Below are 53,959 nucleotides of genomic sequence, written 5' to 3' on the forward strand. Positions count from 1 at the left end.
ATCGAGGTTATCCACGGCGCTTCTCCTGAATGATGAATCCCGCTGCTTGGCGGGTCTTGGCGCACTTTCCGTGGTCGCCCTTGTTGCGCGGCTTGCTGCAGACGTCGCAGAAGATCGACATCGAAGCTCGGGAGAACGGCTGAAAACCGTGTGCCGGGCGCTGTTGCGGTTCGTAGTTCATGCCGGCCTCCGGATGCCGAGCTTGGCCAGCAGTAGCTTGCGGGCCTGTTGTGGGTCAGTTGGCAGGCCTTGGGCAGTGATAAGGTCGCGTGCTTCCTGGTGGGAGCGAGCCAGCTGGGCTTTCATGCCACTGTCATGCCCGATGCGCTGGCTGATCTTCCCGTCGAGCGGCTGGGCGTTCTGGGCGCGACGCTGGACGATGGCGTAATTGCGTTCGAAGCGTTGGCGCAGGGACTTGTCGCTGTGCTTGGCACCTCTGAGGTCGAAAGTACCGGTTGCTTCGGCGGCGACCTTCACAGCTTCGTGGCTGTACTTGCCTATTAGGGCTTCGGTCCAGGCCTGGTCAACGTGTGGCAAACCCTGGACGTGCAGGCACATGGCGCGGAAGACGTTCGCGGGTGGCGGCCAGTCGAATTCAGCTGCTCGATCGAGTAATTGCTGCAGGCCACCGGCGAGCTGACGGCCAGTGAGTCCACCCAAGATCTTCGCCCAGCTGTGCTCCTGGTCAGCTGATTCGCCGAAACTCGACGTCCAGCGGTGCCCGTACATCTCCGACATCTTCAGCCAGAGCTTGTCCAGCAGCGGCTGCGGCAGCTTGCTCTCGTTGCTGTCGCTCAGCGATTGCTGCACGGACGCGGCCGGGTGCTGAACGATCTTGGCGCTGGTATCGATCGCTTTGGCCATCACCGTTGCCACCATTGGCGCGTTGTTGATGGGCTTCTGCTTTGGAAGATCCTGGTGCTGATCCATGGGAGTACCCCCCGGCTTGTGCCTGGCGAATGTGGTGTTTCAGGGACTGGGCGAGTTGGTGCTCCCACTGGGCCTGCGACTGCTCCTTGTCGGGGCGTGCGATCCAGTACGAGCGGAATTCGTTGAGGGTGTCTTCGGGGACGGCTGTGGGGATGGCATTGCGTAGCGCCGTTGCCCCCCAAGTCTTGGGAGCAGGCTGCCAGCCATCGTGCATTTCGAAGTAGCCGCGCGCGGAGAGAGTAGTAGGGCTTTTACCGGATACCGGAGGTAGGTTGTTCCTCTCGGGTTCGGCTGATTCTCCTGCGGTTGCTGCTCCAGTTTCTGGACAGCTGAAAGCCCCGTTATACGTGGCTTCTGGAGATTCTGACGGTGGTTGTTCCTGCGGTTGTTCCTCTGGTTGCTCCTTGGTTGCTCCTGTTTTGGACGGACCATCCCATGAAGCGAGCGGAAGCTCGAAAACCAGCGGGCCAATCGACTTTGTCACGCCGATTGTTTCAAGACGCTTGAGAAGGGATCGAACCTTCTGCCGGGTGACTTCTGGCGGCGCGTGACGGCCAGGCAAAGGGGCGACGTAGAGAACCTCGCGCAGCATCTGCTCGCTAATTCTACGTGATTTACCGGCGATGCCAGTCCGAAAATCCATGACCCGACGGATTGCGCAATACAGCTTGAACGTCTCGACCGGTTCCTCGGCCAGGGCGCCCCACTCGTCGTCATTGATCTGGAAGGCAGGCACGGCCTATTCCTCGTCCAGCTGGTCGACGTGCTGCACATGCTCCATCCAGCGCTTGGCCTGGTGCAGGATCGCCTCGATGTCGCGCTGGTTGAAGCAACGCATCTCCATGGGGACGATCTTCAGGTCAAGCACTGCAAGGATCTCTGCGAATTGCTGGAACTTCTCCGGCTTCATGCGGCTGATGGTTGCCTCATCGCAACCGACTGCAAGCGCTACCGGGCCATTCCCGACCGATGCAAGCCGCTGCATGAGAACGGCCATGTTCTTGCGGGACCTTGAGACCTGCTCCGGGCTTAATGAGGGCGTCGACATGATCAAGCCGCCACGTCTTCTGCCCCGGCAAAGCGCTCCGGGTACAGGATGTGGATCTCGGTCAGGTCGCCTTCGAATACCTGAACCAGCTTTTCAGCTAGTGCCGTAGATGCCTTTTGTTCGCCGCGCTCAACCCGGGAAAGGTTTCCCGAATCGAGGCGGTCGCCCAACGCAGCAACGCGGGCCGTTACATCAGCCAGCGTCCACTTGCGGGACAGTCGTGCTCTTTTCAGCGGGGACATGGCATTTGCCTTTTGAGGATGGACTCAAATCAATTCTGCGCATTGCGCAGATTTCATGCAAGGAAAATCTGCGCAACGCGCTTTGCGTCCTGCGCAGCAAGAACAGAGAATCATTGAATGGATATAGGACAACGCATTAGAGAAGCGCGAAAGGCCAAGGGTCTGACGCTTGAAGCACTCGCCAATCAGGTCGATACCGACACTGGCAACCTGTCGCGCCTGGAGCGTGGTAAGCAGGGTGTAAGCCGAGAACTACTCAGCAAAATCATGGCTGCGCTGGATTTGACGGTAACAGTCGCCGACCCTTCTGCTGGGTCAGGTGGTTTCTTGTTAAGTGCGATTGAGTACCTCAACAGCCAACAAGACTCAAACGTAGAGGATTTCATACAGAAGGTAGGGATACTGAGAAAGTACCCACTTATCAGTTGGGTAACCGCTGGGGAATGGGCAGAGTCGCCTGACAACTTTACTCCTGGTCAAGCTGATGAGTGGCTGGTCTCAACAGAAAACGCCGGCACTCATGGCTTCTGGTTAACCGTACGTGGCGACTCAATGACCTGTGCAGGAAACCCAAGTTTCCCCGAAGGTTCACATATCCTGGTGAAACCTGAGGCCGATCTGATCAGCGGTAAATACTACGTCGCTGAGATGCTTGATAGCGGCGAAAAGACTTTCAAACAGTATGTTGAAGACGCTGGGGTCAAATACCTACGCCCATTGAACCCGGCTTACCGCACCATGGAAATCAACGGAAATTGCAGGTTCATCGGGCGCGTAATCGACACGAAGATGACAGGACTCTGAAGGTCTGGGTGAAAAATGAAAAAAATAGTTCTAGCGACCGCAGCTGTTGCTGCACTTATAACCGGGCAGGCTTGGTCGGCAACTGGGAACGACCTGATGCAATGGCTGCCAGAATATGAGAGTGATACTGCCTCCTGGGCAAGCGGTATGTACCTCGGATTCGTTTCAGGCGTAGCAAGCGCCACCAATGGCGTTCTTTACTGCTCCCCAAAGGCTACAAATGGTCAAAACGCAGCGATCGTTGCCAAATTTCTAAAAAACAATCCGGAAAGATGGACAGAAGATGCTGCGATGCTGACTGCCGAGGCCCTGCAGAAGGCCCATCCGAAGTGTAAAAACACATAGCTCCCAAATAATCACAGAGCCCAGCCCGCCATTTGGCGGGCTTTTTTTTACCCGCAAGAAATTTTCTGCGCTTGACGCAGATTGTTTTCTGCGCATAATGCAAACATGTTCTGCGCATAACGCAGATTCATGGCAGCGAGCCGAGCCTATTCGGTACAGGGGAAGCCTCACCCCGGGTGCGCAGCGTCGAGCACCGCATAAACGAGAGCCGACAGCCTGCATGGCGTGGTCGGCTGTCGGGCCTCAAGGGCCCCCGAACCAAGTCATCGCCCAGTCCGCAGGTGGCGTGTAACAGCGGCGGCAGCAGCACCGGAACATTTCACTTCTGCACCTGGTTACGGGTGCAGCGGGAAATCAACCGGAGGAAACACCCATGACTCAACAGCCACAAGAACCCGTGAAATGCACCCGCTGCCGCCAACCGGTGGAGAAGCCGATCTACCGAACCATCTACTTCCAAGGTTACGACCATGTGCGGCGCAAGCGCGCCGCCATGAGTGAGTGCCTGCCGTTCTGCAGCGAAGAGCATGCCAGTCACGAGCAGATGAGCCGCGAAGGCTGACGCTTCCACTGGCTGGCCTTCCACCGAGGGCCAGACGGGGAATCAACAGAGGAAACCACCATGTTCAACCAGACCGCCCTTCCCCTTTTCAACGAACGAGTTCGCAAGGTGCTGGAGACGCCGCCGGTTGACCTGGTGGCGACCGAAAGCGAACTCAGCTACGCCGCTGGCATGGCGGCGTATGCCCTGGCCCGTGGCGATATCGGCCATGAAGAACACAACCTGATGAACATGCGCATCGACATGGCGCGGTTCAGTGTTCTCGCCCGCACCCTGCGCCAGGAACGTATAGAACGAGTGACGCGGCAGTGACCGCCCACGACCTGTGGCTCGACCTGCCCGACCTGGACGACGAGCCTGAACCCGAAGAAGACGATGCCGAGCCGGACGACTACCCGTTCCAGGCCGGTGACTGGCGCTCTGATGAGCGCTGCATTCAGTTGGAGCGCCGCTATGACCAGTAAATGCCGGGCGGTCATCGCCCCCACCATCCCCGGACTGATCAGAGCCCTGCAATCGCAGGGCTTTTTCTTGGTCACCGATCTGCCTCGGCAAATCAGCATCGAGGTCCGCCGAAACATGCTTGTTGTGAGGTTTCCATGAGCGAAATGAATCTCCCACCACTCGGCTCAACGGTGCGAATCGTGAAAGTCGGCCTCCCCATCTGGCCAGAGGCAGAGCAGTTCATCGGCGCCAACTGCACGCTCTGTGCGGTCTTCGATACCGGTGGCACCTGGATGGTTGCCGTCGAGCACCAGGAAGAAGGGATCTGCTGCTGCTTCCAAGCCCGGATGGTGCGTACGCCAGAGCAGGCTGAGGCGGAACGTATCGAAGCCGAATTGAGCGCAATGATCGACGTTGCCCTGGTGACTCCCGTCGTTACCCCGGCGCAGGCACGCATCGTCATGGACCGCCTGCAGAAAGCTGGCTACGGCAAGTTGCCTGCGCCATGACCGCCGCCCAACACCGGCGCCGCCTGCTGATCTGGCGCGGCGCTTCCACTTCCCTCCTTGGCTGGTTCGGTTGGCTGGTGCTGATCGGGTTGGCTGACCTCATCACTCGATAGGACCACAACCATGACTGATCTAACGATCAAGCCAACCTTCAGCTTGGCACCGCAGAACCTTGACGAAGCGTTGAAGTTCGCCGACTACCTGGCCAATTCCGACATTGTCCCCAAGGACTTCCAGCGCAAGCCAGCCAACATCCTGGTAGCGGTTCAGTGGGGCATGGAGTTGGGGCTGCAGCCGATGCAGGCCATGCAGAGCATCGCCGTCATCAACGGCCGTCCTTCCCTTTGGGGTGACGCGGTTATCGCCCTGGCTCGCAGCTCGCCGCTTTGCGAGTACATCACCGAGACGGATGACGGTGAGACGGCAACCTGCCGGGCCAAGCGCCGCGGCGAGGAAGAGCAGGTGCGCACGTTCAGCATGACCGACGCCAAGCTGGCCGGCCTGGCTGGCAAGTCTGGCCCCTGGAGCCAGTACCCGAAGCGTATGCGGCAGATGCGTGCGCGAGCATTTGCCTTGCGTGACGTCTTCCCAGATGTGCTGCGCGGCATGCCTGTTGCCGAGGAAGTACAGGACATCCCGACCGAGCGCGAGCTCAATCAAGCACACGCCCGCAAGGCCGACGAGCCCAAGCAGCTGCCGGCCTACACCGACAGCAAGCTGGAAGAGAACGCGGACAAGTGGCGATCGATGATCGCCAACGGCCGCACCAGCCCTGAACACCTGCTGGCCAACCTGACCAGCAAGTACACCGTCACCCCCGAACAGGTCGAGCGTATCCACGCTCTGGCGCCCATTGAAGGAGATCACACCGATGCAAGTGCATAACGTCCAACAGGGCACGCCAGAGTGGCACGCCCTTCGCTCCAGCTACTTCACCGCTTCGGAGGCGCCCGCGATGATGGGCGCTTCGAAGTACCAGACCCGCAACGAACTGCTGGCCATGAAGAAGACCGGCATTGTTCCGGAGGTGACGCCCCAGCAGCAGGCCGCTTTCGACCGTGGGCACGCAACAGAGGAACTTGCCCGCCCTCTGGTCGAGGAAATGATCGACGAAGAGCTCTACCCCATCGTCGGCACCAGCGGCAATTTGCTGGCCTCGATGGACGGCGCCACGATGCTGGGTGACACCTTGTTCGAACACAAGCTGTGGAACCAGAAGGTTGTCGCACAGATCCGTGCCGGCGAGCTGGAGCCGCACTATTACTGGCAGTTGGAACAGCAGCTGCTGGTCAGTGGCGCCGAACGTGTGATTTTCGTTTGCTCGGACGGCACCCGCGACAACTTCGAGCACCTGGAGTACCTGCCTGTTGCAGGTCGACGCGAACAGCTGGTTGCTGGCTGGGCTCAGTTCGAAGAAGACCTGGGTAACTTCGAAGTACAGGAAGCCAAGGTCGAAGCCATCGGCGCCGCTCCGGATCAGTTGCCCGCGCTGCGCATCGACGTCACCGGCATGGTCACTGCAAGCAACCTGGACGCCTTCAAGTCCCACGCGCTGGCTGTGATCGGCAACATCAACACCCAGCTGTCGACCGACAAGGACTTCGCCGATGCCGATGCCACCGTGAAGTGGTGCGGCGAGGTCGAAGACAAGCTTAAGGCCGCCAAAGAACATGCCCTGAGCCAGACCGAAAGCATCGACGTGCTGTTCAAGGCTATCGATGACATTGCCGCCGAGACCCGCCGCAAGCGGTTGGAGCTGAGCAAGCTGGTAGCTGCCCGCAAGGACCAGATCCGCTCCGATATCGTCATCGACGCGGCCAAAGCCCTGCAGGCTCACATTGATCAGATCGACGGCACGCTGGGCGGGCGTATCCGCATGCCGAAGGTCCCGGCCAATTTCGCCGAGGCTATCAAGGGCAAGCGCACCATCGACAGCCTGAACGAGGCGGCCGACGCAGAGCTGGCCCGGGCGAAGATCGAGGCCAGCCGGATTGCCGACGGCATCCGCATCAACCAGGCGAGCATGAACGATCTGGCGGCCAACCATAAGTTCTTGTTCCACGACTTCCAGGAACTGGCGCTGAAGGCCAACGACGATCTGGTTGCGCTGATCAAGGTGCGCATCAACGAGCACGAACAGGAAGAGCAAAAACGTCGTGATACCGAGGCGGCCCGCCAGCAAGCCGAACAGCAGCGGCAGCAGGACGAACAAGCTCGACAGCAGGCTGCCCAGGCAACAGTCGCGCAGGAAGAAAGCAAGCCGCAGCCGGTGGTCGAGCAGATCCATAGCCCTGATCCGGCGCCGGCAGCAACGCCGATCACCAGTGCAACACCTGCAGTGCAACCAGCAGCCGACGACGGCCAGCGCATCAAGCTGGGCGACATCGTTGCCCGCCTGGGCTTCTCGTTGACTGCTGAATTCCTCCACACCCTGGGCTTCCTACCGGCCGAGGTCAAAGGCGGCGCCAAGCTGTACCGCGCCAGTGACTTCCCGCTCATCTGCACTGCGCTTATCCAGCACATCCATGGCGTGCAAACCACCCAGGCTGCTGCGTGATGGCCAGCCAGACCGTGGAGGAACTGTACGACCGGGTTGAGGAATTCACCTCACTGCTCGCCGCCGCGGAGCTCCACGCGGATGGCGCCTGGGAAGACGAGTTCGTTACCAACATGCGGGCCAACTTCAAGCGCCATGGCCCGCGCACCCTTCTGAGCGTTCACCAGCAACGAAAGCTGGAACAGATCGCCAAGTCTTGAGGAAACCCCATGAAAGTAGAACACCGCGAAGCTATCGAGCGCGCCAAGATGCATGGCGTGCCTTCAATGGTCCTAGCCCATCAATTGATGGTGCGCGATATGGTGGATGCCGCCATCTTCGAGCTGCGCAACATGAAAGCGCCGTTCAATCGCATGAACGAAGAAGACCAGCAAGAGGTGATTGACCGTCTTACCGAGCAGGCGGAGGAAGTCGTAACCACCGCCGTCGGCATCATCAGCTCGCGCACGGTCGACACCATTCCTATCAAGATCGCCGACTCTAAGTTCAAGGAAAAGAACATCACCGTTACCGGCACGGTGGATGCCCAGGACCCGAACCGGCATGGTCTGATCGACCTGTCGGGCAAGCTGGCTCTGCTGGTGCTGGCCCCGAACGACTACGCCGAAGGTACCGATGGCATCAAGGCCGAGCGTGATCAGCGCGAGCTGCCTCTGAGCGCCGGTGCCATTGCCGAGGCGATGTATCGAGACCGTCGCAACACGCCACTTCAGGAAAATGAGCTGGATGACAAACCCGTTGACTTAACCCCGACGCCACAAACCGACCAGGTCCCTGCTGATATCGCGGTAAGCAAGGAGTTCGGCGATTTCGACTACGAGGACGCCAAGCAACTGATCGTGCTCAAAGCCAACGGCAAGCCGTTCAAGGCCCACTGGGTGCAGAGCCGCCTGGCGGTGAGCAGCGAACAGGTAACCACCCTGCTGCTGCGCTTGCTCGATGACCAGGTGATCGAGGTGGCAGAAGAAGGCGAGTCGGCCCTTGAACACAGCTACAAGGTGATCGCCACCCTCGAACAAGTGGTTGCCTGACAGTCAACCTTCCCTACAGCAACACCACAGGCGCCTCCAGGCGCCTTCTTTTCACCTTAAGGAAACCCGCCATGCCCAAGCTAATTGCCATCTTCGACACCGAAACCACCGGCCTCCCACTGTTCAAAGACCCAAGCGACGACCCACGCCAGCCGCACATCGTCGATATCTGCGCCCTGCTCTACACGCCGCAGGGCGAACTGGTCGACAGCTTCGAAGCCATGGTGCGGCCTCAAGGTTGGGATATTCCAAACGAGGTTGCGGCAATCCACGGCATCACCAACGAAATCGCGCTCGAGCACGGCATCCCCGAGCACGAAGCGGTTGAGGGGTTCATGCGCATCTGGCGCCAGGCCGGCCTGCGGGTCGCTCACAACGTCTCGTTCGACGACCGTATCTTGCGCATTGGCCTGATGCGTTTCCAAGGCGAAGAAGTGGCGAACCAATACCGCGAAGGCGACAAGTTCTGCACCTGCCAGGCCACCACCAACATCGTGCAGTGCCCACCCACCGCCAAGATGATCGCCGCCGGCCGGGGCAAGCAGTTCAAACAGCCCACCGTTGCTGAGGCTTTGAAGTTCTTCACCGGTGAAGATCTGGTCGGTGGCCACCGCGCCCGCCCGGACACCGAAGCCTGCGCCCGTGTGTACTTCGCTCTCCAAGCTTACCAGTCGGCGGCTTGATTCATCGATCGAGAACGAGGCATCAATCGGTATATCGATGCCTCGCTACACCGTCAACCGTTTCGATAACTCCGCGCTTCAGCGTAAAAGTCTGTGACGCAAAATGATCCACAGGAACAATGGTTGTAATATCACTTAAATCACCTATTTCCAGTTCGAGCGCACCGTCAGCGTTCAAGCCTTCAGATCTACAGCCGATACAAAACCGATATTCCCGCTGCCACGCATACTCTTTATCTTTCCTGAATAGTCCAACGATTCCGTTGTGGACATCCATGTCAACATAATCAACTTGCCCATAGCCACCTTCAAAAAATGTCGAACTATATAGATATGGGTGCGAAGCAATTGCAGCATTCAATCTCTTTGAAAATTCAACAGGTTTGTTTACGAGGAGCACGTGATCGCCCAGTTCTGTAAACCGATTACTCAATGCCACTTTCCCTGCAAGCTCGCCTGGGACGCGGCCATCGAGGCCATCGGCCAGAGCAGCCATGCAAAAAATAAAAATGTTTGAAGGGTCAGGTAGATCAACGTTAAGCACTGCCTCTGCACCCAGTGAAACTTCTTTTCCGTCGATCACAGCAAAAAACTCACCAACCTGTCTTCCATTAAGCTGGCTTTTAAGAGTCAAGTAATTTTTCTCTAAAAAATCTGCTCTCAGAGCGGTAGCTTCTTCACCTTTCATTTCAGAAAAAAATTTCACGCTATTCATGTACATCTTTCCTTTCTGAAATTGTTGCAGACGAGAAAGCGGCCCAGCTCGGAAAAGTAACCAGCACTGACGATTCGGGCTTCGATCTGGAAAAGCTTCGGTTTGAAAAGAACCAGTAAAAGCCATAACTCCCCTCATTTCTTGAAATCGTTTATCTCCGGCACCAAGCCGGGCCATCACTCCATAGCTCATTTCAACGAATCACGCCAGTTAGCGAGGCTCCTATGACAACAGCAATCGACCTATTCGCCGGGCTCGGTGGATGGAGCACCGGCGCGCGCGCCGCAGGCGTCCAGGTTCTCTGGGCAGCCAACCACTGGCCTGAGGCCGTGAAATGGCATTCAGCCAACCACCCACATGCTGAGCATGTCTGCCAAGACTTGCACCAGGCCCGGTGGGAACTGGTGCCGAAGCATGACCTGTTGCTGGCCTCACCGTGCTGCCAAGGTCACTCGAAAGCCCGGGGCAAGAAGTCGGGCAACCCACAGCACGACTCGTCGCGCTCGACAGCCTGGGCAGTGGTATCTGCCTTGGAGTTTCACCGGCCGGAAGCGGGACTGGTGGAAAACGTAGAAGAGTTTACCGACTGGGCGCTCTACCCTGCGTGGGTGTCAGCAGTTCAGGCGCTTGGCTACCAGATTGCGCCGCATGTAGTTGACTGCGCTGACCTGGGTGTGCCGCAACATCGCGTGCGGTTGTTTCTGGTACTGACCCGCAGCAAAGCACCGCTGATGCTTGAGTTACATCGTCACCAGCATGTGCCAGCTGCAAGCTTCCTCAACTTCGACGCCGGACGCTGGTCGTTGATCGAAAAGCCGGGGCGAGCCCAGGCGACACTCGACCGAGTGCGCAATGGCCGCCTGGGCTTTGGCGAGCGGTTCATCATGCCCTATTACGGCAAAGGTTCTGGCACCACCGGGCGCGACATTAACCGCCCGATTGGCACCATCACCACCCTAGACCGTTGGGCGCTGGTCGACGGTGACCGCATGCGGATGCTCAGTGCCAATGAGGCGCTGGCCGCGATGTCGTTCCCGGCTGACACGCTGCGCCCGGACAACCACCGGCTGACCATGCACATGGTTGGCAATGCCGTTCCGCCTCTGGCCGGGCAACGAGTGATTGAAGCATTGTTGACAGCCGCCTAATCACCACTTGCGCATCAACTCGCCAATTCCCGGAGGTATTTCCACTTCGACTTTCTTGTGCAGCGACCAAAATAACCGGTACTCATCCTGCCACATGTCTGCTTCAGATTTTAGGAAGTGATTTCGCTGATGACCCGAGGTGTATTCGCAAAAACCTGCCTTCGACGTAACACCAAGCTGCTCATCTAAATGAGCCTTTAAGCGACTCATATCAAGAATTTTTATACAAGCCGTCTTACTCATTTTTTTCGCAACATTTCGGCTTAGGCGTCGACTGAAAGAAAGAATCAACCCGTCTTCCTCATAATACGATGCATTAAATACATCTGGCTGCCTAACACCATCCACGTAATTATCGCACATGGTGAGGCCTTTAACTTGAGCCCCGGGGGAAAGCCTAAACAGCGGGTTTGGCGTAGTTAAATCAACTGGAGAGTCATGAATTAGGTTTTCATCAGGAGTATATATACCAGACCTTTCCATTTTCCTATAAGTGCTTGCTGGGTTTATAGGAATCACACCTCCGAACATCCAAGTTTCAGCATGCCAATGCTCATTCAAGTAAAGATACAAGCTCATAAAACCTCCTTTTTTTAGAACCCGCAATATACAGCCGAGATATCCCGAATCAAACCACAGCCCGAACAATCAGTCTGAGGTAACCCATGAACCCAATCGCACAGGCGGCCCTTGACCAGGCCCGCCGCCCTAACCCTGCGCCTGTGTTTTCAACCGAAACCGCCATCCGCCCTAAGCCCATACCGGTGCTGGTGGTGAATGGCCCCATCAACCACTTCATGCGCTTACAGGCCCGGGCCGAGGCTACCGCCACGGTTCTCGCCATGCACCGAACGCTGTCCGCCACCAACGGGGTGGCGCTGGTGGTGGAACACCTCAAACGCACCGCTGCCGACAAGCCCGGCAGCCACGTCGCCGGATACCTGGACGTAATCGAACTGCTGGAGTCGCAATCATGAGCAAGGTGCAACGCTACATCTTTGATCACACCTGCGGCCGGCTGTTGAAAAGCTACATAGGGCATTTGTTCGGGCGGGAATATGTCGATGCAACTGACTTTGCCCGCGTAGTAGCTGAGCGCGACCAGTTGCAGGCCGACCTGACAGCGCGGGATGAAGCGCTCGACCAGACACAGGACCTCTTGCGCTACATGGTCTACGACTACCGCTCGGTTGTGCAGGCCGGGTACGACAGGATCACCGCACTAGGCAGCGATTGCGACAGCGTGGCCAAGATGCTGGACGACAACCCGAACTACCAGAAGGCGCTGGCCCTGTTGCTCCCAGACCTTGAGAGCCGTCCGGAAGAGCGCGGCACGCCGGAAACCGAACCTTGCTCAGGCTGCGGAACCCCGGGTTGGACAGGGGCCTGCAACAAGTGCGTCCCTTACTGAGGCTTTGACCATGAGACCAATTGCCGTCTTCTGGGCCTGCCTCACGTCAGCCGCCTTTGCCTTTCTGATTGGCGCGGTGCTCGGCGCCGTCTCCGCAACCAACCAAGTTTCACAGGCTGAGAGCCAGCACCAGCCCCCACCAGTCGGCGATCAGTTCGACGAAGGACCAGTGCTGGTACGCATTCCCGGTACCAATACCACCACAACCCGATTCATCTTTTGAGGGGGTCACATGGAACAAGAGGTCATCCACATCCCCGAGTTGGCCAAGATGCTCGGGCGAACGGAGTCATCGATCAGGAGCGCCAGGCAAGGCGGTGCCAGCTGGCTGCCGCCCTTCTTCAAGCAGGGAAGCCGGATCTGCTGGCGGGTCGCTACAGTGCGCAGGTTCTTGGAGGAATACGAGCAGGGCTTGCATATGCCGGCCAAGCCGGGCCGGAAACGTCAAACGCCCCCGACCCTGGCCAGCGTTCGCTAGCCAAGCTTGTCGGCCAAAGCATCCGGGCACAGATGGGTATAGCGCTTAAGCATACTCATCGTCTTGTGCCCGGTGATGCTCGCCACCTCCATGATCGACAGCCCCTTCTCAAACAGCCTGGACGTACCTTCATGGCGCAGGTCATGAAAGTGCAGATCACTCACCAACGCCGCCTTGCACGCCCGATGGAAATACTGGCTCACCGAGTGCGGCGCCAGCGAGAACACCTGGCCGTCGAGCCGCGCAGGTAGTCCGTCAAGTAATGCCCTGGCCTTCGACGACAACGGGACCAAGCGACGGGTACCGTTCTTCGTATCTTCAAGCAGAACATGCTTGGCCTTGACGTTCTCGCGCCGGAGCCCAAGCAGCTCACTGCGGCGCATGGCCGTCTCGATTGCCAGCTCGATGATCGCCGGCATCTCGGCGTGAATCTCCCCTGCCGCTTTGATCACCCCATTGAGCTCAATGCTCATCGGTCGGCGATCCCGTTCCTTTGCCCCCTTGGGCATGCGCAGTTTCATCACCGGGTTGCTCAGCCCCTCAATACCCCAGTCCTTGATCGCTACCGTGAACAGGTGGCTGATGATCGCCAGGTCGAGCTTGACCGTGACCGTGGACTTCCCCGCCTTGAGCTCTTCATCTCTATACAAAGCAAAATCGCTTGACCGCAATACAGCCAATCCCTTGTCAGCAAGTGGATGCTTCTTCCACTTGTTGATGCGTGTCAGCTCCTGCTTGGCGCCCTTCTTCGACAAGCTGACCTCGCGGGAATATCGGTCCAGGGCTTCAGTCAGTGTCGTTCGCTCGGCCTCGCGCATATCGACGAACCGAGCACGCGACATGTCGCCCTCGATCTCGGCCGCCCAGCGCTGGGCATCGGCCTTGGTGTCGAAGGTAGCGGATAGTGAGGGGTATCCCTTGCGGCGGATCTTGGCCCGCCATGCGCCGCCTGGGCGCTGTTCATAAGTTGCCATGCAGCGGAGTTTGCCGAGGACTTGTGGGACACGCAATTTCCTTTGGTGTCCCAGAATTGTCCCAAATGCCTGTCCCAACAAATTCCGCAGGCATAACGAAAAACCCCGCAGACGTTAATCTGCGGGGCTTTCAATAATGGAGGCCGAGGTCGGAATCGAACCGGCGTAGACGGATTTGCAATCCGGAGCATAACCACTTTGCTACTCGGCCTCAAATGCCCAAGACCCTGAAACAAGCAATCTCAAACATATACAACTCTGTAAGGAAACAACTTGATATTGCTGCTATCTCCTTGAAAACGCTAAGCTTTTCAGCTGCCTCGTTTTCGATGGACGCAATTATGGACTCATTCGATTGAGCTGGCAACCCCTTGAATTCAAAAAGTTTATTTTTTTCTGCAAGGAGGGCTGATGGCCCTTTATTACCGGGTTCGAACGCAAGGTTCGGGATGCCCTGAGTAGCGCAAAGCACCTTATCATACAGGTCAAACCTCTTAACTCACGCTGCAGTTTGTCACCGATGATGCAAACCGAGCTGGACCTGTTCGCCCCTCAAGACCCTCCCCAACCCTATTGGGTCGGAACACAGGCAATGGTTTTGCCAGGCTTTGCCCTGCCCCAGGTGCAAGCGTTGCTGCCAGCACTGCGCGAGGTGGTTGCTCTGGCGCCGTTTCGGCACATGTTCACCCCCGGCGGGCTGAAAATGGCCGTGGCCATGACCAATTGCGGGACGCTGGGCTGGATCAGTGATCGCCACGGCTACCGCTACAGTCCGCTCGATCCGCTGAATCAGCAGCCTTGGCCGCTGTTGCCCGAGGTGCTTGTGCAACTGGCCAGCCACGCCGCCCGCCTGGCAGGGTTCGACGATTTTCTGCCCGACGCCTGTCTGGTCAACTGTTATCGGCCCGGTACCCGCCTGAGCCTGCACCAGGACCGTGACGAGCGTGACTTCTCCCAGCCGATTGTTTCGGTGTCGCTGGGGTTGCCTGCAGTGTTTCTGTTGGGCGGGCTTGCCCGCAGTGAGGCAACTCAGCGCATTAACTTGCACCACGGCGATGTGCTGGTCTGGGGTGGCGAGGACCGGCTGCGCTTTCACGGCGTACTGCCGCTCAAACCCGGTGTACACCCGCAACTGGGCGAACTGCGCCTCAACCTGACCTTGCGCAAGGCCAGTTAGCCTGGCCCTTGACCGCCACAGATGCACCGCTCCATGCTCTACCCCTCCCCCCGTGTTTCAAGGAACGATTGCATGAAGCTGGAAACCCTGGCCATTCACGCGGGCTTTAGCCCCGATCCGACCACCAAGGCTGTCGCGGTACCGATCTACCAGACTACGTCTTTCGCCTTCGACGACACTCAGCATGGCGCCGACCTGTTCGACTTGAAGGTGGCCGGCAACATCTATAGCCGGATCATGAACCCCACCAACGATGTCCTTGAGCAGCGCATGGCCGCGCTGGAAGGTGGTGTCGGTGCGCTGGCGGTGGCGTCAGGGATGGCCGCTATTACCTACGCGATCCAGACCGTGGCCGAGGCCGGCGACAATATTGTCTCGGTGGCCAAGCTCTACGGCGGTACCTACAACCTGCTGGCCCATACCCTGCCGCGTTTTGGCATTCAGACCCGCTTCGCCGCACACGATGACATTGCTGCTCTCGAAGCGCTGATCGACAGCCGCACCAAGGCAGTATTCTGCGAATCGATCGGTAACCCGGCCGGTAATATCGTCGACCTCCAGGCCCTGGCCGACGCGGCACACCGCCATGGCGTGCCGCTGATCGTCGACAATACGGTGGCGACGCCGATCCTCTGCCGCCCGTTCGAACACGGTGCCGATATTGTCGTGCACTCACTGACCAAGTACATCGGCGGCCACGGCACCAGCATTGGTGGCATTGTCATCGACTCGGGCAAATTCCCCTGGGCCGAGCACAAGGAACGCTTCGCGCTGCTCAACACCCCCGACCCGTCTTATCACGGCGTGACCTACACCGAAGCGTTCGGCCCGGCAGCCTTTATCGGCCGCTGCCGGGTGGTGCCGCTGCGTAACACTGGGGCGGCGTTGTCGCCGTTCAACGCCTTCCTGATTCTGCAGGGGCTGGAGACGCTGGCGCTGCGCATGGAACGCCATACCGAGAACGCCTTGAAGGTTGCCCATTACCTGCAAAGCCACGAGCAGGTTGCCTGGGTCAAGTATGCCGGCCTGCCTGATCACCCTGAACACGCACTGGCACAGCGTTATACCGAGGGCAAACCGGCGTCGATCCTGTCGTTCGGGATCAAAGGGGGTCAGGAGGCCGGTGCGCGCTTTATCGATGCCCTGCAGTTGGTGGTTCGTCTGGTCAACATTGGCGATGCCAAGTCGCTGGCCTGCCATCCGGCGTCCACCACCCACCGTCAGCTCAACGACGAAGAACTGCAGCGCGCTGGGGTGCCGCGGGACATGGTGCGCCTGTCGATCGGGATCGAGCACAGCGATGACATCATTTCCGACCTGAGCCAGGCGCTGGAGGCTAGTCGGCTTTAAGCTGCAAGCTGCAAGCTGCAAGCACGCGAGCGCTCTTGAAGCTTGTGGCTTGTAGCTTGCAGCTCAACCCTGTACATCCATACAGATAAAACTTGCCAGGCCTGCCCCGTATGCGCATCCTATGGCGACCTCCAGCCATAGATCGAGCGGCATGCGCCTGTTTCTCTGCGAAAAGCCTTCCCAGGCCAAAGACATCGCCAAAGTCCTCGGCGCCAACCGCCGTGGCGACGGTTGCTGGGTAGGCACTGATGTCACCGTCACCTGGTGCATCGGCCATCTGCTCGAAACCGCTCCGCCCGACAGCTATGACGCGCGCTACAAACGCTGGGCGCTGGCCGACCTGCCGATCATCCCGGCGCAATGGAAAATGCTGGTCAAACCGAAAACCGCCAGCCAGTTCAAAGCGGTCAAGCGCCTGCTGGGCGAAGCGCGGGAGCTGGTGATCGCCACCGACGCCGACCGCGAGGGCGAAATGATTGCCCGTGAGCTGGTCGAGCACTGCCGTTACCGGGGGCCAATCCGGCGCCTGTGGTTATCCGCTCTGGATGATGCGTCCATCCGCAAGGCCCTGGCTGCGCTCAAGCCCGGGAACGAAACCTTCAGCCTGTACCATTCAGCGTTGGGCCGCTCACGCGCCGACTGGCTGATCGGCATGAACATGAGTCGCCTGTTTACCCTGCTTGGGCGTCAGTCTGGGTATCAAGGCGTTCTGCCGGTGGGCCGGGTACAAACCCCTACCCTGCGCCTGGTAGTGGATCGCGACCGCAGTATTGCCAACTTTGTGCCAGTGGCGTTCTGGGCCATCGATGTTGTGCTGGAAAGCGCTGGCACTCGATTCAACGCACAATGGCGCGCAGCCGAAGACGCGTGCGACGACCAGGGCCGCTGCCTCAATCAGGCGCTGGCCCAACAGGCGGCTGCGGCGATCAACCAGGCCAGCAGCGCCCAGGTGCTCAAGGTAAAAACCGAACGCGTTCGTGAGGCAGCGCCGCTGCCCTTCGACCTCGGCACCCTGCAGGAGCTGTGCTCGAAAAAATTCGGGCTCGGTGCGCAGGAAACCCTCGATATCGCTCAGGCGCTGTACGAAACCAACAAACTGATCACTTACCCGCGTAGCGATTGCGGCTACCTGCCCTTGAGTCAGCACAGCGAAGCACCGGCCATCCTGGCCGCATTACTGCGTGCCGATGCCAGCCTGGCGCCGTTGCAGCAGCATCTGCAGGCCCAGCGCCGCTCGCGGGCCTGGAACGACGCCAAGGTCAGTGCCCACCACGGCATCATCCCCACCGCAGCGGCCAGCGACCCGTCGCGTTTACCGCCCAAACACAAAGCGGTGTACACCTTGATTCGTGCCCGTTACCTGGCGCAGTTCCTGCCCGAGCATGAATACGACCGTACCCAGGCAGACTTCGACTGCGCCGGCCAGGCCTTGCGCGCGGTGGGCAAACAAATCGTCGAGCCCGGCTGGCGGCGGGCCCTGCCGGAAGCACTGACACCCGCCAAAGGCCGCGAGGCGCCCGTCGCACAGGTGCTGCCAGCCCTGCAGCAAGGCCAGGCGTGCGCGGTGGCCGAGGTCAACCTCAAAGACCTCTGGACGCAACCGCCCAAACCCTTCACTGAAGGTGACCTGATCAAGGCGATGAAAAACGTCGCCAAGCTGGTGGACGACCCGCGCCTTAAACAGAAGCTCAAAGACACCACCGGCATCGGCACCGAAGCGACCCGTGCCGGGATCATCCAGGGTCTGCTCGACCGCGGTTACCTGATCAAGCAAGGCAAGGCACTGAGTGCCACACCTGCGGCCTTCAGCCTGATCGACGCGGTACCGCGTGCTATCGCCGATCCAGGCACCACCGCGATCTGGGAGCAAGCGCTGGACATGGTGCAAAGCGGAGAAATGAGCCTGGAGGAATTTGTCGCCAAGCAATCGGCCTGGATGAGCAAACAAGTCGAACGCTGTGCCGGGCTGAGCCTGACAATCAGTGGCCCGGCAGTGCCCAACGCGCCCTGGAAGAAGAAACGCAAACGTCCCGCCACAGGTAAACCGGCGCGCAAACCACGGGCCAAGAAGCAGCCAGGTTGATGGCGCGCACCGCGATTGCCTTCAGCCCTGCTTGACTGCTTGCAAGGTGTAACTCAACGGCAGGCGCCAACGGTCCTTGTTCAGCGACCATTCACCGGCGGCGTTCAGGCTCATCTGTCCAGGCAAGGCCTCCCAGGGAATGCTGTCGTGCTCAACCAATGCGGTGATCTGCAAGCCATGCTCAAGCAAGGCGCTGATCACCTCGCCCAAGCCATGGTTCCATTCGTGGGTAACGGTCTCGGTCAGCGGCACCTGGGTATCGACATAGGTCTGATCACTGTCCCACACCGTGGGTGCTTCACGCTCGAAATACGGGTACTCGATCTGCAGCCGGTCCTGGTGTTCCTCGTTCACCGCCAACAGCATCGGATGCCCTTCGCGCAGGAACAATCGCCCTCCCGGCTTGAGCAACGCCGCCACCGTGCGCGCCCAGCGCTCGATGCTGGGGAGCCAGATCAACGCGCCGATGCCGGTATACACCAGGTCGAAACTGCCAGGGGTCAGCACCTTGTCAGCGGCGTACACATCGGCTTCGACATAGTCGATGGAGGCACCGCAGTGCTGCGCCAGGGCACGGGCCTGCAGCAGAGATTGCGAAGAAAAATCCAGCCCGCTCATCTGCGCGCCCAGGCGGGCCAGCGACAGGGTATCGGTGCCGATATGGCATTGCAGGTGGATCGCGCGCAAACCGCGAATGTCGCCCAGACGCGGCAGGTCGAAGCGAACCACTTCTGACAGGTGCGCAGGGTCGGCGATGTACCTGTCCACCTCATAGTCGCTGGACGCCGCATGCAGCGGCGCCCGCTCGTCCCAATTGCGGCGATTGAGCAGTAACGAGTCGTTCATGATTCAGCCGTCCTCTGGCACACATGGAAGCGCTCGACTATAGCCGGTTCACAGCGCCAGGCTCAAACTGACCATCAGGTTGCGCGGCTCGCCCGGCAGGTTCCACACCGCGTTGTAACCGCGCTCGTAGTACTTGCGGTCGAAGACGTTGTTCAGGTTCAGGCCAAGCGTCGCCTGTTCGCTGAGCTTGTAGTGAGCCAGCAAATCGAGGGTGCTGTAAGCGGGCAGATAAAAACTGCTCCCGGCCTGACCAGAACGCTCCCCCACATAGTTGGCCGCCGCGCCGACATCCGAGCCCTGCAACAGGCCTTGCTGAAATTCGTACACGGCCATCAGGCTGCCGCTGTGCCGGGGTATGCCCAGCAAGTCACTGCCTTCGGGCAAGCTGGCATCGCCCTTGGTCACTTCGGCATCGATATAGGCGTAGGCACCGATCAAGCGCACGGCATCGGTAAGCTGACCGCTGAACTGCAGGTCGACACCCTGGCTACGGGCTTTGCCGGCGGCAACGCTGTCGCCCAAGGCGTCGGTGGTGATGACGTTTTCCTTGTCGATGTGAAACAGTGCCAGGGTCGCGCCCAGGCGGCTGTCGAACAAGTCGAGTTTCACCCCGGTTTCATACCCCAGGCCCTTCTCGGGTTTGTACACTTGGCCCTGGGTGCCAATGCTGTTGGGCTTGAACGAGGTCGAGGCGTTGGCGAACACACCAACCTGCGGGGTGAGTTGATACAGCAGCCCGACTCGCGGAGTCGCCACGTCTTTTTCCTGCGTGTTGCTGACCTGACTGCTGCGGTTCTGAGCGATTTGCTCGATGTGCTCCAGACGCACGCCAATCAACCCGCGCAGGCGCTCGGTAAAGCTGATCTGATCTTGCAGGTTGAGCGCGTAGCTTTGCGTGCGCTCAAAGAAATCATTGGCCTTGACCAGTGCAGGCTTCGGCTTGCCATACACCGGGTTGTAAATGTCCAGGCCATACTCCGCCGACGTCGCGCTCTGCGGGTACTTCTGGCTGTTGCGGTAGTTCTCGTACTCCAGGCCAATCAGGCTTTGATGATGCCATCCGGCGAACTCGAATTGCCCGTGCAATTCAGCCTGGGTGATGCTGTCGTTCCATTCGAAATCACGCTCGCGATAAAAGCGGGTGAGCGTGGTGCCGACCAGACGCTGGGGCTCGGAGCTGTTGCCCTTGAGTCGGCCCTGGGTGTAGTGATTGGCCAAACGCAGCTTCCAGCTGTCACTCAGGTAATGTTCCAGCGTCAGGTCCAGGGTCTGGTTGTCGTTGCGGATACGACCATCGTTGGGCTCACCGAAAAAGCTCGAGCGGCTGACGGCCCCCAGTTCGTTGTTCACCGCCGGCACGCCACGGTCAAACACCGACTCGGTGCGCGAAAACTCACTGTCGATCGATACCAGGGTCTGTTCGCTCAACTGCCAGCTCAGCGACGGACTGACGATACGCCGTTCGCTGCCGACGTAATCGCGAAAGCTGCCATTGTCCTCCACCGCCATATTGACCCGCGACAGCACGCGACCGTCGTCGCTGAGCGGCGTGTTCACATCCAGGCTGCTGCGATAGCGGTCCCAGCTACCGGCACTGGCGTTGAAATGGCTGAAGGCTTCTGCTTGCGGGCGCTTGGTGACGATGTTCACCAGCCCCCCCGGATCCCCACGTCCGTACAGGCTGGCCGCCGGACCTTTGAGCACTTCGATGCGCTCGATGTTGGAGGTGTCCGGCGCGCTGTAGCTGCCGCGGTTAACCGCAAAGCCGTTCTTGTACAACTCACCGGTCGTAAAGCCACGCACGCTGTAATTGAGGAAGGTCAGGCCGCCGAAATTGTTCTGCCGGCTCACCCCGCCGGCAAAATCCAGCGCGCGATCGATACGGCTGCTGTTGAGGTCCTCAAGCACTAGGCTCGGCACCACGGCGATGCTCTGCGGGGTGTCGCGGATATCGGTATCGGTCTTCGTCGCGGTACTGGAACGTGTGGCGCGATAGCCCTGCACGGGGCCGGTGGCCGATTCCTCAAGCTGGCGTTCACTGACGGTCAAGGTATCGAGCAATACCGGCTCGGCAGCGGCAGCTGGCAATGCGAACAATGAGGCAGACAGGCCGAGGGAGAAGCGGCTGAGGGGGCAATTCATGGGGGCTCCTTAATCGTGATGTAATAACATAACATTTAACGAAGCCATTTGAAATCACAGAATGCCGCCAACCGCGGGGGCAAGCCCCGCGATCACCGCTCAGGCATGCACCCAGCGCCGATGCAGACCACGCGCCATGGCGTCGAGGATGTAGCCCAGTACCCCGATCAACAGCACCATGGCCATCAACTCCGAATAAGCCAGGCGGTCACGGGTATCGAGAATGAAATAGCCCAACCCGGCACTGACCCCGAGCATCTCGCACGGCACCAGTACGATCCACAGGATGCCAATCGCCAGGCGTACACCGGTCAGCACGTGGCCGATCACCCCCGGGATGATCACCTTGCACAGCGTCTCCCAACGGGTTGCACTGAGGCTGCGGCTCAACTGCAGCCAGCGTGGGTCGAGCTGGCGCACACCGGCTGCGGTGTTGAGCAGAATCGGCCACAACGCGGCAAAGGCCAGGAGGAAGTAGATCGGCTGGTCGCCCACGCCCATCAACATCACCACCACCGGCATCCACGACAGCGGCGAGATCATGCGCAAGAATTGGAACGCTGGCGTGGTCGCCGACTCCAGGTGGCGGTAGCTGCCGACCAGCAAACCCAATGGCACACCGATCAACAACGCCAGCAACAAGCCGATCAGGATGCGCTTGAGGCTGACCCACACATGCTCATACACCTCCCCCTGACCCAACAGCTCGACCAGGCTTTCCAGGGTGGCTTGCGGCGAAAAACGCGCCGACAAGCCATCAACCTCGCCAAACAGGTGCACACCCAACCACCACAGCAACAACAATCCAAGCAGCCCGCCAATACCCAGCGCGCCATGTAGAACATGCTTACCCATCAGATCGCAAACTCCTCATTGCGCTCAAAGCGCTCTGGCAGGCCAAAGGCCTTGAGGCCACCGACCGCGGCAATGCTGTTGCGCACGAAACGGTCGTCCACCAGGTCGCGGGCGGTGTGCTGCGGATCAAGGCTGGCGAGAAAACCCTGTTCACCTTCAATCAAGGTGTTTTGTAAACGCCGCACCAATTCCTCGGTGTAGCTGGGGAACGGATAGGGCTGAAAGTCGATGCGCTTCTCGTCCCACTGCGCGTGCTGGATGGCACCGCTGGCGATGTAGGCCGCACGTGCATCGGCAGCCGGCGCCAGCACCTGACTCAGTACCTGCGGCGTATGCGGGGTATAGCGGTTGGGCCCGGCCTTGGACAGCAACGCGGCTGCTTCGGCGCGGTGCTCGCGCGTCCACAGCTGGGCTTTGACGATGGCATTGACGACCTTCTGCGACCACTCCGGACGGTTGTTCAAATCGTGCTCGTGCATGAACACCACACAGCAGGCATGGTTGCGCCAGACATCACCGGTAAAGCGCTGCACGCGCCCCACCTTGAGGTCTTCGGCCAGGGCGTTGAACGGCTCGGCGACGATGTAACCGGCAATGCGCTTGCTGGCCAGGGCTGGCGGCATGTCCGAGGGCGGCAGTACCACCAGGTTGACCTCATTGTCCGTCAATGGTGCGCTGGTCGGCTTCGACACTGGGGTCAGGCCATGGTCGCGGAACAGCTGCTGCACCACCACGTTATGAATCGAGTACCAGAACGGGATCGCCACGCTCTGCCCGCCCAGTTGCTTGACCTCGGTGATACCCGGCGCCACGGTCAGGCCCGAGCCGCCGACATGGTTCCAGGCCACCACTTTGGCCGGCACCTTACTGCCATAGCGGGCCCAGACGGTCATTGGCGAGAGCAGGTGAATCACGTTGACCTGACCAGAGATGAACGCCTCGATCACCTGCGCCCAACTGCGCAACAGCACTGGCCGTTCAGCCTTGATACCTTCGGCCTCGAACAGGCCATTGTTGTGCGCAACCAGCAAAGGGGTGGCATCGGTGATGGGCAGGTAGCCAATGCGCACCGGAGCGTCCGGATCGCTGGCAGCACGCGCCTGCAGACTGCTCAGCAGCGGCATGGCGCCAGCGGCGGTCAGCAAGGTGCTGAGTTTGATGAAGTCACGACGTGTGTGAGTGAAGTCGTCCAGGCACATGGGCAGTCTCCGGCGGTAAAGGTTCAGGCGTAGGTTCAGGAGTGCGGCTGGCCCGCCGAAGGGTTTTGAGGATGTCGATACGCAAGGCGCCCAGTTCTTCGACCCGCTGTTCACGAGGGTGCGGCAGGTCAATCTGCCATTGGCCGAGGGTGCGCGCCGGGTGGTTGCCCAGTAGCAGCACGCGATCAGACAACAGCAGCGCTTCGTCGATATCGTGGGTAATCAGAATCGCCGCGGTGTTGTGCTGGGCGATCAGTTGCAGCAACAGCTGTTGCATGTCGGCGCGGGTGACTTCGTCCAGCGCGCCAAAGGGTTCGTCGAGCAGCAACACCTGTGGCTGACGCGCCAGGCAGCGGGCCAACGCAGTACGCTGGGCCATGCCTCCGGACAGCTGCGCCGGGTATTGCTCGCGAGCGTGCTGCAAGCCGACGGCGGCAATCGCATGATCGATCCGCGCGCGGCGCTCGCTGGCGGCCAGCTTGGGTTGGCGGGCGAAATCCAGGCCGAAAGCAACGTTGCTTTCCAGGCTTAGCCAAGGCAACAGGCTGGGGTCCTGAAACGCCACGGCCAGACGCGGATGTGGCCCCTGCAGCGGCTCGCCGAGCAAACTCACCCCACCGCTGCGCGCCTGTTGCAGGCCGGCCAGCACGCGCAGCAGGCTCGATTTGCCGACACCACTGGGGCCGAGAATCGTGATGACCTCCCCGGGTGCCAGTTGCAGGTCGAAATCTTCCAGCACACTGTGCCAGCCTTGCTCACGCGGGTAGCCAAGGCTGATGCCACGGGCTTCGAGTAACACCTCGCTCATACCGCCGATGCCTGACGCTGCAGCTCGGCGCGCAACTGCACCAGGCTTGGGGTCACAATCGGCACGAACGCCGACTCACGCCAGCGCCGGGCGAAGCCTGCACCATAGGCATTGAGGTAGGCTTTGCCACCACTGGCCTGCAGCTCCAGTTGCACCGCTTCGGCAGCCGTTTCAGCCAAGGTTATGCGCAGTTTGAACAACGCGGCAGGCTGGCTCAGAAAGCGGCCATCCAGCAGGCCCTTTTTCAATTCGCCGACGGTGTTTTCCAGACGCTCGCGCAACACGCTCAGCGCCTCGCCGAGGAACGAGCGCATACCTTGCAGATGTCCTTCGACCTCTTGCAACGAACGCCGTGCCAGGCCGATGGCCATGCCACATTGCAAGCCCAGGAACGACGGACGAACCGCTGGCAGGAACTGCTTGGCATTCTCGTGCAACAACCAGTCACGACTGATCGCCACCTGCTGGAAGTTCAAGGCTGCGGTGTTGCTCGATTGCAGGCCCATCAGTTGCAGATCGTCCGAGCGGGTGAGCCCGCTGGCATCGTCCGGAATGGCCAGGACAAACGGCGAAGCGCCCTCTTCCTCGATGGCTGCCGCCACCACGAAACCGCCCTTGCGCAGGTTGGTGACCCAGTGCAAGCGGCCTTCAAGCGTCCAACCCTGCGCGTCTGCGAGGCCGCGGACCTGCAACGATTCAATCCCCGAAAGGTACTTCATGGCGTTGGACAGGCCAGTAGCACCGGCCAGTTCACCGCTGAGCAGTTTGCCCAGCAAACGCTCGCGCAGGGCAGCGTTAGGGCTGTGCAGCAGGTATTCGATAAAAGCACGCTGACCCCAGAACACAAAGGCAGCGGCCAGAGAATGGCTGGCCACGTTGGCAACCGTTTCCACCGCGTCAGCAACCGTACCGCCGCTGCCGCCCAGTGCTTCGTCGATGCCAACGCGCAGCACTTGCGCCGCCGCCAACTGCCCCAATACCGCCTGCGGGTCGCAGTGGCCCAGATCGAGGGCTTCGGCCTCGCTGTCCAGCCACGTGACCAATGCGCGATCGAGCATGTCGTTTACTCCTTTAAAAAAAGCGCCAGCCTGCGCTGGCGCCAAGGGATCATTAGGCCGAAGGCTGCCAGCGGTACTTGCTCAGCTCGTCATTGAGCGGCGTCTGGGCAAACACATTAGCAAAGTTGCACAAGGTGGCCAGGCTCACACCGAGGATCACCTCCAGCGCGTGGCCTTCGCTGTAACCGGCTTCGCGGAAGGCGCCGTACCCGGCCTCGCTGACGTTGCCACGGGTGGCGATCACTTCGCGGGTGAAGGCGGCCAGGGCTTCGAGTTTGTCCTGCGGCAAATGCGCGCGGGCACGCAGGGCATCAACAACTTCTTGTGGCAGCTTGGCCTTGTTCAAAGCCACGGCGGTATGGCCGGCCACGCAGAAGTCGCAGCCATGATTGGTGGCGGCCACCAGTTGCACCACCTCACGCTCAGCCAGGTTCAGCTCGGCCTTGCCGTTGAGCGCCGACACGGTGACGTAGGTTTCCAGCGCCGCCGGGGCATTGGCCAGCACGCCGAGCAGGTTGGGAATGAAGCCCGAGTTTTTCTGCGCGTTTTCCAGGAAAGGACGGGCAGCTTCGGGAGCGCTTTGCAGTGTGTGTAGGGTAACGCGCGACATGGAGTGGACTCCTGCATACTAGGGTGTCACACAAGTCTGTTGGTTATAAGAAATACCTTCCATATTCTAGAGTCGTTATTACTTGCTCCTGAGTCTTTCCCTTAGATGATTTCCTCCAGCCCCCTTGTCGATTGGTTATTAGAAAGCCTTGAACTGGACGCCAGTCTGTTCCATGTCGGGCGTTACTGCGGTGGCTGGCATGCCAGCACCCAGGGCCTGGCGCGGGCCAGTTTTCACTTGGTGGTGCAGGGCCATTGCTGGCTGCACATCGCTGGTCAGTCCCAGGCCATTGTCCTGGAGGCAGGAGATGCGGTGTTCCTGCTGCGCGATCTGGAGTACCGGTTATCGGGTACCGCCGATGGCGAACTGGCCCAGCAGCAACCGCGCATGGCCATGCTGCCGCTGGACAGCGAAGCGCAGGACGGCGTTGGTCTGGTCTGTGGCTTCTTTCATTTTCAGCCGGGGCTCTCGTCGCTGATCATCGAAGGCTTGCCTGACTGGTTGATCCTGCGCGCCGGCGACCCGGCGTTGAGTGCGGCGACCGCGCTGTTCGAACTGATCCTTGCCGAATGTCAGCGCCTGCCCGCGCCCTCCTCGGCCTTGCTTGAGCGCCTGAGCCATCTGCTGTTTCTGTACGTGCTGCGCCAGCAAGTACAGGCCGACCTGCCCATGACCGGCCTGGTGTGCCTGGCACGCCACCCGCAATTCGCCACATTGGTCGAGCAGTTGATCGAACACCCCGAGCAGCCCTGGCCACTGGAAAGCATGGCGGCCTGTACCGGACTGTCGCGCTCGGCGTTCTTCAAACGCTTCAGCGAACTGGCTGGGCAGTCGCCCGGGCAAGTATTGCTGGCGCTGCGTATGCGCCATGCCTGCCAGTTGCTCAAAGCCCACAACACCGTCGAACAGGTGGGCGCCGCTGTCGGCTATCAGTCGGTGGCGGCGTTTACCCGTGCCTTCAGCAAAGCCGTAGGGGTGCAGCCGGGGGCCTACCGGCGCCAGCACGAGGGGCGCTGAGGCAAACAACGTTCGGTAATCGAACACAAGCGATTTTCGCCGCTCAAGTCCGTCTGTGCACACTCCGATAGCCCACCACGCGCTGCGATTTTTTGCCCGCGCATGGTGCCTATAACAATTAAAAGGAGTGTTGCCCGCATGTTCGCCGACCTGAAGATTCGCACCGGGATGTTCTGGGTGCTGTTGTTGTTCAGCCTGACCCTGCTGTTCTCCACCGTCAGCGCCTGGCGCGCAGCGGTGGGCATTAATCAGCAAATCACTGAACTGGACTTCACTGCGCGCCAGTCAGACCGATTGAACAACGCCTTGTTGATGTCGATCCGCGCCAGTGCCAACGTCTCTTCAGGCTTCATTGAACAGAGCGGCGGCTTTCAAGACAGTGCCAACAAGCGCATAGCGCTGTCTGCACAACTGATCGACAACAGCCGTGTGCTGTTCGACGAGTTGCTCAACAATACCCAAGAGCCGGCCCTCAAAGCCCTGGCCGCAGAGCTGCACAGCACCTTCGCCCAGTACGCCACAGCCGTGGCCGGGCAACGCGAAGCAAGCGGGCGCAATGACCTGCAAAGCTATTTTGCCGCCACCACCAACGCGGGCAACGCCATGGCGCGGATGCAGACCCTGCGCCAGCAATTGGTGGCAGCATTGAACGAACGCAGCGTACAAATCATGCACGCGTCCGACCAGCGCCTGAGCGCCGCCACCCGCTTGAGCCTGGCGCTAGGCGTGTTCACCCTGGTGCTTGCCGTGCTGTGCTGGCGCTTTATCGTTCGTCGAGTGCTGAGCCCATTAGTTGACGCCAGCCAGCACTTCAAGCGCTTTGCCCAGGATGATCTGAGCGTGACCGTGCAGGTGAAAAGCCGTGACGAAATCGGTCAGTTGTTCGCCGACCTGGCGCATATGCAAAAAAGCCAGCGAGCCACCCTGGCCCAGTTCACCGCCTACGCCGCACAAGTGGCCCAGGCCGCCCAGGTGCTGCATGGAGTGACCGAACAAAGTGCCAACAGCTTGCGCCAGCAAGACCAGGAGCTGGAACAGGCCGCCACCGCCGTGACCGAAATGACCACCGCCGTAGAGGAAGTTGCGCGCAATGCCGTTACCACCTCGCAAGCGGCCAACGACTCCAACCAACTGGCCGAACAAAGCCGCCAGCAGGTCAGTGACAACCTCGAAGGCACCCGCGCGATGGCCAGCGAAGTGCACACCAGCAGCGAGCGCTTGCAACAACTGGCCGGACAGATCCGCGACATTGGGCAAGTGTTGGACGTGATCCGTTCGGTGTCGGAGCAAACCAACCTGCTTGCGCTCAATGCGGCGATCGAAGCAGCGCGGGCCGGCGAGGCGGGTCGGGGTTTTGCCGTGGTCGCCGATGAAGTCCGCACCCTCGCCTACCGCACCCAGCAGTCGACCCAGGAGATCGAGCAAATGATCGCCGGTGTGCAGCACGGCACTGAAGCCGCAGTTGCCTCCATGCAGGCCAGCACCCAGCGTGCGCAATCGACCCTGGGCATCACCCAGGCTTCGGGCCAGGTACTGGAAGGCATCTACAGCGCGATCAGCCAGATCAACGAACGCAACCTGGTGATCGCCAGCGCTGCCGAAGAACAGGCCCAGGTGGCCCGCGAGGTAGACCGTAACTTGCTGAACATCCGCGAGCTGTCGACACGCTCGGCGGCGGGTGCGCAGCAAACGCGCACGGCCAGCCAGGGGTTGTCGGCATTGGCTGAAGAACTGACGGCGTTAGTGTCGCGCTTCAAGGTGTGAGTGATCGCGGGGCAAGCCCGCTCCTACCGGCTGTAGGAGCGGGCTTGCCCCGCGATGCGTTTCACCTAAACATCCACCAAAATATTGAACCCACCAAAAATCAAACGCTGCCCATCAAACGGCATCGGGTTCTTGTCAGGCTGCAAGCGCGGGTCTTCCATCATCTTCTTCATCCCGGCATCGCGCACCTCACGCGATGGCCAGAGAATCCAGGAAAACACCACCGTTTCGTCCGCCTTGCACTTCACCGCCATGGGAAACGAGGTCACCTTGCCCTCGGGCACATCATCGCCCCAGCACTCGATAACGCGCTGGGCACCACACTCCTTGAACACCACCGCCGCCTCTTCAGCATGTTGCTTGAACTTCTCACGGTTGGCGGTAGGCACTGCAAGCACAAAACCATCGACATAAGACATGACGTTGACTCCTGTACAGGGATTGAAGCGATCAGGTCGATCTGTGCAGTAGTCGATTCGCTACCCCCTGATTCGACACCAGCACGCAATGACCGACAAACGGTCGGCCTTGTCGCGGTGGGAGCGGCGGTGCGGCGACCCGACTTGCCCCGCGATCTGGTGCGATACAGCAAATCGCGGGGCAAGCCCGCTCCCACACCGGATGATCAAGACAGTTGCTCCCACCGGTAGGGCCGGATGCAGGGGCACTTTCGTTTCTGCGCCGCTTTTGCAGTGCTGTGCGACAGATCACACATTTGGGGCTCCTCTGCCGATGAATTCTGGTGTTAGCTTGAGGCCCGCTCTGTCGCATTCGACAGACACCTTTTACCTACAACCCGCAAAGGAATGCATCCAACAATGCCCTTCTCACTCAAACACCTGGCCGCTACCACCTTGATGCTGGCCAGCCTTGGCGCGTTCACCTCCCAGGCCCAGGCCAACATCACCCCTCAGCAGAGCACGGCGATCCTGAAAACCTTTGGCGACGCGTCGGTAAAGGACTTCAGGCAATTTCTGGGCAGCCTGGCCAAAAGCGACCTGGCCAAGGCTGATAACCTCGGCGCGAGCATTACTGCTTTCCTCGATAACAAGCCCCTGTCGGCTGAGCAGCAAAACGAAATCCACCGCTTGCTCGGCCTCTACGCGCGGGTGAAATACGGCAGCGCCGCCACCGAAACCCTGCGCGAGTTGGTGGCCATTCCGACGATGCGCGTCGACGGTGTTGCCCAGCACGAGAACCCCGAATTCATCAAGATCGCCGAAAAGATCAAGGGGCTGGCCCAGGCGTTCAACCTGCACTTTCGCAACATCGACAACCGTGTCTACGAGATTTCCCTCGAAGGCAAAGGCAGTGAAGTCGTAGGTATCCATGCCCATGCCGATGTGGTGCCGGTGACGCCAGAGAATTGGGTGCTGCAAGACGGCACCCGGCTCGACCCCTTCAAAGTCACCCTGATCGGCGACCGCATGTATGGCCGCGGCACCGAGGACGACAAGAACGGCATCGTCGTCGCGCTGTATGCGATGAAGATCATCAAGGAAGAGCAGCTACCGCTGGCGCGCACCTTCAAGCTGCTGGTGGACACCACTGAAGAAACCACCGGCGATGCCATTCCTTACTACTTCGAGCGCAACCCAACGCCCAACTACAACCTGGCCCTGGACGGCGGCTACCCGGTGGTGATTGCCGAGAAAGGCTACGGCACCCTGATGGCAAGCTTCCCGCAGCGCAGCGCTGAGGGCCAAGGCGCTGAGATCACCTCAATGACCGGTGGCCTGGCCACCAACCAGATTCCGTCGACATCGGTCGCCACGCTGGTCACCGACAAGCCCGCAGCACTGGCGGACAGCCTGCAACAGGCCGGCGCGGAGTACGCCAAACGCGCGGGCGGCAACTTCACCGTCAACGCCAAAGTCGTCGGCAATGCGGTGCAACTGACCGTTACTGGCGTTTCTGCGCACTCTTCCGAACCCGAATCCGGTGTCAACCCGGTGGCACGGATGCTCGACTTCATCCACAGCCTGGACGGCAAGGTTGCGCTCAAGCACAACGCAATCACCGATGCGGCCCGTTACGCCGCCGACAACTGGGGCCTGGATTACCTCGGCGGCAAGCTGGGGGTTGGCTTCTCCGATGCCTTCATGGGGCCGCTGACCACCTCGCTGACCTTTGTCGGCATGGACGACAGTGCCTTCAAACTCGCCGTCAACCTGCGCGTACCGGTCGGCAAGACACCGGAAGTGCTCAAGCGCGAGCTCAGTGACAAGCTGGCCGCCTGGCAGAAAATGTCCGGGGTAAGCGTAACCTTCGACACCTCCATCGCCGAGCCGATGTACCGCAACCCCGAAGGTGAATGGGTGAAGGCCCTGCTGGCGGTGGCCAGCGAAAACCTCGGTATGGCGCAGAAGTTCGGTACTTCGGCCGGCGCCACCTCGGTGCATGACCTGCCCAACGGTGTGCAATTTGGCCTGGCCATGCCTGACGTCAAATACACCGGCCATAACGACAACGAGTTCAAGACGGTTGAGCAGTTCATGCTGGATCTGCAAATCGTCACCGAAATGATGGGGCGTATCGGCCAGATGCCCGCGCTTTAAGGTGTATGCGAGCCCGCCAGGCAGGCGGGCTCGCTACATGCGCCTGGTGTCGTCGGCCAGTGGCCACGCGCTTTGAGTGTCGCGCGCACATATGCCAGTGCGCGAGCAAACACCGGATGGCAATCAGCGTCAGGCAAAGGGTCGAGTTCAGCCCAGAAAAATTCGAAACGATGGCCATGATCATCAAGTGTTTGATGCACCCATTGCTCGGGTAAGCGCCCGCTCACCTGACACAGGTGAAATGACCACACCTGGCCAAGATGCTCAGCATCCCAGCAGCCCAAGTCGTCCATAACCCTGTCGGCTTTAATCCCCGACTCTTCCCAGAGTTCTCGTAACGCCGCCTGGGCGGGCGTTTCGCTGCGCTCAATCGAGCCCTTGACCAATTGCACCCCGGCCAACGGATGCCGGAACAACAGGATCCTGGGAACCCGTGCGGGTAACAGTACGACTGCGCAGGCCTTGTCTGGGCGCATGAGGATGTCCTTATCGGTCAATGAAGGCAGAAAGACTTGCCATCATACGCGGGCCAACAGGCAGCCACTGCCTGCACAACTGACGCAATGATATTGAAATGACATTATTGTAATAGTATGTTTCCAGAGAGTTTTTAACGCTAGCACCTCCACAAGGAAGACTGCATGACGCTCAAAGGAAAGTTGATTTCAGGCTATCTGGTTATTGGCCTGATCTACACCCTGTATTCCTGGCTTTTCGGCGCCTACTCCTACGCCAGTTTCGCCTACAACCTGGGCCGAGGCCTGATCTGGCCAGCGGCAATGTTCCCGGCTTTCGGCGCGTTTCTTGGCGTCATCGTCTTGCTCGTGGTCATCGGCGCGCTGCATTTGAGCCGCCGTTAAGCAACCTGCACCTATACATAGATCAAGGACAAAGACCAATGAGCATGAAGAAAGCAACGCTGGCTGCGCTGTTTGCTGCGGCACTGGCAGGCTGTGGCGGCAGTCAGGACAAGGCAGAGGAACTGATTGAGGTCAGCGACCTGGGCAAGCACTACGGCACCATCGTCGAAATCGCCTCCGCCGGTTACGCGCGCCAGTACCCGATGCTGGACCGCGAGCAGATCCGCAACGTCATTCGCGAGAATGTTGATCAGGACGAAATCAAAAGTCAGATGGTTGAGGTCTATGCCGATCACTTTGACGCCGATGAGCTGGAACTGATGATTCGCGCCAACAAGCATCCCGATCAGGCCATGGCCATTATTCTTGGCTCCAAGGAAGGCCGCTCGTTGGCTGAAAAAGTGATGAAGGTGCAGACCACCATCGCGCAGGACATGCAAGAGGCGATGGCTGACAGCGATGAGGCCATCGTCGATGCGCTGGATGATCTGAAGGACGACCTTCAAGGCTAACTCCGGTAGGAGCGGGCTTGCCCCGCGATGGTGGGCTTTCAGACACATCGCATCGCGGGGCAAGCCCGCGCCTACACGTTTGGCAAGCTTGTGCTAGCGTTTTGTGGCCAACCCTCCACTTACGGGCCCCGCCATGGACGAATCCATCGTTAGCATGACCACCACCAAGTTCAATGCGGCAGTCGCGCTTGTACAAACGTACGGTGCGGCATTTGCGGTCAAGATTCTCTCCGCCATCGCCTTCTGGATTATCGGGCGCTGGCTGATCGGCTTTGCCGTCGGCATGGTGCAACGAGCGCTGACCAAGCAGAAGCTCGACCCGACCGTGCTGCGTTATGTCGGCTCAGTCATCACCGTGACACTGAACATCATGCTGGTGATCGGTATCCTCGGTTACCTCGGCATGCAAACCACCACCTTCGCCGCGCTGCTCGCCGCCGTCGGTCTGGCGATCGGCATGGCCTGGTCGGGGCTGCTGGCCAACCTGGCGGCCGGTGCCTTTATCATCGTCCTGCGCCCGTTCAAGGTCGGTGATTTCATCAGCGCGGGCGGTGTGATCGGGACGGTCACCGAGATCGGCTTGTTCGCCACCACCATCAACACCCCAGACAACGTGCAGACCTTAGTCGGCAACAACAAGATCTTCAGCGACAACATCCAGAACTTCACCCACAACCCCTACCGCCGTGTCGAGCTGCAGGCGCAGCTGTCTGGCGCGGCAGACTGGAAGGCGGCCGCAGCGTTGCTCAAGCAACACATCGCAGCACTGCCCAACGTGCTCGCCGAGCCGCCAGTGGATGTGGAAATTCTCGAATTCAACCTGGTCGGGCCAGTGCTGGCAGTGCGTCCGTTCTGCCATAACGAGCACTATTGGCAGGTTTATTTCGACACCAACCGCACCATCAAGGATGTCCTCGGCGAGGCGGGCTTCCCGGCACCGATGCCGGCACAAACGGTGATTGTTCAGCAGCGTGCCGAGTAAGCTGCCAGCCGTGTCACAGGCAAACGAGAAAGCCCTCCGTGGAGGGCTTGATCGACAGGTTCCAGGTTGTTAACCGGGTTGCTGCACGTAGCGCGCCAAACGCGGGTCGCGACTCATCACCGTCAGGGTATTGCTGTAGACCTGCTCTGCGGTGACATCCTGATGGGCAAAGATCTCATTGAAATGCTGATGCGTGACACTGGCAAAGTGTTGACGGTCATCGCTGGGCACGCCCAGCAAGGTGGCATAGGCGCTCAACGATTCACCATTGCCTCTGGCCATGTCCTCGGAAATACCTTCCAGCATATTGTTCATCGCCAGCATCGAACGGCCACCATAGCCAAGCTTCACTTTTGAATCGCAACCGTTGGTGCCAGAGGTCAGGCCAAAGGTGGCGTTGCCAGAAGTGCCGTTGGTGGTTGTCGCCAGCAGGTGGGGGCCCAAGCCGCTTTTTCCTTCAAACAGCATGTTGCCCCAACCACATCCATTACCCCCTGCCTGCGCTGCCTGCACGGAAAATGTGGCAGCAGTGAGGAGCCCGAGTAAAACCGCCTTGCCGATCAGCTTGTTTGTCATGCTCGTATTCCTTCGGTCGAGAATTACGCCACGGACACGCGAACGCTAGAGCAACGAATGGTTGAACAACACGCGCCCTCGCTAGAGGGTTTAGGCGAACCTTGGAGCAAATTCAAAGTTATTGCGCAAAAGAAATCGAATTGCTCGTGGCTTGATGCGCGCCGGCCAGTGACACCTGGGCGGGCGTTGAGGGGCAGGCAGTGAGCGCAAGCCCCACGTCGGTATCGATGCAGATGTAAACCGCACTGCACACACGAGTGGGGCTGGCGTCAGCCTCAGGAGGCGGCGTTCAGTGCAGCTTGTTGCTTGGCGGCGGAGCGGCCGCGCAGCCAACTGAAGGCAATGGCCAGAATCAGGGCGAAACCGACGTAGCCCAGCAGCGGATAGACAGTACCGACCAGCTTGCTGAAACCACCCAGGCTCAGGCCCAGACCCACGCAAACCGTCACGGCGCTGACCAGTTTGAAGCGGCGGGTATCCGGCTTGGCAAAGCGTGCACTGAAGGCAAAGAACATACCCACTGCGGTGCTATAGATCATGCACACCAGCGCGATCGACATCACCACGGTCAGCAGTGGCGACAGACGCCCCGCCAGCGCCAGCGACGGCATTTCGATGCCTTGCAGCTGGTTGATGTTGGCGAACAGGCCGATGTTCAGCAGCAGGATCAGCGCGCCCAGGCCCAGCCCACCGAGAATACCGCCGACACCTGCAGCCTTGGGCTGCTTGGTCATGCCGCCAATGACGGCCAGCATCGGGAAACCTACGGCGATGTTGAACGAGGCGTACAGCAAGGCGCCAACGAACCAGTTGTCGGTAACGGTTTCGTTGTTCTCGCGAGCGACTGCGTCGAGGGTTTCAACCGGGGCGTTGTAGCTGAAGATCGAGTAGGTGGTGATGATCAGTACCATGGCCAGCAGGAACGGCATGACCGCGCTGATCAGGTTGATGATGCGCGTAACGTTCAGGCACAGGGTGGCAATCACCAGCACAGTCATCAGCACACCGCCGAACAGCGGTGGCAGGTTGTACTCCTGGGAAAAGATCGAACCGCTGCCAGCGAGCATCACTACGCCGACACCGTACAGGAAGAACGACAGCACCACGTCAACGACCAACCCGGCACGCGCGCCGAACAACCGGTAGAGGACTTCCTTGTGTGAGTTCGCCTGCATCTGCGAACTCATCCGAGCGATCTGCATGCCAAGGAAGGCAAACAACACACCGCTCACCAGAGTGCCGACAATGCCTATGAGCCCATAGCCGGTGAAGAACTGCAGCACCTCCTGTCCGGAGGCAAAGCCACCACCGATTACTACCGACATGTAAGCAAGCGCAATCTGGATAGATTGTTTATTCATGACACTTCATCTCGTTCTTAGACTTATTAGTTGCATGAAAAAAAGAGGTCACTCCTGTCCTCTTCATTCCGCATCGCGAGCGTCTAGATCGCTGCACGCAAGCCCCTGGCTCGCGCAATCGTGCAGGCATTTCGACGCCAGGCGCAGTATAGGAAGACTGCGCCAGTTGTTTTGACTGTATAAGCAATAAAATTTGGCGGAAAATACCGCAGAAATTAAATCCACACGACAACTTTCGCGAAACTACTAAAATCCACCGCAAACTTTTCTACATTTGGTTACAAATAACTTGGGTAAATGCCAGGAAATAGCCATTGCAATCGCGAATACCAAACTCTCTTGAACCGTAGGGCATGTCTTGCAATGGCCAGGCAATCGACGCCTTGTCTCTGATGGCTTCGAAGTAGCGGTCTACCTGCGAAATTGCACAATAGAAGGTGCCAGAGCAGGCGACAGCGCTGCCCCACAGATCCTGCTGGGTAAACACCAGGCGGCAGTCCTCCAGTTGCACGGTCAGCGTTGAATCCTCTGAGTCGCTCACCGTGAACCCGAGCGTGTCGCGGTAATAGACACGGGTACTTTCCAGATCGATACAGCGCAGCAGCACGGTAATCGCCATGTTGATCCCCTCCGGTGGGAGCGGGCTTGCCCCGCGATTCCCGACTTTCGGTCAAATCACATCGCGGGGCAAGCCCGCACCCACCGAGATGCACCTAGGTGCTCGCAAGCGGTAATAGCCACGCAACGCCACCAGCAGCACACCGACGCCGGCAACCAGCGCCACACTGAAACCCGCCTTGCCGCCCAGCCCATCAACCACCTGGCCCGACACCGCAGCACCACCAGCAACTCCGACATTCAAACCCGCCAGCAACCATGTCATCCCTTCGGTCAGCCGGTGCTCGGGAATCACCCGCTCCACCAGTGACATCGCCACAATCATGGTCGGCGCAAAGAACAGACCCGCCACCAACACCGTTGCTGACAAACCGAAGATGCTGCCTGCGAACATCAGCGGCAAGGTGGTCACAGCTGTCGCAAAACCACCCAGCAACAACAACGTGGGCAGTGGTGTACGCCACTTCAGCGCACCGAACAGCAACCCCGCCACGCAAGAGCCGATGGCGTAACACGACAGCACAATACTGGCTGCTGCCGGCGCCCCGCTTTGCTCGGCGAAGGCCACGCTGACGATTTCCACGGTGCCGACGATGAGCCCCATGACCACCATCAGCAAGGTCAGCAGGCGCATGTCTGCAACCCGCAACAGCGATACGTCGCGACGTGCGGCCTCGGCGTCCTGTTGCAGCGGCGGCTCGCTCCCCACTTGTGCAACCAAGGCAGCCACACCGAGCGCAAGCAACACAGCGGCGGCCAACGGGCCAGCCTGCGGCGCTACCGCTACGCACAAGCCGATGGCGATGGGTGGCCCCGCGATGAAGGTGACTTCGTCGAGCACCGTTTCCAGCGAATACGCCGTCTGCAAGTGTGCTGTGCCACGGTAGATCGCACTCCAGCGGGCGCGCACCATCGCCGACATGCTAGGCATACAACCTGCCAGCATTGCGCCGACAAATAGCGTCCCGTCGGCGGCCTGCCAATGGCTGCAGGCCAACAGGACAAAAATGCCCAACACACTCAGCGCCGTAAACCCGGGCAGCACGCGGCGCTGGCCGAAGCGATCCACCAGCCGCGAGACCTGCGGTGACATCAATGCATAGGTCAGCACGAAGGTCGCCGATACCGCCCCCGCCAGGCCGTAGCTGCCGCGCAGTTGCGCAAGCATGGTGATAATGCCGATACCAGTCATGGGCAACGGCAAGCGGGCCAGCAACCCGGCCAAGGCAAAACCTTTGGCCCCCTGGGCCTGGAACAACGCACGGTAGGGATTGAACATGCTGCACACTCCTTGTCGATTCAGGCCCGCCGCGCAATCAGCACACAGGCGCAATTACATACACTCCGTATGTTTAAGTATTTTTATCATACGCTCTGTATGTAAGTCCATGCGCGCACAGCCCGACCTCACGCGAGGTGCTCTGTGGATTGCCGAGGACGAAGGTCGGAGGGATGGGTGGCCACGGGCCCTGATTGCCATGGAGCTGCTGCTCAACGGTAACCGGGCCTCAGATGAAGAAGGGCGTCAGGGGCTGTACGAAATTCAGCTCGGCATCGATGTAACGGGCTCTGCTCCGCCTTCAGGACTACTCACGACGTCGTCACTGGCCAGGGCTGCCTGTTTCAAACGGTCCGCTTTACTGATGTATTTAGGTTTGTTTTTCGGTGCCAATTTGGCATTGGCCTTTTTGGCGTGAGCCTCTAACAACTGCTTAATTTTTTTGCGGCGATTCATAATATTTCACACGTTCTGTCAGTGCTGAAAGCGGACTTCAGCGTGTCGACAGGGTGGATGCTCACACCGTGAATGTCTACAGAACGTTGCAGGAAATCTGCGGCAAATGCCGTCAACCAAAAGTTTACAGCTTAGGTATACTGCCAGGCTCTTGGCTCCCGATCAGGACACCCGGCCCATGATGGAAAACAGTTTCGCTTTTCGCCTCAAGGAGTTGCTTGAGCATCAGAAGTTGACCTTGCAAGCCGTGGGCACGGCCCTGGGAATCTCGCGCACCGCAGTACACAAATGGACCCGCGGCGGTGAAATCGACTACGACAACCTGCGCAAGCTGGCAGACTTTCTCAAGGTCAACTGGATCTGGTTGCGCTACGGCGAAGAAGCCTTGCAGAACGTTCAGCAGCCTCAGGTCGTAGAGCTGCCGATGACTGATCTGCGGCGGCGCTACACCGCCGAGATCATGGAAAGCGAAACACGCATGAAACTGGCCCAGGAAGGCGCGCGCATTGTCACCTGGGAATGGAACCTGATCAGCGACGAGGTGACCTACTCGCCTAACGTCGAGCAAGTGTACGGCTGGCCGGTGCACCGCAACGAAGACTTCTGGGCTCACCTGCCCGCCGAGGACGTTACGCGCATGCAGGCCATGTACGCCCAGGCGGTGGCCGACGGCAGTGGCTGCGAATGCGATTTTCGTATTACCCGCCCCGATGGCGAAGTGCGCTGGATTTCTTCCCGCGCCACGGTGGTGCGCGACAGCGCCGGTCGTTCGGTGAAGATGGTCGGTATCAGCATGGACAACACCGAGCGCCAGGTCGCCGAACAGGCGCTGCGTAACAGTGAAGAGCGCTTTCGCGCAATCTTCGAACTGGCCTGGGGCGCCCTCGCCTACATCGCCCCCGATGGCACCTGGCAGCGGGTCAACAACAGCTTGTGCGAGTTACTTGGCTACCGCGCCGAAGAGCTCTACAGCATGACCTTCCAACAGATCACCCACCCGGACGACCTGGACGCTAATCTACAACTGCTGCAACGTATGCTGGCCGGTGAAACCGAGCGCTATGAAGTAGAAAAGCGCGTGCGGCACAAAAGCGGCGAATACATCTGGGTGCGCGCCCGTACTTCACTGCAGCGCCGCGACGATGGCGAGCCGGAACACCTGATTAGTGTGTTCGAAGACATCGGCGCCAAGCGTCTGGAACATCAGCGCCTGCAAGCGCATATCGCCGGGCTTGAAGCACGGCTGGCGCAACGCGTCTGAACCTCACCCGCTTGATTGGGAGCGCAAGGGATGCTGCCAGGTTATCCATACACGTCAGCGCGGTCATTACGCATCGCCAGACTGCGCGGTAAGGTCGGCCTGTATTTTGTCGCCGCCTTGTCGGTGCTGGCCGGCATGACCGATGCCATCGGCTTTATGGCCACCGGCGATTTTGTCTCGTTCATGAGCGGCAACACCACACGCCTGGCGGTGTCGCTGGGCAGCGGTGAAATGAGCCTGGCGCTGCGCATTGGCGCGCTATTGCTGGCCTTCGTAGTCGGCAACGCCCTGGGCGTGATCATTGCCCGCCTCAGTGGGCGCAGGCCCTGGCCGCTGTTATCGATCATCGCCGCGCTGCTGGTGCTGGCAGGGCTGTTGCCAGGCAACTGGCAAGTCCCCGCCTTGGTCGCTGCGGTCCTCGCCATGGGAATGATCAATGCGGTGGTCGAAGAAGTGAACGGGATGCCCGTGGGCCTGACCTATGTAACCGGCGCGCTGTCACGCTTTGGCCGTGGCCTGGGGCGCAGGCTGCTGGGCGAGCGTCGGCAAGGCTGGCGGGTGCAGTTGATTCCCTGGACGGGCATGTTCGTCGGCGCCGTGGCCGGCGTGCTGCTGGAACACGCCTTCGACCTGGCTGCGCTGCTGTTCAGCGCCGCGCTGGCTGCCACGCTCGGGTTGATCTCGTTGAAAATCCCCCGGCGCTGGCAGCTCGGCTACATGCCCCGATAATCGCTTACAGGCAGGTGGCCAATGCGGCCATCCGGCGCAAGGCGACACTGTCGTCTTTCTTGGCGTAGTAGCTGACCGCGGTGTTGGCACCTTGCGACTGGATATCGGCAAACGACTCGGCTTCACGAGTGTACACGGTAAAACCGCCCTGCTTCGGCTCCAGGTAGCCGCTGGCATCGACGCCGAATACGCCTTCGTCCTGCCAGCCGAATTGAATGCACTGGGCAACCCGGTCAGCCGGTTTGCTCGAGGTGAAACTTTTGGTGGGCGCCTGGCTGCGTGCCGCTTCCATGGCCGAAGAGGCACAACCGGCCAACAACGCTGCAGCAACCATCGCCATTACTACCCGCATGACACACCCTCGTCGAAAAAAAAGCCGACTGTATCATTGCCCGCCCGCCAACACCCGCGCCGCTTAACGTTACACCGCGACTATAGTTATCAATCCGGCCCGATGCGTTCTCCGATCAGCGTTTCTGCTTAACCGATGGCGTCCCCCCCCCTTCAATGCAGGACACCCGGATGTGTGGAAGACTCAGCCAGTACCATGGCATTCACGACTTCGTCGACGCCCTGAGCATGCCCGACGCCCTGGCCAATCAAGTCGGTGACCAGCCCTTGGCGCACTACAACGTCGCGCCCAGCACGCAAGTGGCGGTTTTCATCCCGGGTCAGGCGCGCTGGCTACGCTGGGGATGGCGCCCGCACTGGGCCCAGGACCGCGCGCCACCGATCAATGCACGGCTTGAGAAAGTCGCACACTCACCCTTCTTTCGCGCGATCTGGGGGCAACGCCTGATCGTACCGGTCGATGGCTGGTTCGAGTGGGTTGATGAAGGCCAGGCGAAAAAGCAGCCCTACTACATCCACCGTCGCGATGGCCGGCCGGTTTTTTGTGCCGGCATTGGCCAATGGCGCGGCGCCGAGGACGATGGCTTTGTCATCATCACCGCGGACAGCGAGGGCGGCATGGTGGATATTCACGACCGCAGGCCTGTGGTGCTGGCACCCGAGTGGGCCAGCGCCTGGTTGAACCCCGACGCTAGCAAAGAGCAGGCGCAACAGATGCTGCTGAACCTGGGAGAACCGTCAGAAGCCTTCGACTGGTACCGGGTCGACAAAGCCGTCGGTAACGTGCGTAACCAGGGTGCCGAGCTGCTCAGGCCGACTGCGTGATGACCTGAACCGTCTCACATCAACATTCCCCACCTAATTTTCTGCCAGACTTGCACCCTTCACGAATCAGGAAGATTGCATGAACGACGAATTGCTCTGGGTGCTTGGCCTGCTGTTTACCAGCGTAGTCTTGTTCATCGCCAACCGGCCACGCATGGATGTGGTGGCGCTGCTGGTCATTGTGGCCTTGCCGCTCACCGGCATCCTTACCGTGCAGGAGGCGCTGGCCGGTTTCAGCGACCCCAACGTGGTGTTGATCGCCGCGCTGTTTGTGATCGGTGAAGGCCTGGTGCGTACCGGGATCGCCTATCGCATCGGCGAATGGATGGCCGATCGCGCAGGCAACAGTGAAGTTCGCCTGCTGGTGCTGTTGATGGTCTGCGTGGCCGGGCTGGGCTCGGTGATGAGCTCGACCGGGGTGGTGGCGATCTTCATTCCGGTGGTGTTGAGCATTGCCGCGCGCATGAAGGTGTCGCCCAGCCGCCTGATGATGCCCTTGAGTTTTGCCGGTTTGATCAGCGGCATGCTCAGCCTGGTCGCCACGCCGCCGAACGTGGTGGTGCACAGTGAACTGGTGCGGCATGGCGAAGGCGGCTTCAATTTTTTCAGCTTTACCCCGTTCGGCCTGGTGATCCTGGTACTGGGTATCGGCTACATGCTCCTGACCCGCCACTGGCTCAGCGGTGAAGTGCGCAAAGACGGCACCCCGCAGACCCGGCGCACCCTGCTCGACCTGATCATCGACTACAAACTGGCGGGCCGCGAACGGCGTCTGCGCGTACGCCCAGACTCGCCCTTGATCGGCCATAGCCTCAGCGAGCTGAAATTGCGCACCGTGCATGGCGCCAACGTGGTGGGTATCGAACGCCAGCACAAGTTCACCACCCGGGTGATCAGTCCAGACTCCAGCACCACCGTGCACGAAGGTGATGTGCTGTTGCTCGACCTGTTCGCCCCGCGTGACGATTTGCGCAGCCTGTGCCAAAGCATGAAGCTCGAACCCCTGCACTTCAAAGGCGCGTACTTTATCGATCAGTCCCACGCCGTGGGCATGGCCGAAGTGGCGATCGTGCCCGGCTCGCAACTGATCGGCAAAAGCGTGCTGGAGCTGAATTTCCGCACCCGCTGGGACCTCAACGTGGTCGGTTTGCGACGCGGCCAGAGTGCGATTGAAGAGCAACTGGTGGAAGAAAAACTCAAGCTCGGCGACACCTTGCTGGTGATCGGCCCGTGGAAATCTGTGCGCCAGTTGCAGGCCCAACCGCGAGACTTTCTGGTACTGAGCTTGCCGGCCGAAGTCGATAACGTCGCCCCGGCCCTGAACCAGGCGCCCTATGCGCTGATCAGCCTGGCAGTCATGGTTGGCCTGATGATCAGCGGCGTGGTGCCGAACGTCATCGCCGCGCTGATCGCCTGCCTGTTGATGGGCGCCGGGCGCTGCATCGACATGAACAGCGCCTACCGCGCGATCCACTGGCAAAGCCTGATCCTGATTGTCGGCATGCTGCCGTTTGCCCTGGCCTTGCAGAAAACCGGCGGGATCGCCATCGCCGTGAACCTGCTGGTGCAACTGCTCGGCGAGGCCGGGCCGTACATGATCCTCGCCTGCCTGTTTACCATTACTGCGCTGATCGGGCTGTTCATTTCCAACACCGCCACCGCGGTACTGATGGCCCCGGTAGCGGTCAGTACCGCTGAACACTTGGGGGCATCGCCCTACCCGTTCGCGATGATTGTCGCCCTGGCAGCTTCGGCGGCGTTCATGACGCCGGTGTCGTCACCGGTCAACACCCTGGTGCTGGGGCCCGGTCAGTACCGCTTCGCCGACTTCGTCAAAGTCGGCGTGCCCTTCACCGTGCTGGTGATGGTCGTCAGCGTGTTCATGGTGCCGTGGATTTTTGCCCTGTGAAGGCGGCGGCGTTTTGCTGCTTGAGGCTGATGGCCGCTTCGCGCCAGTCCTGTGCCCAACCATCGAGCACGCCCTTGAGATTGTCGGCGGTCATCACCTGATCGTCGTTCTCCAGCGGCAGGCCGGTGCCTTTGCGCACCACCTCGGCAACCACCGCACGCGTACCGCCGTCGAGGAAGGCTGCTTCGGTGGCGATCACGCTGTCCAGGTCGCGAATACCGACAGCACTGCTGACCCCGGCCGCCACCAGGGTCACTGGCAGGTACTCATAGAAATGCAGTGACTGGGTGTGGGCACCCACCGAGGTAATCGCCGGGCGCACGATCAAGGTATTGGGCCCAGGTTGCTCGACCAGATTCAGCACCTTGCCCAATTCGCGCTTGAGCGCCACATCGTAGTAGGCGGTAACCGCCTTCAGCGTCGAGTCGGGAATTTGCGCACTGGCTTTCGGTTGCGGGTAGAACTGGCTCGGCGCGATATAGACTTGGGTGTAGCGCTCCACACGCAGCTTGGGGCTGATCCAGCGCAGCACTGACTCACCCGAGGCGGTCTTGTGCTCGCTCAACTGGTCATAATCGCGCAAAAAGCCGGAATACTCCTTGGGCGACACCCGGGTCTGGCTACAACCGACCATCAACAGCGACAGGCACAGCGCTGGCGCGAAGATCTGCTTACGCATGCTGAGCGCTCCCGGACGGCTGGCTGGCGGGTCTTGGTGCGGTACCGGAGCGCTCCACCTGCAGTTGCCCACTGGCCATGATCCAGTTCACCAGTTCGTTCAGCGGTACCTTATAGCTGTACTCCATCCATTGATTGCTGCTGGGGCTGTAGCGCTCGAAGTAATGGCTGAGGATCATGTGCGTGCCTTCGCTGCAAAGCCCCAAGCGCGAATCCTGATAACTGAGCAGTGCGTTACGCCACAGATCCTGCGTGCGCAGGTCGAGGGTCAGCGCTTGGCTGCAGTCAAGGCCGTCGATGGGTGGTTGTGCCTGCATGGAAAATTCCCTTGGTTTGGAGTGCCGACAGCATCACCCAAGGCCTTTGCTGGCAGATGTCTGTTTTGTTTCGCCGCTGCAGTTTTATTGCGTGATTGAAATATATGACCAACGCCGCAGAATGGTTTTAGATACACACTTTTTACGCCCCACTGGACCTGAACGTGAGCAGACTGCTGATCGTCGATGACGATGTGGAAATTTGCGCCCTGCTGAAGAAGTTCTTTGTCATGCATGGCTACGAAGTCGACCTGGCTGCCAATGGCACGGCCATGTGGGCGGCTATCGAACAACAGCGCCCTGACACCATCATTCTCGACTTGATGCTGCCCGGTGAGAGCGGCCTGAACCTGTGCCAGAAGCTGCGCGTCAGCACCGGCATCCCGATCATCATGCTCACGGCCATGGACGAGCTGAGCGACCGCATTGTCGGCCTGGAACTGGGCGCCGATGACTACCTGGGCAAACCCTTCGATGCCCGCGAACTGCTGGCCCGCTTGCGTGCCGTGCAGCGCCGCGCCGGCGAGCAATTGCGCCCGCTGAGCGAAGAAACCCGGCCGGTGATCCGCTTTGACGACTGGCAGCTGGATGTCACCCGCCGCGAACTGCGCACGCCACAAGGGGTGATGGTGCCGTTGTCGGCCGGTGAGTTCGATTTGCTGCTGGTGTTTCTCGAACATCCGCAGCGCATCCTCACCCGCGAGCAGTTGATCGATCTGGCCCGCGGACAGGGCCACGAGGCTTACGACCGCAGCATCGACGTGCAGGTCAGCCGCCTGCGTCGCAAGATCGAACCCGACAGCAAGCGCCCGGCGCTGATTCGCACGGTGCGTAACGGCGGCTATCTGTTCGACGCCAAGGTCAGCCGCACATGATTCGCCTGGGCCTGCACCACGACAGCATCAGCCGCCGCATTGCCTTGACCATCATCGCCGCCATGCTGATTTCAGTGGCGCTGAACATCCTGTTCGTACAGTTGGCCGGCGTCTGGGCCCAACCACCGCTGGCCAAGACCGGGCTGCTCGAACAGATTGCCGTCTCCACGCGGGTGCTGGAGGCCGCGCCCGTCAGCCAACGTGCGCAACTGGCCGAAGCGGCGAGCACCCCCATCCTGCATGTGCAATGGAGCGCGCAGCGTGATGCCTTCGGCTTGCCCGGCCCCGGCGACCTGATTGACCCGCAATCGGTGCCCACGCTGTCGCAGCAACTTGCCACTATGCCGCTGCGGCTTGAAGCCTACCAGCCCAGCAATTGGCCAGCAGACGACCCCGACGCCCACTACAAACTGGTCATGCAACTGGCCGACCACAGCTGGTTGGCGTTCACCCCGCCCTACCGCAGCTGGGGCCTGAGCACGGGTATGCGCATAGCCATCATTGGCCTGTTGGCCTTGGTCGCCGCGCTGTTGGTCGCCTGGGTCGGCACGCGCCAGCTGGCCGGCCCCCTGCAGCGTTTCGCCCGCGCTGCACGGCGATTCGGCAGCGACCTGCGCGCGCCGCCCATCGCCCTGGAAGGCCCCCATGAACTGCGCCAGGCGATCACCGCCTTCAACACCATGCAGGCACAGATCCAGCACTTCATTGCTGAACGCACGCAAATGCTTGCGGCCATTTCCCACGACCTGCGCGCGCCGTTGACGCGCATGCGCCTGCGTGGCGAATTCATTGAAGACGCCGAGCAACAGCGCAAGTTGTTCCGTGATGTCGATGAAATGCAGAGCATGATCAATGCCGCGTTGAGCTTCTTCCGCGACGAAACCCGCCTGGAAACCACCACGCCGTTCGACCTGGCTGAACTGCTGCACACCCTGGTCGACGATTACCGCGATCAGCAGATTGCAGTGGACTTCGAAGGCCCGGCGAATCTGGTGTATCTCGGTCGGCCACTGGGGTTGAAACGCGCGGTAACAAACCTGATCGACAACGCGGTCAAATATGCCCAGCCACCGACGATTCGCCTGAGCAGCAATAGCCACAGCCTGTTCATCGAGATACGCGATCGCGGCCCGGGCATTCCACAGGCTGCGCTGGACGATGTGTTTGTACCGTTTTTCCGCCTGGAAAGTTCACGCAATCGCGACACCGGTGGCGTCGGCCTGGGCTTGCCATCGGCGCGCACGGCGGTCCGCGAACAAGGTGGCGAGTTGACCCTGCGCAACGCGCCGGGTGGTGGTTTGTTGGCCTGTATCGAACTGCCGCGGGGCAATGAATGATTGTCTGCAGCGTTAACGTCCACTTAACGGCAGGCCCTTAGATTAGGGTTTCTTCCCTTCAGAACGTCGACTTTGGCTCACCTTGTGTGAGCCTTTTTTTTGGTTTTTCACGGATTTCCGGGGCAGGATTGGCTTTGGGGGCTGCGAGCTTATCCAATAGCTGTGGTGGCACCACTGGCCCCTTCCGCCCTTACGGCGGCCTACTTTTTCTTGGAAAAGTAGGCAAACCGCTCGCTCCTGCATCCGGCCCTACGCTTCGCTCCGGGTTCCTTCGCTCCGGCATTGCTCCCGCGAGGACCGCGATAACGCGCGCGCAAAGCAAAAGCAAAGCGACAAGCCCCCACAACCGTAACTTAGCGACTTCACGAGGCCGAGTGTAGGTGACTGGAGGGCTTGTCACGGTGGGAGCGGGCTTGCCCCGCGATTTGCTGTATCGCGCCAGATCGCGGGACAAGCCCGCTCCTACCGGTAGGGCTTGCTCCGAAATTCCACGAGGAAACCAAAAACCGAACGGATGGTCTGAGCAGTACCCTCCCAACCGCTGTGCGGATCAAGGAACCACAGTGCTGAAACATCTGACCCGATTCGCCGTGATCACCACGATTCTGGCCACATCCGGCTGCTACTACCACGACTACGACCGCGACGATCATCGCTGGGACCGCGACCACCGCTACTCCCGTGATTGGGATGACGACCGCGATGATCGCGATCATCGCCAATACAACAAACGCTATCGCGACGACGACCGTTATCGTTACTACGACAACGACCGCCGTCGCGACCGGGATGATGACGACGACGATGATGATTGATCATCGGTAGGAGCGGGCTTGCCCCGCGATTGCGATTTATCTGTCACATCGCCTCGCGAGGCAAGCCCGCTCCCACCCGTATCAGATCTCCCAGATGACGTTGACGGCCGCGTAGCGCCCAGGCTGGGTCAGGCGGTCCAGACCTGCCGCGTTCTCATCGCGGCCTTGCACGTCACCCCAGTTCCAGTACTTCTTGTCGGTGAGGTTGAACAAGCCGCCGTTGATCGCCACCTGATCGGTAACCTGCCACCAGGCATTGAGGTCGAGTACGCCATAGCCAGGGGTTTCAAACTGGCGGTCGATCAGCAAGTCGGCATCGCCGGTGTGGTCAACACGGTCCTTGGCTTGCACCAGGGTCCAGGTCAACTGTCCACCATAGACACCACTCGGAGCATCGTAGCCCAGGCCGAGCACAGCCTTCAGCGGGTCGACGCTGTTGAGCGCCTGTCCGGTCTCTTCATCCTTGCCACGGGCATAGGCAATCGAACCCAGGGCGCGAGTACCGGTCGGCAGGAAGGCATCGAGTTTGATGTCACCTTTAGCCTCGGCACCACGGATGGTGACTTTGTTGACGTTGAGTGGCTGGAAGGTCAACAGGCCGGTGCCGTTTGGATCAGGCACGGTTTCGGTAGAGATGAAGTCTTTGTACTTGTTGTAGAACAGCGCGACACCAAAGCTGCCGAGGTCGTAGCGACCACGCAGACCGACCTCGAAGCTGTTGCTGGTTTCCGGCTTCAGGTCCGGGTTACCGATTTGCTGATAGCCGAACTGCGGGTTGCTGAACTCACCGTACATGTTCACCGGGCTCGGTGCACGGAAGCCGGCGGCGTACTGCCCGTAGACACTTTCATGCTCGGTCAGCTGATAGGTGACGGCAAACTTGGGCGAGAAGTGATCGTCGGTGATCCGCGACGGGTCGGTCTCGGCTGGCAGGCCGTTGAGGAATTCATCGGTGACGTGCGGGGTCTGACGGTAGTAGTCGTAACGCAGGCCCGGCAGCAAGGTCCAGCGGCCGATCTCGATGCTGTCCTGCACGAACAAGCCCAGGGATTCGCTGGTCGGATCCGGGAAGTCGCTGACCGGGAAGTTCTCGGTGGCCGGCACGGTTGCACCGGTGTCCAGACGCACTTCACTGCCTTTACGCAGGTTGCTGGCCTCGATGCGTTTGACTTCAGCACCGTAGATCATGTGGTGACGGGTATCACCGACCGCGAACTGTTTGTCCGCCTGGGTGTTCAGGCTCCACAGACGCTCATCGTACTGCGAGTCGCGGGAACGAATACGGTTGACCCCGGTAGCGGTCTGGCGCTGCTGCAGGGTTTTCTGGTTATTGTTGCTCTCTTGATAATTGAGCTGCCACTTCACCTGGTCGGCCAGCAAGCTGTCCAGGCTCAGCGTGTGCTCAAGGCTGTAGCGGTCACGGTCGATGCTGTCCTTGGCTTGCGAGCCGAGAATCGCCGGGCTGGTGAAGGTTGCACGTGAGGTGATGTCGCTGAGCAGGTTGCTGTTGGCGTCGTCTTGATAGCGCTCGTAGGTGAACTGCAGGCGGTCACCGTCGGCGTAATCCCAGCCCAGCTTGGCCAGCAGGTTTTCGGTGGTGTAGTCGAGCGGGTTGGCTTCTTCACGCGAACTGCCGACGCCGCCATTGCCACCCCAGGTATCGGTGGACTGACCGTCACGACGGCCCAGGTGCAACAAACCGTCAACCGTGCCAGTGCGGCCAGCGAAGGTAGCGCTGCGCTGCCAACTGTCATCGCTGCCGTCATAGCCGGTTTTGAAACGGGCGTAGGTGTCATCACCCTCTTCGAGGTAATCCGCCGCGTCCTTGGTCAGGAAGCTGACCGCACCGCCAATCGCATCGCTGCCGTACAGCGAAGAGGCCGGGCCACGAATAATCTCGACCTGCTTGATGGTGTCGAGGTCAACGTAGTTGCTGCGCACGTCCTGGAACGGGCTGAAGAAGTTGCTTTGCGGAACCCGCACGCCATCGACCTGGGTCAGCACGCGGTTGCCATCGATACCGCGGATGTTGGCACCGGAAAGACCGAAGCGGCTGCCTGTACCACTGACCGAAACACCCGGCTCGTAGCGCACCAGGTCCTTGAGGTCTTTGTCGTTGTGCTGATCGATTTCACGTTCGTTGTGGACCGACACCGTGCTCGGCACCTGCAGCAGCGTTTGCTCGGTGCGCGTTGCCGTGACGCTGACGGTATCGAACTGGGTGACGGGCTCGGCAGCCAGGGCCAGCGATGGCGAAAGCAGCAGCAAGGCAAGCCAGGAACGCTGGGGAAATGGCGGGCGGATCGACATCTAACTTAACTCCTGATGGTCAGGCCCGCTGCGACACGCGCCAGGGCTGACGGGGATGTGTTGGATTTTGTTGTGAATTGAGCAATGACCCCTTTCTGTGAAGGGTGTTGCTGTAAACGATTCTCAATGGCAGCGGCGGCGACAATAACCAGCTTGACTTACAAATGCAAATTATTACCATATGCATTCTTAATTAATAAAAACTGAGCGTGCATGAAGCAACCTTGGGGCTACCTGCTACTGTCCGTCGCGCTGCATGCCAGCGCGGGCTGGCTGCTGCACGCGCTACAGGCAGAGCCCGAACCGCTGGCAATGCAGGCACCGATGGCCATTCAGTTGGTGAGCCTGGCGCCTGCCGCACAAGCCGTGCCTGCTGCCCCTGCCCGCCCACAACCAACGCCGCGACCGGCGCAAGCACCCGTCCAGCCACCCAAGGTGGCTACGCCCATCAAGCCTACCCCTGCAGTGGCCAAGGCCGTGCCGGTCAAACCCGCACCTGCAATCGCCAAAGCAGCACCATCGCCGCGCAGCGAACCGCGCCCAACTCAAACCGCCGCTGCTGCCGATACAGCTCGCCCCAGCCCAACACCACCGACACCGGCACGTATCGCCAGTGCACCGGTACCTGTTGCGGCGCCGTCCACACCAGTGCTCAGCCTGCGCCCCAGTTTTATCAGCCCGCCACCGCCGCCCCGCTACCCGTCGCAGGCACGCCGGCGCAACCAGCAGGGAATTGTTCGGGTCGAGGTGTGCCTGGATGAGCGCGGCAAGCAACTGAAGCTGACCCTGGTGCGTTCCTCGGGCGTGGCCAGTCTCGATCAAGCGGCACTCGATGCCGTGACCACGTGGCGTTTTCGTCCGGAAATAGTCGACGGCCGGGCCGTGCCCAGCCGCGTTGAAATACCAATAGAATTCGCCCTGACGGCGAACCGATGACCCTGAAGGAGTTCACCATGACTGCCCCCACTCGCGCCCTGACCACTGGCCCTGCGCTGTACCAGCAGTGGCAACAACTGCGCGCTGAACACTCCGGCCTGCGCGCCCGCGACGCCGCCGCCAAGCTCGGCGTCAGCGAAGCCGAACTGACCGCCAGCCGCCTGGGTGTCGATACCGTGCGCCTGCGTCCTGAATGGGCGACCCTGCTGCCGGCACTCGGCGAGCTGGGCTACATCATGGCGCTGACCCGCAACGAGCACTGCGTGCATGAACGCAAAGGCGTCTATCACGAAGTGACCATCATGGGCAGCGGCCAGATGGGCATGGTGCTGTCGCCCGACATCGACCTGCGCCTGTTCCTCAGCGGCTGGGCCAGCGTGTTCGCCGTCGACGAAAGTACCGCGCGGGGCCCGCAGCGCAGCATCCAGGTCTTCGACCGCCAGGGCACTGCAGTGCACAAGGTGTTCCTCACCGCCACCAGCGAAGAGTCCGCCTGGGCACCGCTGGTTGAACGCTTCCGTGCAGAGGAACAAAGCGCCGAGCTCGACCTGCAACCGCTGCCAGTCGCCAAGGCCCCTCGCGCCGACGCCGAGGTCGATGCCCAGACCCTGCGCACCCAGTGGTCAGAGCTTCAGGACACCCACGATTTCTTCGCCCTGCTCAAGCGCAACGACGTCGCGCGCACCCAGGCCCTGCGCCTGGCCGGTCCGCAGTGGGCCGAGCCGCTGGCCACGGTCGAGCTGACCAACCTGATTGAAGAAGCCGGCAAACGCGAAGTGCCGATCATGGTCTTCGTCGGTAACAAACACTGCATTCAGATTCACTCAGGCCCGGTCAGCAACCTGCGCTGGATGGACACCTGGTTCAACGTGCTGGACCCGGCGTTCAATCTGCACTTGAAGACCACCGGGATCACCGAGCTGTGGCGTGTACGCAAGCCGAGCGTCGATGGTATCGTCACCAGCTACGAGGGCTTCGATGCCGACGGCGAGCTGGTCATCCAATTGTTCGGTGTACGCAAACCGGGCGTGCCAGAGCGTGACGACTGGCGTGCACTGGCCGAGTCCGCGACTCCGATGACCGCCTGAGGAAACTCCTAGATGCGTAAGAAAATTCTCCTGGCCTGCGCTGGCGTGCTGTTCAGCCAGCTGGCCAGCGCCAGCGACGCCCTGCCCCAGCGCTGGGTCAGTGCCGGTGGTGCGTTCAGCGAATGGGTGGTCGCCCTGGGGGGCGAGAGCAAGCTGATTGGCGTCGACAGCACCAGCCAGCACCCGAGCTCATTGCATAAGCTGCCCAGCATCGGCTACCAGCGCCAGCTGGCGGCCGAGGGCATTCTCGCCCTGCGCCCGGACATCCTCGTCGGCAGCAATGAAATGGGACCGCCACCGGTACTGGAACAACTCAAGGCCGCCGGTGTGCGTATTGAATTGCTGTCGGCCAAAGCCGAAGTACCGGCGCTGCAACACAACCTGACGGCTTTGGGTCAATTGTTGGGCAAGCAGGATCAAGCACAGACCCTGATCAACGACTACAAGCAACGCCTGCAACAACAGGCAGCAGCGGTGAAGCAGGCGCAACAGCAATACCCGGCCCCCCGAGTGCTGATGCTGCTCAGCCACTCCGGTGGCAACCTGCAGGTAGCTGGCAAGGACACCCTGGCCGCGTGGATGATCGATCAGGCTGGCGGCAAGGTTCTGGGCGATCACATCGGCTATAAACCGGTGTCCAGCGAAGCGATGCTGGCCCTCGACCCGCAAGTGATCATCTTCGCCAGCAGCCGTTTGCAAGGCGATGCGGCCCGGGCCACGTTGCTTGAACAGAACCCGGTGCTGGCGCAAACCCAGGCCGGTCGTGACGGCCGGGTGCTGGTGATCGATCCGACCCTGCTGGTGGGCGGCCTCGGGCCTCGGGTTCCGCAAGCACTGTCGACCTTGACGGCAGCGTTCTACCCGAACGCCAAGGCGCTGAGTACTGAGGCGGGCCAATGACGGCAATTGTCCGACCGCGGCCAATGCTGCTTGCGTTGGGGCTGTTGCTGGTAGTGATCGTCTGGTTGTCGCTGGCCCTCGGGCCAGTCAGCCTGCCACTGGGTGAAACGCTCAAGGCCGGGCTGCGTCTGCTCGGCCTGTCGCTGGATGGCGATGCCACACAGCAAGCCGACCTGATCCTGGGGCAGATTCGCATGCCGCGGACCTTGCTCGGGATCACTGTCGGTGCAGTGCTGGCGTTATCCGGGGTGGCGATGCAGGGCTTGTTCCGCAACCCCCTGGCTGACCCAGGCCTGGTCGGTGTTTCCGGCGGGGCGGCACTGGGCGCGGCAATCGCCATCGTTGGCGGCAGCATGCTGGGCGGTTTGCCACCGGCTATCGAGCCTTATGTGCTGTCGGCCTGCGCCTTCATCGGCGGCCTGATTGTGACAGCTGTGGTGTATCGCTTCGGCCGTCGCAACGGGCAAACCAACGTTGCCACCATGCTTCTGGCCGGTGTGGCAATGACCGCCATGGCTGGCGCCGGGGTTGGCCTGTTCACCTACCTGGCGGATGACGCCACCCTGCGCACCCTGACCTTCTGGAACCTGGGCAGCCTCAATGGCGCCAGCTACCAGCGCCTGTGGCCGCTGCTGATTGTTGGCGTCGGCGTCGCCTTGTGGCTGCCGCGCCGCGCAACAGCGCTGAATGCGTTGCTGCTGGGCGAGTCGGAAGCCCGCCACCTGGGCTTCGATGTCGAACGCATCAAGCTGGAATTGGTGGTGTGTACCGCCCTGGGTGTCGGCGCTGCAGTCGCGGCGGCGGGCCTGATCGGCTTTATTGGCCTGGTGGTGCCACACCTGATGCGCCTGCTGGTCGGCCCCGACCATCGCGTACTGCTGCCCGCCTCGTTACTGGCTGGCGCCGGTCTGCTGCTGTTGGCCGACCTGATCGCCCGTTTGCTACTGGCACCAGCGGAACTGCCGATCGGTATCGTCACGGCATTGATTGGTGCGCCGTTCTTCCTCTTCTTGCTGGTACGAGGGCGCTCCTGATGCTCGAAGCAGACAACCTGCTGGTACGGCGCGGGCAACGCACCGTACTGGCCAACGTCAGTGTGCAACTGCGCCCTGGTGAAGTGCTCGGCGTGCTTGGGCCTAACGGCGCGGGCAAGAGCACCCTGCTCGCCGCGTTGTGCGGTGAGCTGGCGCTCAGCGAAGGCACGGTCAGCCTTGAAAAGCGCGCACTGGCCGACTGGCCCGGTCAGGAACGCGCCAAGCGCCTGGCAGTGCTGCCGCAAAGCTCAAGCCTGAACTTCGCGTTTTCGGTCAATGAAGTGGTCGGCATGGGGCGCCTGCCCTACGCCACTGGCCGCGTGCGTGACGCCGAAATCGTCATCGAAGCACTCAGGGCCGCCGACGCCCTGCACCTGGCCGAGCGCAGCTACCTGGCACTGTCAGGCGGCGAGCGACAACGGGTACACCTGGCCAGGGTCTTGGCCCAGCTGTGGCCGGGGGCCGATGGGCAAACCCTGCTGCTCGACGAACCGACCTCGATGCTCGACCCGCTGCACCAGCACACCATTTTGCAAGCGGTGCGCGACTTCGCTGAACGAGGCGCGGCGGTGATGGTGATCCTCCACGACCTCAATCTCGCT

At 60.4% G+C, this 53,959-nt stretch carries 63 protein-coding genes, 1 tRNA gene and 1 pseudogene (2 of these 65 only partly in view); 37 read left to right on the forward strand and 28 right to left on the reverse strand.

Going from position 1 to position 53,959, the window contains the following annotated elements:
- The 6 genes and pseudogenes from ACP6KB_RS16625 to ACP6KB_RS16650 all read right to left on the reverse strand — a co-directional run.
- Positions 1-15, reverse strand: the start of a protein-coding gene (locus ACP6KB_RS16625) for a RusA family crossover junction endodeoxyribonuclease (RefSeq protein WP_442108219.1). The gene continues 429 nt to the left of window position 1, outside the view; 15 of the gene's 444 nt are visible here — the first part of the coding sequence; it begins with the start codon at positions 13-15; its stop codon lies beyond the left edge, outside the window.
- On the reverse strand, positions 8-181 hold the full coding sequence (locus ACP6KB_RS16630) for a hypothetical protein (RefSeq protein ID WP_442108221.1): 174 nt from the start codon (positions 179-181) through the stop codon (positions 8-10). The genes ACP6KB_RS16625 and ACP6KB_RS16630 overlap by 8 nt, the downstream gene beginning before the upstream one ends.
- On the reverse strand, positions 178-930 hold the full coding sequence (locus tag ACP6KB_RS16635) for a hypothetical protein (RefSeq protein ID WP_442108223.1): 753 nt from the start codon (positions 928-930) through the stop codon (positions 178-180). Before ACP6KB_RS16635 ends, ACP6KB_RS16630 begins: the two co-directional genes overlap by 4 nt.
- Positions 931-1,003: 73 nt before the next feature.
- Positions 1,004-1,573 (reverse strand): annotated as a pseudogene (locus ACP6KB_RS16640) (DnaT-like ssDNA-binding domain-containing protein); the annotation flags it as partial.
- 96 nt (positions 1,574-1,669) lie between these two features.
- Positions 1,670-1,927, reverse strand: coding sequence for a CII family transcriptional regulator (locus tag ACP6KB_RS16645; RefSeq protein WP_236043165.1), 258 nt, complete (start codon positions 1,925-1,927; stop codon positions 1,670-1,672).
- A 53-nt stretch (positions 1,928-1,980) separates the two neighbouring features.
- Entirely contained in the window at positions 1,981-2,220 is a 240-nt protein-coding gene (locus ACP6KB_RS16650; protein ID WP_442108226.1) for a helix-turn-helix domain-containing protein, read from the reverse strand.
- A 117-nt stretch (positions 2,221-2,337) separates the two neighbouring features.
- On the opposite strand from ACP6KB_RS16650, the gene ACP6KB_RS16655 reads away from it, so the two are divergent.
- From ACP6KB_RS16655 to ACP6KB_RS16705, 11 genes are all read left to right on the forward strand, one after another.
- Entirely contained in the window at positions 2,338-3,024 is a 687-nt protein-coding gene (locus ACP6KB_RS16655; RefSeq protein ID WP_442108228.1) for a S24 family peptidase, read from the forward strand.
- A gap of 15 nt (positions 3,025-3,039) precedes the next feature.
- Positions 3,040-3,369 carry a Rap1a/Tai family immunity protein gene (locus ACP6KB_RS16660; RefSeq protein WP_442108230.1) on the forward strand — a complete coding sequence of 110 codons (330 nt, stop codon included), beginning with the start codon at positions 3,040-3,042 and terminating at the stop codon, positions 3,367-3,369.
- A gap of 373 nt (positions 3,370-3,742) precedes the next feature.
- Entirely contained in the window at positions 3,743-3,931 is a 189-nt protein-coding gene (locus tag ACP6KB_RS16665) for a hypothetical protein (RefSeq protein WP_442108232.1), read from the forward strand.
- Between the two features lie 60 nt (positions 3,932-3,991).
- Positions 3,992-4,243 carry a hypothetical protein gene (locus ACP6KB_RS16670; protein ID WP_442108234.1) on the forward strand — a complete coding sequence of 84 codons (252 nt, stop codon included), beginning with the start codon at positions 3,992-3,994 and terminating at the stop codon, positions 4,241-4,243.
- Positions 4,240-4,395 (forward strand): hypothetical protein, encoded by a 156-nt coding sequence (locus ACP6KB_RS16675; RefSeq protein ID WP_442108236.1) that lies wholly within the window; start codon positions 4,240-4,242, stop codon positions 4,393-4,395. The genes ACP6KB_RS16670 and ACP6KB_RS16675 overlap by 4 nt, the downstream gene beginning before the upstream one ends.
- 180 nt (positions 4,396-4,575) lie before the next feature.
- Positions 4,576-4,884 (forward strand): hypothetical protein, encoded by a 309-nt coding sequence (locus ACP6KB_RS16680; RefSeq protein ID WP_442108238.1) that lies wholly within the window; start codon positions 4,576-4,578, stop codon positions 4,882-4,884.
- Between the two features lie 123 nt (positions 4,885-5,007).
- The gene (locus tag ACP6KB_RS16685) at positions 5,008-5,769 is read left to right on the forward strand and encodes a recombinase RecT (RefSeq protein WP_442108240.1); all 762 of its coding nucleotides are present in this window, start codon (positions 5,008-5,010) and stop codon (positions 5,767-5,769) included.
- On the forward strand, positions 5,756-7,441 hold the full coding sequence (locus ACP6KB_RS16690; RefSeq protein WP_442108242.1) for a YqaJ viral recombinase family protein: 1,686 nt from the start codon (positions 5,756-5,758) through the stop codon (positions 7,439-7,441). Before ACP6KB_RS16685 ends, ACP6KB_RS16690 begins: the two co-directional genes overlap by 14 nt.
- Positions 7,441-7,641 carry a hypothetical protein gene (locus ACP6KB_RS16695; RefSeq protein ID WP_442108244.1) on the forward strand — a complete coding sequence of 67 codons (201 nt, stop codon included), beginning with the start codon at positions 7,441-7,443 and terminating at the stop codon, positions 7,639-7,641. Before ACP6KB_RS16690 ends, ACP6KB_RS16695 begins: the two co-directional genes overlap by 1 nt.
- Positions 7,642-7,650: 9 nt before the next feature.
- On the forward strand, positions 7,651-8,472 hold the full coding sequence (locus ACP6KB_RS16700) for a DNA translocase FtsK (protein ID WP_442108246.1): 822 nt from the start codon (positions 7,651-7,653) through the stop codon (positions 8,470-8,472).
- 71 nt (positions 8,473-8,543) lie between these two features.
- Positions 8,544-9,155 carry a 3'-5' exonuclease gene (locus ACP6KB_RS16705; protein ID WP_442108248.1) on the forward strand — a complete coding sequence of 204 codons (612 nt, stop codon included), beginning with the start codon at positions 8,544-8,546 and terminating at the stop codon, positions 9,153-9,155.
- Positions 9,156-9,177: 22 nt separating this feature from the next.
- On the opposite strand, the gene ACP6KB_RS16710 is transcribed toward ACP6KB_RS16705, so the two are convergent.
- Positions 9,178-10,062, reverse strand: a complete 885-nt coding sequence (locus tag ACP6KB_RS16710) for a hypothetical protein (protein ID WP_442108250.1) — start codon at positions 10,060-10,062, stop codon at positions 9,178-9,180.
- A gap of 32 nt (positions 10,063-10,094) precedes the next feature.
- On the opposite strand from ACP6KB_RS16710, the gene ACP6KB_RS16715 reads away from it, so the two are divergent.
- A complete protein-coding gene (locus tag ACP6KB_RS16715) occupies positions 10,095-11,018 on the forward strand; it encodes a DNA cytosine methyltransferase (protein WP_442108252.1) in 924 nt (307 codons plus the stop codon).
- Here ACP6KB_RS16715 and ACP6KB_RS16720 read toward each other — a convergent pair whose 3' ends face one another.
- A complete protein-coding gene (locus ACP6KB_RS16720) occupies positions 11,019-11,597 on the reverse strand; it encodes a hypothetical protein (protein WP_442108254.1) in 579 nt (192 codons plus the stop codon). It lies immediately after the preceding gene.
- An 86-nt stretch (positions 11,598-11,683) separates the two neighbouring features.
- On the opposite strand from ACP6KB_RS16720, the gene ACP6KB_RS16725 reads away from it, so the two are divergent.
- The 4 genes from ACP6KB_RS16725 to ACP6KB_RS16740 are packed head-to-tail and all read left to right on the forward strand — an operon-like array spanning position 11,684 to position 12,907.
- Positions 11,684-11,995, forward strand: a complete 312-nt coding sequence (locus ACP6KB_RS16725) for a hypothetical protein (RefSeq protein WP_442108256.1) — start codon at positions 11,684-11,686, stop codon at positions 11,993-11,995.
- Positions 11,992-12,429 (forward strand): hypothetical protein, encoded by a 438-nt coding sequence (locus ACP6KB_RS16730; protein ID WP_442108258.1) that lies wholly within the window; start codon positions 11,992-11,994, stop codon positions 12,427-12,429. Before ACP6KB_RS16725 ends, ACP6KB_RS16730 begins: the two co-directional genes overlap by 4 nt.
- A gap of 10 nt (positions 12,430-12,439) precedes the next feature.
- Positions 12,440-12,652, forward strand: a complete 213-nt coding sequence (locus ACP6KB_RS16735) for a hypothetical protein (RefSeq protein ID WP_442108260.1) — start codon at positions 12,440-12,442, stop codon at positions 12,650-12,652.
- A gap of 9 nt (positions 12,653-12,661) precedes the next feature.
- The gene (locus ACP6KB_RS16740) at positions 12,662-12,907 is read left to right on the forward strand and encodes a hypothetical protein (RefSeq protein ID WP_442108262.1); all 246 of its coding nucleotides are present in this window, start codon (positions 12,662-12,664) and stop codon (positions 12,905-12,907) included.
- On the opposite strand, the gene ACP6KB_RS16745 is transcribed toward ACP6KB_RS16740, so the two are convergent.
- The gene (locus ACP6KB_RS16745; protein WP_442108264.1) at positions 12,904-13,881 is read right to left on the reverse strand and encodes a tyrosine-type recombinase/integrase; all 978 of its coding nucleotides are present in this window, start codon (positions 13,879-13,881) and stop codon (positions 12,904-12,906) included. The two genes, ACP6KB_RS16740 and ACP6KB_RS16745, sit on opposite strands and share 4 nt — an antisense overlap.
- Before the next feature lie 137 nt (positions 13,882-14,018).
- Positions 14,019-14,092 (reverse strand) — tRNA-Cys (locus ACP6KB_RS16750).
- Positions 14,093-14,401: 309 nt separating this feature from the next.
- On the opposite strand from ACP6KB_RS16750, the gene alkB reads away from it, so the two are divergent.
- The 3 genes from alkB to ACP6KB_RS16765 all read left to right on the forward strand — a co-directional run bounded on the left by alkB (position 14,402) and on the right by ACP6KB_RS16765 (position 18,491).
- A complete protein-coding gene (gene alkB / locus ACP6KB_RS16755; RefSeq protein WP_442108266.1) occupies positions 14,402-15,058 on the forward strand; it encodes a DNA oxidative demethylase AlkB in 657 nt (218 codons plus the stop codon).
- Positions 15,059-15,130: 72 nt separating this feature from the next.
- A complete protein-coding gene (locus ACP6KB_RS16760) occupies positions 15,131-16,408 on the forward strand; it encodes a bifunctional O-acetylhomoserine aminocarboxypropyltransferase/cysteine synthase (RefSeq protein ID WP_442108268.1) in 1,278 nt (425 codons plus the stop codon).
- 151 nt (positions 16,409-16,559) lie between these two features.
- A complete protein-coding gene (locus ACP6KB_RS16765) occupies positions 16,560-18,491 on the forward strand; it encodes a DNA topoisomerase III (protein ID WP_442108270.1) in 1,932 nt (643 codons plus the stop codon).
- A 21-nt stretch (positions 18,492-18,512) separates the two neighbouring features.
- Here the strand turns inward: ACP6KB_RS16765 and ACP6KB_RS16770 are convergent, their stop codons facing one another.
- The 7 genes from ACP6KB_RS16770 to ACP6KB_RS16800 all read right to left on the reverse strand — a co-directional run bounded on the left by ACP6KB_RS16770 (position 18,513) and on the right by ACP6KB_RS16800 (position 26,009).
- Positions 18,513-19,337, reverse strand: coding sequence for a class I SAM-dependent methyltransferase (locus ACP6KB_RS16770; RefSeq protein ID WP_442108272.1), 825 nt, complete (start codon positions 19,335-19,337; stop codon positions 18,513-18,515).
- Positions 19,338-19,385: 48 nt separating this feature from the next.
- Positions 19,386-21,479, reverse strand: a complete 2,094-nt coding sequence (locus ACP6KB_RS16775; RefSeq protein ID WP_442108274.1) for a TonB-dependent siderophore receptor — start codon at positions 21,477-21,479, stop codon at positions 19,386-19,388.
- 99 nt (positions 21,480-21,578) lie between these two features.
- Complete coding sequence (locus tag ACP6KB_RS16780; RefSeq protein WP_442108276.1) at positions 21,579-22,334, reverse strand: ABC transporter permease; 756 nt, start codon at positions 22,332-22,334, stop codon at positions 21,579-21,581.
- Positions 22,334-23,533 (reverse strand): ABC transporter substrate-binding protein, encoded by a 1,200-nt coding sequence (locus ACP6KB_RS16785; protein WP_442108278.1) that lies wholly within the window; start codon positions 23,531-23,533, stop codon positions 22,334-22,336. The genes ACP6KB_RS16780 and ACP6KB_RS16785 overlap by 1 nt, the downstream gene beginning before the upstream one ends.
- Positions 23,499-24,341, reverse strand: coding sequence for an ABC transporter ATP-binding protein (locus ACP6KB_RS16790; RefSeq protein WP_442108280.1), 843 nt, complete (start codon positions 24,339-24,341; stop codon positions 23,499-23,501). Before ACP6KB_RS16790 ends, ACP6KB_RS16785 begins: the two co-directional genes overlap by 35 nt.
- Positions 24,338-25,399: an acyl-CoA dehydrogenase family protein gene (locus ACP6KB_RS16795; RefSeq protein WP_442108282.1), complete on the reverse strand. Its 1,062-nt coding sequence runs from the start codon at positions 25,397-25,399 to the stop codon at positions 24,338-24,340. Before ACP6KB_RS16795 ends, ACP6KB_RS16790 begins: the two co-directional genes overlap by 4 nt.
- Before the next feature lie 52 nt (positions 25,400-25,451).
- A complete protein-coding gene (locus ACP6KB_RS16800) occupies positions 25,452-26,009 on the reverse strand; it encodes a carboxymuconolactone decarboxylase family protein (protein ID WP_442108284.1) in 558 nt (185 codons plus the stop codon).
- Between the two features lie 105 nt (positions 26,010-26,114).
- Between ACP6KB_RS16800 and ACP6KB_RS16805 the strand changes: the two genes are divergently transcribed.
- Positions 26,115-27,026, forward strand: coding sequence for a cupin domain-containing protein (locus tag ACP6KB_RS16805; RefSeq protein WP_442108286.1), 912 nt, complete (start codon positions 26,115-26,117; stop codon positions 27,024-27,026).
- A gap of 138 nt (positions 27,027-27,164) precedes the next feature.
- Positions 27,165-28,790: a methyl-accepting chemotaxis protein gene (locus ACP6KB_RS16810; protein ID WP_442108288.1), complete on the forward strand. Its 1,626-nt coding sequence runs from the start codon at positions 27,165-27,167 to the stop codon at positions 28,788-28,790.
- A 65-nt stretch (positions 28,791-28,855) separates the two neighbouring features.
- On the opposite strand, the gene ACP6KB_RS16815 is transcribed toward ACP6KB_RS16810, so the two are convergent.
- Positions 28,856-29,209, reverse strand: a complete 354-nt coding sequence (locus ACP6KB_RS16815) for a DUF1428 domain-containing protein (protein WP_442108290.1) — start codon at positions 29,207-29,209, stop codon at positions 28,856-28,858.
- A 399-nt stretch (positions 29,210-29,608) separates the two neighbouring features.
- Between ACP6KB_RS16815 and ACP6KB_RS16820 the strand changes: the two genes are divergently transcribed.
- Positions 29,609-31,348 carry a dipeptidase gene (locus ACP6KB_RS16820; protein WP_442108292.1) on the forward strand — a complete coding sequence of 580 codons (1,740 nt, stop codon included), beginning with the start codon at positions 29,609-29,611 and terminating at the stop codon, positions 31,346-31,348.
- Here the strand turns inward: ACP6KB_RS16820 and ACP6KB_RS16825 are convergent.
- Entirely contained in the window at positions 31,345-31,824 is a 480-nt protein-coding gene (locus ACP6KB_RS16825) for an NUDIX hydrolase (RefSeq protein ID WP_442108294.1), read from the reverse strand. The genes ACP6KB_RS16820 and ACP6KB_RS16825 overlap by 4 nt on opposite strands.
- A 165-nt stretch (positions 31,825-31,989) precedes the next feature.
- Between ACP6KB_RS16825 and ACP6KB_RS16830 the strand changes: the two genes are divergently transcribed.
- The 3 genes from ACP6KB_RS16830 (at position 31,990) to ACP6KB_RS16840 (ending at position 33,702) form a co-directional block, all read left to right on the forward strand.
- The gene (locus ACP6KB_RS16830) at positions 31,990-32,208 is read left to right on the forward strand and encodes a hypothetical protein (RefSeq protein WP_442108296.1); all 219 of its coding nucleotides are present in this window, start codon (positions 31,990-31,992) and stop codon (positions 32,206-32,208) included.
- Positions 32,209-32,246: 38 nt separating this feature from the next.
- Positions 32,247-32,720 carry a hypothetical protein gene (locus ACP6KB_RS16835; RefSeq protein WP_442108298.1) on the forward strand — a complete coding sequence of 158 codons (474 nt, stop codon included), beginning with the start codon at positions 32,247-32,249 and terminating at the stop codon, positions 32,718-32,720.
- Between the two features lie 133 nt (positions 32,721-32,853).
- Complete coding sequence (locus ACP6KB_RS16840; RefSeq protein ID WP_442108300.1) at positions 32,854-33,702, forward strand: mechanosensitive ion channel family protein; 849 nt, start codon at positions 32,854-32,856, stop codon at positions 33,700-33,702.
- A 69-nt stretch (positions 33,703-33,771) separates the two neighbouring features.
- On the opposite strand, the gene ACP6KB_RS16845 is transcribed toward ACP6KB_RS16840, so the two are convergent.
- The 5 genes from ACP6KB_RS16845 to ACP6KB_RS16865 form a co-directional block, all read right to left on the reverse strand.
- Entirely contained in the window at positions 33,772-34,278 is a 507-nt protein-coding gene (locus ACP6KB_RS16845; RefSeq protein WP_442108302.1) for a DUF3015 domain-containing protein, read from the reverse strand.
- A 275-nt stretch (positions 34,279-34,553) separates the two neighbouring features.
- Complete coding sequence (locus tag ACP6KB_RS16850; protein ID WP_442108304.1) at positions 34,554-35,639, reverse strand: YkvI family membrane protein; 1,086 nt, start codon at positions 35,637-35,639, stop codon at positions 34,554-34,556.
- Positions 35,640-35,907: 268 nt separating this feature from the next.
- Positions 35,908-36,258 carry a VOC family protein gene (locus ACP6KB_RS16855; RefSeq protein WP_442108306.1) on the reverse strand — a complete coding sequence of 117 codons (351 nt, stop codon included), beginning with the start codon at positions 36,256-36,258 and terminating at the stop codon, positions 35,908-35,910.
- Between the two features lie 51 nt (positions 36,259-36,309).
- A complete protein-coding gene (locus ACP6KB_RS16860; RefSeq protein WP_442108308.1) occupies positions 36,310-37,536 on the reverse strand; it encodes an MFS transporter in 1,227 nt (408 codons plus the stop codon).
- 264 nt (positions 37,537-37,800) lie between these two features.
- Positions 37,801-37,992 (reverse strand): DUF2986 domain-containing protein, encoded by a 192-nt coding sequence (locus ACP6KB_RS16865; protein WP_442108310.1) that lies wholly within the window; start codon positions 37,990-37,992, stop codon positions 37,801-37,803.
- A gap of 178 nt (positions 37,993-38,170) precedes the next feature.
- Between ACP6KB_RS16865 and ACP6KB_RS16870 the strand changes: the two genes are divergently transcribed.
- Together ACP6KB_RS16870 and ACP6KB_RS16875 are read left to right on the forward strand one after the other, a co-directional pair.
- Positions 38,171-39,253, forward strand: coding sequence for a PAS domain-containing protein (locus ACP6KB_RS16870; RefSeq protein ID WP_442108312.1), 1,083 nt, complete (start codon positions 38,171-38,173; stop codon positions 39,251-39,253).
- A 30-nt stretch (positions 39,254-39,283) separates the two neighbouring features.
- Positions 39,284-39,982 (forward strand): YoaK family protein, encoded by a 699-nt coding sequence (locus ACP6KB_RS16875; protein ID WP_442108314.1) that lies wholly within the window; start codon positions 39,284-39,286, stop codon positions 39,980-39,982.
- Positions 39,983-39,986: 4 nt separating this feature from the next.
- Here ACP6KB_RS16875 and ACP6KB_RS16880 read toward each other — a convergent pair whose 3' ends face one another.
- Positions 39,987-40,334: a hypothetical protein gene (locus tag ACP6KB_RS16880; RefSeq protein ID WP_442108316.1), complete on the reverse strand. Its 348-nt coding sequence runs from the start codon at positions 40,332-40,334 to the stop codon at positions 39,987-39,989.
- Between the two features lie 170 nt (positions 40,335-40,504).
- On the opposite strand from ACP6KB_RS16880, the gene ACP6KB_RS16885 reads away from it, so the two are divergent.
- Together ACP6KB_RS16885 and ACP6KB_RS16890 are read left to right on the forward strand one after the other, a co-directional pair.
- A complete protein-coding gene (locus ACP6KB_RS16885) occupies positions 40,505-41,158 on the forward strand; it encodes an SOS response-associated peptidase (RefSeq protein WP_442108318.1) in 654 nt (217 codons plus the stop codon).
- Positions 41,159-41,237: 79 nt separating this feature from the next.
- A complete protein-coding gene (locus ACP6KB_RS16890) occupies positions 41,238-43,067 on the forward strand; it encodes an SLC13 family permease (RefSeq protein WP_442108320.1) in 1,830 nt (609 codons plus the stop codon).
- On the opposite strand, the gene ACP6KB_RS16895 is transcribed toward ACP6KB_RS16890, so the two are convergent.
- Both ACP6KB_RS16895 and ACP6KB_RS16900 read right to left on the reverse strand, forming a co-directional pair.
- On the reverse strand, positions 43,039-43,746 hold the full coding sequence (locus tag ACP6KB_RS16895; RefSeq protein WP_442108322.1) for a DUF3313 domain-containing protein: 708 nt from the start codon (positions 43,744-43,746) through the stop codon (positions 43,039-43,041). The genes ACP6KB_RS16890 and ACP6KB_RS16895 overlap by 29 nt on opposite strands.
- The gene (locus ACP6KB_RS16900; protein WP_442108324.1) at positions 43,739-44,062 is read right to left on the reverse strand and encodes a hypothetical protein; all 324 of its coding nucleotides are present in this window, start codon (positions 44,060-44,062) and stop codon (positions 43,739-43,741) included. The genes ACP6KB_RS16895 and ACP6KB_RS16900 overlap by 8 nt, the downstream gene beginning before the upstream one ends.
- 164 nt (positions 44,063-44,226) lie before the next feature.
- Between ACP6KB_RS16900 and ACP6KB_RS16905 the strand changes: the two genes are divergently transcribed.
- From ACP6KB_RS16905 to ACP6KB_RS16915, 3 genes are all read left to right on the forward strand, one after another.
- Positions 44,227-44,937: a response regulator gene (locus tag ACP6KB_RS16905; protein ID WP_442108326.1), complete on the forward strand. Its 711-nt coding sequence runs from the start codon at positions 44,227-44,229 to the stop codon at positions 44,935-44,937.
- Positions 44,934-46,274 (forward strand): sensor histidine kinase, encoded by a 1,341-nt coding sequence (locus ACP6KB_RS16910; protein ID WP_442108328.1) that lies wholly within the window; start codon positions 44,934-44,936, stop codon positions 46,272-46,274. Before ACP6KB_RS16905 ends, ACP6KB_RS16910 begins: the two co-directional genes overlap by 4 nt.
- A gap of 563 nt (positions 46,275-46,837) precedes the next feature.
- Positions 46,838-47,089 (forward strand): hypothetical protein, encoded by a 252-nt coding sequence (locus ACP6KB_RS16915; protein WP_177494555.1) that lies wholly within the window; start codon positions 46,838-46,840, stop codon positions 47,087-47,089.
- Between the two features lie 81 nt (positions 47,090-47,170).
- Here ACP6KB_RS16915 and ACP6KB_RS16920 read toward each other — a convergent pair whose 3' ends face one another.
- Positions 47,171-49,399: a TonB-dependent hemoglobin/transferrin/lactoferrin family receptor gene (locus ACP6KB_RS16920; protein ID WP_442108331.1), complete on the reverse strand. Its 2,229-nt coding sequence runs from the start codon at positions 49,397-49,399 to the stop codon at positions 47,171-47,173.
- A 213-nt stretch (positions 49,400-49,612) separates the two neighbouring features.
- Between ACP6KB_RS16920 and ACP6KB_RS16925 the strand changes: the two genes are divergently transcribed.
- The 5 genes in view from ACP6KB_RS16925 to ACP6KB_RS16945 are tightly spaced (at most 17 nt apart) and all read left to right on the forward strand, a layout consistent with a single transcriptional unit that may run on beyond the window.
- Entirely contained in the window at positions 49,613-50,335 is a 723-nt protein-coding gene (locus tag ACP6KB_RS16925; protein ID WP_442108333.1) for an energy transducer TonB, read from the forward strand.
- Between the two features lie 17 nt (positions 50,336-50,352).
- A complete protein-coding gene (locus tag ACP6KB_RS16930; protein ID WP_442108335.1) occupies positions 50,353-51,423 on the forward strand; it encodes a hemin-degrading factor in 1,071 nt (356 codons plus the stop codon).
- 12 nt (positions 51,424-51,435) lie between these two features.
- On the forward strand, positions 51,436-52,323 hold the full coding sequence (locus ACP6KB_RS16935) for a heme/hemin ABC transporter substrate-binding protein (protein ID WP_442108337.1): 888 nt from the start codon (positions 51,436-51,438) through the stop codon (positions 52,321-52,323).
- The gene (locus ACP6KB_RS16940; protein WP_442108339.1) at positions 52,320-53,357 is read left to right on the forward strand and encodes a FecCD family ABC transporter permease; all 1,038 of its coding nucleotides are present in this window, start codon (positions 52,320-52,322) and stop codon (positions 53,355-53,357) included. Before ACP6KB_RS16935 ends, ACP6KB_RS16940 begins: the two co-directional genes overlap by 4 nt.
- Positions 53,357-53,959, forward strand: partial view of a heme ABC transporter ATP-binding protein gene (locus tag ACP6KB_RS16945; protein ID WP_442108341.1) — the 5' portion only. 165 nt of this gene lie beyond the right edge of the window; the window shows 603 of its 768 coding nt (coding positions 1-603); its start codon is at positions 53,357-53,359; its stop codon lies off the right edge, out of view. The genes ACP6KB_RS16940 and ACP6KB_RS16945 overlap by 1 nt, the downstream gene beginning before the upstream one ends.

Source organism: Pseudomonas sp. NUPR-001 (genome assembly GCF_052147955.1).
Classification (GTDB): Bacteria; Pseudomonadota; Gammaproteobacteria; order Pseudomonadales; family Pseudomonadaceae; genus Aquipseudomonas.

Coding starts and splice junctions, on each gene's coding strand:
- ACP6KB_RS16740 (WP_442108262.1), top strand. CDS start 12,662: ATGGAACAAGAGGTCATCCACATCCCCGAGTTGGCCAAGATGCTCGGG.
- ACP6KB_RS16630 (WP_442108221.1), bottom strand. CDS start 181: ATGAACTACGAACCGCAACAGCGCCCGGCACACGGTTTTCAGCCGTTC.
- ACP6KB_RS16690 (WP_442108242.1), top strand. CDS start 5,756: ATGCAAGTGCATAACGTCCAACAGGGCACGCCAGAGTGGCACGCCCTT.
- ACP6KB_RS16665 (WP_442108232.1), top strand. CDS start 3,743: ATGACTCAACAGCCACAAGAACCCGTGAAATGCACCCGCTGCCGCCAA.
- ACP6KB_RS16860 (WP_442108308.1), bottom strand. CDS start 37,536: ATGTTCAATCCCTACCGTGCGTTGTTCCAGGCCCAGGGGGCCAAAGGT.
- ACP6KB_RS16715 (WP_442108252.1), top strand. CDS start 10,095: ATGACAACAGCAATCGACCTATTCGCCGGGCTCGGTGGATGGAGCACC.
- ACP6KB_RS16770 (WP_442108272.1), bottom strand. CDS start 19,337: ATGAACGACTCGTTACTGCTCAATCGCCGCAATTGGGACGAGCGGGCG.
- ACP6KB_RS16685 (WP_442108240.1), top strand. CDS start 5,008: ATGACTGATCTAACGATCAAGCCAACCTTCAGCTTGGCACCGCAGAAC.
- ACP6KB_RS16760 (WP_442108268.1), top strand. CDS start 15,131: ATGAAGCTGGAAACCCTGGCCATTCACGCGGGCTTTAGCCCCGATCCG.
- alkB (WP_442108266.1), top strand. CDS start 14,402: ATGATGCAAACCGAGCTGGACCTGTTCGCCCCTCAAGACCCTCCCCAA.
- ACP6KB_RS16695 (WP_442108244.1), top strand. CDS start 7,441: ATGGCCAGCCAGACCGTGGAGGAACTGTACGACCGGGTTGAGGAATTC.
- ACP6KB_RS16840 (WP_442108300.1), top strand. CDS start 32,854: ATGGACGAATCCATCGTTAGCATGACCACCACCAAGTTCAATGCGGCA.
- ACP6KB_RS16925 (WP_442108333.1), top strand. CDS start 49,613: ATGAAGCAACCTTGGGGCTACCTGCTACTGTCCGTCGCGCTGCATGCC.
- ACP6KB_RS16635 (WP_442108223.1), bottom strand. CDS start 930: ATGGATCAGCACCAGGATCTTCCAAAGCAGAAGCCCATCAACAACGCG.
- ACP6KB_RS16895 (WP_442108322.1), bottom strand. CDS start 43,746: ATGCGTAAGCAGATCTTCGCGCCAGCGCTGTGCCTGTCGCTGTTGATG.
- ACP6KB_RS16650 (WP_442108226.1), bottom strand. CDS start 2,220: ATGTCCCCGCTGAAAAGAGCACGACTGTCCCGCAAGTGGACGCTGGCT.
- ACP6KB_RS16885 (WP_442108318.1), top strand. CDS start 40,505: ATGTGTGGAAGACTCAGCCAGTACCATGGCATTCACGACTTCGTCGAC.
- ACP6KB_RS16875 (WP_442108314.1), top strand. CDS start 39,284: ATGCTGCCAGGTTATCCATACACGTCAGCGCGGTCATTACGCATCGCC.
- ACP6KB_RS16900 (WP_442108324.1), bottom strand. CDS start 44,062: ATGCAGGCACAACCACCCATCGACGGCCTTGACTGCAGCCAAGCGCTG.
- ACP6KB_RS16855 (WP_442108306.1), bottom strand. CDS start 36,258: ATGGCGATTACCGTGCTGCTGCGCTGTATCGATCTGGAAAGTACCCGT.
- ACP6KB_RS16880 (WP_442108316.1), bottom strand. CDS start 40,334: ATGCGGGTAGTAATGGCGATGGTTGCTGCAGCGTTGTTGGCCGGTTGT.
- ACP6KB_RS16660 (WP_442108230.1), top strand. CDS start 3,040: ATGAAAAAAATAGTTCTAGCGACCGCAGCTGTTGCTGCACTTATAACC.
- ACP6KB_RS16830 (WP_442108296.1), top strand. CDS start 31,990: ATGACGCTCAAAGGAAAGTTGATTTCAGGCTATCTGGTTATTGGCCTG.
- ACP6KB_RS16850 (WP_442108304.1), bottom strand. CDS start 35,639: ATGAATAAACAATCTATCCAGATTGCGCTTGCTTACATGTCGGTAGTA.
- ACP6KB_RS16790 (WP_442108280.1), bottom strand. CDS start 24,341: ATGAGCGAGGTGTTACTCGAAGCCCGTGGCATCAGCCTTGGCTACCCG.
- ACP6KB_RS16800 (WP_442108284.1), bottom strand. CDS start 26,009: ATGTCGCGCGTTACCCTACACACACTGCAAAGCGCTCCCGAAGCTGCC.
- ACP6KB_RS16765 (WP_442108270.1), top strand. CDS start 16,560: ATGCGCCTGTTTCTCTGCGAAAAGCCTTCCCAGGCCAAAGACATCGCC.
- ACP6KB_RS16655 (WP_442108228.1), top strand. CDS start 2,338: ATGGATATAGGACAACGCATTAGAGAAGCGCGAAAGGCCAAGGGTCTG.
- ACP6KB_RS16810 (WP_442108288.1), top strand. CDS start 27,165: ATGTTCGCCGACCTGAAGATTCGCACCGGGATGTTCTGGGTGCTGTTG.
- ACP6KB_RS16725 (WP_442108256.1), top strand. CDS start 11,684: ATGAACCCAATCGCACAGGCGGCCCTTGACCAGGCCCGCCGCCCTAAC.
- ACP6KB_RS16910 (WP_442108328.1), top strand. CDS start 44,934: ATGATTCGCCTGGGCCTGCACCACGACAGCATCAGCCGCCGCATTGCC.
- ACP6KB_RS16940 (WP_442108339.1), top strand. CDS start 52,320: ATGACGGCAATTGTCCGACCGCGGCCAATGCTGCTTGCGTTGGGGCTG.
- ACP6KB_RS16745 (WP_442108264.1), bottom strand. CDS start 13,881: ATGGCAACTTATGAACAGCGCCCAGGCGGCGCATGGCGGGCCAAGATC.
- ACP6KB_RS16820 (WP_442108292.1), top strand. CDS start 29,609: ATGCCCTTCTCACTCAAACACCTGGCCGCTACCACCTTGATGCTGGCC.
- ACP6KB_RS16730 (WP_442108258.1), top strand. CDS start 11,992: ATGAGCAAGGTGCAACGCTACATCTTTGATCACACCTGCGGCCGGCTG.
- ACP6KB_RS16720 (WP_442108254.1), bottom strand. CDS start 11,597: ATGAGCTTGTATCTTTACTTGAATGAGCATTGGCATGCTGAAACTTGG.
- ACP6KB_RS16775 (WP_442108274.1), bottom strand. CDS start 21,479: ATGAATTGCCCCCTCAGCCGCTTCTCCCTCGGCCTGTCTGCCTCATTG.
- ACP6KB_RS16700 (WP_442108246.1), top strand. CDS start 7,651: ATGAAAGTAGAACACCGCGAAGCTATCGAGCGCGCCAAGATGCATGGC.
- ACP6KB_RS16815 (WP_442108290.1), bottom strand. CDS start 29,209: ATGTCTTATGTCGATGGTTTTGTGCTTGCAGTGCCTACCGCCAACCGT.
- ACP6KB_RS16785 (WP_442108278.1), bottom strand. CDS start 23,533: ATGTGCCTGGACGACTTCACTCACACACGTCGTGACTTCATCAAACTC.
- ACP6KB_RS16805 (WP_442108286.1), top strand. CDS start 26,115: ATGATTTCCTCCAGCCCCCTTGTCGATTGGTTATTAGAAAGCCTTGAA.
- ACP6KB_RS16705 (WP_442108248.1), top strand. CDS start 8,544: ATGCCCAAGCTAATTGCCATCTTCGACACCGAAACCACCGGCCTCCCA.
- ACP6KB_RS16870 (WP_442108312.1), top strand. CDS start 38,171: ATGATGGAAAACAGTTTCGCTTTTCGCCTCAAGGAGTTGCTTGAGCAT.
- ACP6KB_RS16825 (WP_442108294.1), bottom strand. CDS start 31,824: ATGCGCCCAGACAAGGCCTGCGCAGTCGTACTGTTACCCGCACGGGTT.
- ACP6KB_RS16920 (WP_442108331.1), bottom strand. CDS start 49,399: ATGTCGATCCGCCCGCCATTTCCCCAGCGTTCCTGGCTTGCCTTGCTG.
- ACP6KB_RS16645 (WP_236043165.1), bottom strand. CDS start 1,927: ATGGCCGTTCTCATGCAGCGGCTTGCATCGGTCGGGAATGGCCCGGTA.
- ACP6KB_RS16795 (WP_442108282.1), bottom strand. CDS start 25,399: ATGCTCGATCGCGCATTGGTCACGTGGCTGGACAGCGAGGCCGAAGCC.
- ACP6KB_RS16735 (WP_442108260.1), top strand. CDS start 12,440: ATGAGACCAATTGCCGTCTTCTGGGCCTGCCTCACGTCAGCCGCCTTT.
- ACP6KB_RS16710 (WP_442108250.1), bottom strand. CDS start 10,062: ATGAGCTATGGAGTGATGGCCCGGCTTGGTGCCGGAGATAAACGATTT.
- ACP6KB_RS16890 (WP_442108320.1), top strand. CDS start 41,238: ATGAACGACGAATTGCTCTGGGTGCTTGGCCTGCTGTTTACCAGCGTA.
- ACP6KB_RS16845 (WP_442108302.1), bottom strand. CDS start 34,278: ATGACAAACAAGCTGATCGGCAAGGCGGTTTTACTCGGGCTCCTCACT.
- ACP6KB_RS16930 (WP_442108335.1), top strand. CDS start 50,353: ATGACTGCCCCCACTCGCGCCCTGACCACTGGCCCTGCGCTGTACCAG.
- ACP6KB_RS16935 (WP_442108337.1), top strand. CDS start 51,436: ATGCGTAAGAAAATTCTCCTGGCCTGCGCTGGCGTGCTGTTCAGCCAG.
- ACP6KB_RS16835 (WP_442108298.1), top strand. CDS start 32,247: ATGAGCATGAAGAAAGCAACGCTGGCTGCGCTGTTTGCTGCGGCACTG.
- ACP6KB_RS16780 (WP_442108276.1), bottom strand. CDS start 22,334: ATGGGTAAGCATGTTCTACATGGCGCGCTGGGTATTGGCGGGCTGCTT.
- ACP6KB_RS16865 (WP_442108310.1), bottom strand. CDS start 37,992: ATGAATCGCCGCAAAAAAATTAAGCAGTTGTTAGAGGCTCACGCCAAA.
- ACP6KB_RS16670 (WP_442108234.1), top strand. CDS start 3,992: ATGTTCAACCAGACCGCCCTTCCCCTTTTCAACGAACGAGTTCGCAAG.